General features: G+C 34.7%; 59 protein-coding genes and 3 pseudogenes (2 of these 62 cut by a window edge). 14 read left to right on the forward strand and 48 right to left on the reverse strand.

Features of this window, described 5'->3' with window-relative positions; translation table 11 throughout:
• The 4 genes and pseudogenes from B5P40_RS17050 to B5P40_RS17065 all read right to left on the reverse strand — a co-directional run.
• A protein-coding gene (locus B5P40_RS17050; protein WP_063219592.1) for an ABC transporter permease crosses the window boundary here: on the reverse strand, nucleotides 1-504 show its 5' portion. It extends 54 nt beyond the left edge of the window; only the first 504 of its 558 coding nucleotides appear in the window; the start codon lies at nucleotides 502-504; the stop codon falls past the left edge of the window.
• A 137-nt stretch (nucleotides 505-641) separates the two neighbouring features.
• A complete protein-coding gene (locus tag B5P40_RS17055) occupies nucleotides 642-1217 on the reverse strand; it encodes a C1q-like domain-containing protein (protein WP_002012631.1) in 576 nt (191 codons plus the stop codon).
• 820 nt (nucleotides 1218-2037) lie between these two features.
• Nucleotides 2038-2223 (reverse strand): annotated as a pseudogene (locus B5P40_RS17060) (hypothetical protein); the annotation flags it as partial.
• Nucleotides 2224-2739: 516 nt separating this feature from the next.
• Nucleotides 2740-2961, reverse strand: coding sequence for a hypothetical protein (locus B5P40_RS17065; protein ID WP_002085775.1), 222 nt, complete (start codon nucleotides 2959-2961; stop codon nucleotides 2740-2742).
• A gap of 76 nt (nucleotides 2962-3037) precedes the next feature.
• Here B5P40_RS17065 and B5P40_RS17070 point away from each other — a divergent pair, with 76 nt between their 5' ends.
• The 4 genes from B5P40_RS17070 to B5P40_RS17090 all read left to right on the forward strand — a co-directional run bounded on the left by B5P40_RS17070 (nucleotide 3038) and on the right by B5P40_RS17090 (nucleotide 6059).
• Complete coding sequence (locus B5P40_RS17070) at nucleotides 3038-3646, forward strand: hypothetical protein (RefSeq protein WP_002012636.1); 609 nt, start codon at nucleotides 3038-3040, stop codon at nucleotides 3644-3646.
• 363 nt (nucleotides 3647-4009) lie between these two features.
• Complete coding sequence (locus tag B5P40_RS17080; protein WP_078176569.1) at nucleotides 4010-4366, forward strand: tyrosine-type recombinase/integrase; 357 nt, start codon at nucleotides 4010-4012, stop codon at nucleotides 4364-4366.
• Between the two features lie 74 nt (nucleotides 4367-4440).
• Nucleotides 4441-4755: a thioredoxin family protein gene (locus B5P40_RS17085; protein WP_002012639.1), complete on the forward strand. Its 315-nt coding sequence runs from the start codon at nucleotides 4441-4443 to the stop codon at nucleotides 4753-4755.
• Nucleotides 4756-5177: 422 nt separating this feature from the next.
• Nucleotides 5178-6059, forward strand: a complete 882-nt coding sequence (locus B5P40_RS17090) for a cation diffusion facilitator family transporter (protein ID WP_002085782.1) — start codon at nucleotides 5178-5180, stop codon at nucleotides 6057-6059.
• Here the strand turns inward: B5P40_RS17090 and B5P40_RS17095 are convergent.
• The 5 genes from B5P40_RS17095 to B5P40_RS17115 form a co-directional block, all read right to left on the reverse strand.
• Nucleotides 6049-6684, reverse strand: a complete 636-nt coding sequence (locus B5P40_RS17095; RefSeq protein ID WP_002127255.1) for a phosphatase PAP2 family protein — start codon at nucleotides 6682-6684, stop codon at nucleotides 6049-6051. The genes B5P40_RS17090 and B5P40_RS17095 overlap by 11 nt on opposite strands.
• 77 nt (nucleotides 6685-6761) lie before the next feature.
• On the reverse strand, nucleotides 6762-7517 hold the full coding sequence (locus B5P40_RS17100; protein WP_113709505.1) for a sporulation protein: 756 nt from the start codon (nucleotides 7515-7517) through the stop codon (nucleotides 6762-6764).
• On the reverse strand, nucleotides 7499-8320 hold the full coding sequence (locus B5P40_RS17105) for a serine/threonine protein kinase (protein WP_078176568.1): 822 nt from the start codon (nucleotides 8318-8320) through the stop codon (nucleotides 7499-7501). The genes B5P40_RS17100 and B5P40_RS17105 overlap by 19 nt, the downstream gene beginning before the upstream one ends.
• A complete protein-coding gene (locus B5P40_RS17110) occupies nucleotides 8320-8502 on the reverse strand; it encodes a hypothetical protein (RefSeq protein WP_000473368.1) in 183 nt (60 codons plus the stop codon). Before B5P40_RS17110 ends, B5P40_RS17105 begins: the two co-directional genes overlap by 1 nt.
• A gap of 110 nt (nucleotides 8503-8612) precedes the next feature.
• Nucleotides 8613-8792 (reverse strand): YozD family protein, encoded by a 180-nt coding sequence (locus tag B5P40_RS17115; RefSeq protein WP_002012644.1) that lies wholly within the window; start codon nucleotides 8790-8792, stop codon nucleotides 8613-8615.
• A gap of 148 nt (nucleotides 8793-8940) precedes the next feature.
• On the opposite strand from B5P40_RS17115, the gene B5P40_RS17120 reads away from it, so the two are divergent.
• Entirely contained in the window at nucleotides 8941-9108 is a 168-nt protein-coding gene (locus B5P40_RS17120; RefSeq protein ID WP_000456534.1) for a DUF3930 family protein, read from the forward strand.
• Between the two features lie 4 nt (nucleotides 9109-9112).
• Here B5P40_RS17120 and B5P40_RS17125 read toward each other — a convergent pair whose 3' ends face one another.
• The 10 genes from B5P40_RS17125 to B5P40_RS17170 all read right to left on the reverse strand — a co-directional run bounded on the left by B5P40_RS17125 (nucleotide 9113) and on the right by B5P40_RS17170 (nucleotide 18631).
• On the reverse strand, nucleotides 9113-9775 hold the full coding sequence (locus B5P40_RS17125; protein ID WP_113709506.1) for a hypothetical protein: 663 nt from the start codon (nucleotides 9773-9775) through the stop codon (nucleotides 9113-9115).
• 273 nt (nucleotides 9776-10048) lie between these two features.
• The gene (locus B5P40_RS17130; protein WP_002085796.1) at nucleotides 10049-10264 is read right to left on the reverse strand and encodes a YozE family protein; all 216 of its coding nucleotides are present in this window, start codon (nucleotides 10262-10264) and stop codon (nucleotides 10049-10051) included.
• Nucleotides 10265-10336: 72 nt separating this feature from the next.
• Nucleotides 10337-10609 (reverse strand): YokU family protein, encoded by a 273-nt coding sequence (locus B5P40_RS17135; RefSeq protein WP_002085797.1) that lies wholly within the window; start codon nucleotides 10607-10609, stop codon nucleotides 10337-10339.
• Nucleotides 10606-12024: a lysine 2,3-aminomutase gene (gene kamA / locus B5P40_RS17140; RefSeq protein ID WP_002012651.1), complete on the reverse strand. Its 1419-nt coding sequence runs from the start codon at nucleotides 12022-12024 to the stop codon at nucleotides 10606-10608. The genes B5P40_RS17135 and kamA overlap by 4 nt, the downstream gene beginning before the upstream one ends.
• Nucleotides 12025-12234: 210 nt before the next feature.
• Nucleotides 12235-13620 (reverse strand): arginine utilization transcriptional regulator RocR, encoded by a 1386-nt coding sequence (gene rocR, locus B5P40_RS17145; protein WP_100248440.1) that lies wholly within the window; start codon nucleotides 13618-13620, stop codon nucleotides 12235-12237.
• A 178-nt stretch (nucleotides 13621-13798) separates the two neighbouring features.
• Entirely contained in the window at nucleotides 13799-14698 is a 900-nt protein-coding gene (ablB, locus tag B5P40_RS17150) for a putative beta-lysine N-acetyltransferase (RefSeq protein WP_002185936.1), read from the reverse strand.
• A complete protein-coding gene (locus B5P40_RS17155; protein ID WP_078176566.1) occupies nucleotides 14695-15963 on the reverse strand; it encodes a peptidase in 1269 nt (422 codons plus the stop codon). The genes ablB and B5P40_RS17155 overlap by 4 nt, the downstream gene beginning before the upstream one ends.
• 15 nt (nucleotides 15964-15978) lie before the next feature.
• Nucleotides 15979-16641 carry a CoA transferase subunit B gene (locus B5P40_RS17160; protein ID WP_078176565.1) on the reverse strand — a complete coding sequence of 221 codons (663 nt, stop codon included), beginning with the start codon at nucleotides 16639-16641 and terminating at the stop codon, nucleotides 15979-15981.
• Complete coding sequence (gene atoD / locus B5P40_RS17165; protein WP_113709507.1) at nucleotides 16626-17324, reverse strand: acetate CoA-transferase subunit alpha; 699 nt, start codon at nucleotides 17322-17324, stop codon at nucleotides 16626-16628. The genes B5P40_RS17160 and atoD overlap by 16 nt, the downstream gene beginning before the upstream one ends.
• The gene (locus B5P40_RS17170; protein ID WP_063219598.1) at nucleotides 17321-18631 is read right to left on the reverse strand and encodes an aspartate aminotransferase family protein; all 1311 of its coding nucleotides are present in this window, start codon (nucleotides 18629-18631) and stop codon (nucleotides 17321-17323) included. Before B5P40_RS17170 ends, atoD begins: the two co-directional genes overlap by 4 nt.
• An 802-nt stretch (nucleotides 18632-19433) precedes the next feature.
• Between B5P40_RS17170 and B5P40_RS17175 the strand changes: the two genes are divergently transcribed.
• Nucleotides 19434-20183 (forward strand): DUF4397 domain-containing protein, encoded by a 750-nt coding sequence (locus tag B5P40_RS17175; RefSeq protein ID WP_113709508.1) that lies wholly within the window; start codon nucleotides 19434-19436, stop codon nucleotides 20181-20183.
• A gap of 33 nt (nucleotides 20184-20216) precedes the next feature.
• Here the strand turns inward: B5P40_RS17175 and B5P40_RS17180 are convergent, their stop codons facing one another.
• Nucleotides 20217-21335, reverse strand: a complete 1119-nt coding sequence (locus B5P40_RS17180; RefSeq protein WP_002085809.1) for a BA2291 family sporulation histidine kinase — start codon at nucleotides 21333-21335, stop codon at nucleotides 20217-20219.
• 254 nt (nucleotides 21336-21589) lie between these two features.
• Between B5P40_RS17180 and B5P40_RS17185 the strand changes: the two genes are divergently transcribed.
• Nucleotides 21590-21982 carry a YueI family protein gene (locus tag B5P40_RS17185; protein WP_002085811.1) on the forward strand — a complete coding sequence of 131 codons (393 nt, stop codon included), beginning with the start codon at nucleotides 21590-21592 and terminating at the stop codon, nucleotides 21980-21982.
• Nucleotides 21983-22102: 120 nt separating this feature from the next.
• On the opposite strand, the gene B5P40_RS17190 is transcribed toward B5P40_RS17185, so the two are convergent.
• Both B5P40_RS17190 and B5P40_RS17195 read right to left on the reverse strand, forming a co-directional pair.
• Complete coding sequence (locus B5P40_RS17190; protein WP_078176563.1) at nucleotides 22103-23527, reverse strand: aldehyde dehydrogenase family protein; 1425 nt, start codon at nucleotides 23525-23527, stop codon at nucleotides 22103-22105.
• A gap of 143 nt (nucleotides 23528-23670) precedes the next feature.
• A complete protein-coding gene (locus B5P40_RS17195) occupies nucleotides 23671-25026 on the reverse strand; it encodes a hemolysin family protein (RefSeq protein ID WP_002127238.1) in 1356 nt (451 codons plus the stop codon).
• Between the two features lie 363 nt (nucleotides 25027-25389).
• On the opposite strand from B5P40_RS17195, the gene racA reads away from it, so the two are divergent.
• Nucleotides 25390-25932 carry a chromosome-anchoring protein RacA gene (gene racA / locus B5P40_RS17200; RefSeq protein ID WP_002012665.1) on the forward strand — a complete coding sequence of 181 codons (543 nt, stop codon included), beginning with the start codon at nucleotides 25390-25392 and terminating at the stop codon, nucleotides 25930-25932.
• 101 nt (nucleotides 25933-26033) lie between these two features.
• On the opposite strand, the gene B5P40_RS17205 is transcribed toward racA, so the two are convergent.
• The 9 genes and pseudogenes from B5P40_RS17205 to B5P40_RS17245 form a co-directional block, all read right to left on the reverse strand.
• Nucleotides 26034-26630 (reverse strand): hypothetical protein, encoded by a 597-nt coding sequence (locus B5P40_RS17205; RefSeq protein ID WP_002085820.1) that lies wholly within the window; start codon nucleotides 26628-26630, stop codon nucleotides 26034-26036.
• Nucleotides 26631-26947: 317 nt separating this feature from the next.
• A complete protein-coding gene (locus B5P40_RS17210) occupies nucleotides 26948-28798 on the reverse strand; it encodes a hypothetical protein (RefSeq protein WP_113709509.1) in 1851 nt (616 codons plus the stop codon).
• The gene (locus B5P40_RS17215; protein ID WP_078176561.1) at nucleotides 28788-30605 is read right to left on the reverse strand and encodes an AAA family ATPase; all 1818 of its coding nucleotides are present in this window, start codon (nucleotides 30603-30605) and stop codon (nucleotides 28788-28790) included. Before B5P40_RS17215 ends, B5P40_RS17210 begins: the two co-directional genes overlap by 11 nt.
• Nucleotides 30606-30712: 107 nt before the next feature.
• Entirely contained in the window at nucleotides 30713-30973 is a 261-nt protein-coding gene (locus B5P40_RS17220; protein ID WP_002085825.1) for a hypothetical protein, read from the reverse strand.
• Nucleotides 30974-31049: 76 nt separating this feature from the next.
• Nucleotides 31050-32477, reverse strand: a complete 1428-nt coding sequence (locus B5P40_RS17225; protein ID WP_002085826.1) for a basic amino acid/polyamine antiporter — start codon at nucleotides 32475-32477, stop codon at nucleotides 31050-31052.
• A gap of 213 nt (nucleotides 32478-32690) precedes the next feature.
• Complete coding sequence (locus B5P40_RS17230) at nucleotides 32691-34202, reverse strand: ABC transporter permease/substrate-binding protein (RefSeq protein WP_002085827.1); 1512 nt, start codon at nucleotides 34200-34202, stop codon at nucleotides 32691-32693.
• A 3-nt stretch (nucleotides 34203-34205) separates the two neighbouring features.
• Nucleotides 34206-35153, reverse strand: a complete 948-nt coding sequence (locus B5P40_RS17235) for an ABC transporter ATP-binding protein (RefSeq protein ID WP_033709046.1) — start codon at nucleotides 35151-35153, stop codon at nucleotides 34206-34208.
• A 102-nt stretch (nucleotides 35154-35255) separates the two neighbouring features.
• Nucleotides 35256-35813 carry a YdcF family protein gene (locus tag B5P40_RS17240; RefSeq protein ID WP_078176560.1) on the reverse strand — a complete coding sequence of 186 codons (558 nt, stop codon included), beginning with the start codon at nucleotides 35811-35813 and terminating at the stop codon, nucleotides 35256-35258.
• Nucleotides 35814-35876: 63 nt separating this feature from the next.
• Nucleotides 35877-36440 (reverse strand): annotated as a pseudogene (locus tag B5P40_RS17245) (MFS transporter); the annotation flags it as partial.
• Between the two features lie 309 nt (nucleotides 36441-36749).
• On the opposite strand from B5P40_RS17245, the gene B5P40_RS17250 reads away from it, so the two are divergent.
• The 5 genes from B5P40_RS17250 (at nucleotide 36750) to B5P40_RS17270 (ending at nucleotide 40929) form a co-directional block, all read left to right on the forward strand.
• Nucleotides 36750-37580 carry a hypothetical protein gene (locus tag B5P40_RS17250; protein WP_002192940.1) on the forward strand — a complete coding sequence of 277 codons (831 nt, stop codon included), beginning with the start codon at nucleotides 36750-36752 and terminating at the stop codon, nucleotides 37578-37580.
• Nucleotides 37581-37801: 221 nt separating this feature from the next.
• Nucleotides 37802-38677 carry a DUF3994 domain-containing protein gene (locus B5P40_RS17255; protein WP_002192941.1) on the forward strand — a complete coding sequence of 292 codons (876 nt, stop codon included), beginning with the start codon at nucleotides 37802-37804 and terminating at the stop codon, nucleotides 38675-38677.
• 54 nt (nucleotides 38678-38731) lie between these two features.
• On the forward strand, nucleotides 38732-39337 hold the full coding sequence (locus B5P40_RS17260) for a DUF7018 domain-containing (lipo)protein (protein WP_002192942.1): 606 nt from the start codon (nucleotides 38732-38734) through the stop codon (nucleotides 39335-39337).
• A 426-nt stretch (nucleotides 39338-39763) separates the two neighbouring features.
• A complete protein-coding gene (locus tag B5P40_RS17265) occupies nucleotides 39764-40336 on the forward strand; it encodes an imm11 family protein (RefSeq protein ID WP_002192944.1) in 573 nt (190 codons plus the stop codon).
• Between the two features lie 140 nt (nucleotides 40337-40476).
• Nucleotides 40477-40929 carry a YrhA family protein gene (locus tag B5P40_RS17270; RefSeq protein WP_002192946.1) on the forward strand — a complete coding sequence of 151 codons (453 nt, stop codon included), beginning with the start codon at nucleotides 40477-40479 and terminating at the stop codon, nucleotides 40927-40929.
• Nucleotides 40930-41005: 76 nt separating this feature from the next.
• Here the strand turns inward: B5P40_RS17270 and B5P40_RS17275 are convergent.
• Nucleotides 41006-41374 (reverse strand): annotated as a pseudogene (locus B5P40_RS17275) (N-acetylmuramoyl-L-alanine amidase); the annotation flags it as partial.
• A 28-nt stretch (nucleotides 41375-41402) separates the two neighbouring features.
• Here B5P40_RS17275 and B5P40_RS17280 point away from each other — a divergent pair.
• Nucleotides 41403-41885, forward strand: a complete 483-nt coding sequence (locus B5P40_RS17280; RefSeq protein WP_113709511.1) for a hypothetical protein — start codon at nucleotides 41403-41405, stop codon at nucleotides 41883-41885.
• A gap of 229 nt (nucleotides 41886-42114) precedes the next feature.
• Here B5P40_RS17280 and B5P40_RS17285 read toward each other — a convergent pair whose 3' ends face one another.
• The 16 genes from B5P40_RS17285 to B5P40_RS17355 all read right to left on the reverse strand — a co-directional run.
• The gene (locus B5P40_RS17285) at nucleotides 42115-42885 is read right to left on the reverse strand and encodes an N-acetylmuramoyl-L-alanine amidase (protein WP_113709512.1); all 771 of its coding nucleotides are present in this window, start codon (nucleotides 42883-42885) and stop codon (nucleotides 42115-42117) included.
• On the reverse strand, nucleotides 42885-43310 hold the full coding sequence (locus B5P40_RS17290; protein ID WP_002192693.1) for a phage holin family protein: 426 nt from the start codon (nucleotides 43308-43310) through the stop codon (nucleotides 42885-42887). The genes B5P40_RS17285 and B5P40_RS17290 overlap by 1 nt, the downstream gene beginning before the upstream one ends.
• A 16-nt stretch (nucleotides 43311-43326) precedes the next feature.
• Nucleotides 43327-44490 carry a BppU family phage baseplate upper protein gene (locus B5P40_RS17295; RefSeq protein WP_002192951.1) on the reverse strand — a complete coding sequence of 388 codons (1164 nt, stop codon included), beginning with the start codon at nucleotides 44488-44490 and terminating at the stop codon, nucleotides 43327-43329.
• Nucleotides 44491-44512: 22 nt separating this feature from the next.
• Complete coding sequence (locus tag B5P40_RS17300; RefSeq protein WP_002192952.1) at nucleotides 44513-46942, reverse strand: phage tail spike protein; 2430 nt, start codon at nucleotides 46940-46942, stop codon at nucleotides 44513-44515.
• Nucleotides 46939-47622 (reverse strand): phage tail domain-containing protein, encoded by a 684-nt coding sequence (locus B5P40_RS17305; RefSeq protein ID WP_002192953.1) that lies wholly within the window; start codon nucleotides 47620-47622, stop codon nucleotides 46939-46941. The genes B5P40_RS17300 and B5P40_RS17305 overlap by 4 nt, the downstream gene beginning before the upstream one ends.
• Before the next feature lies 1 nt (nucleotide 47623).
• Nucleotides 47624-51832, reverse strand: coding sequence for a hypothetical protein (locus tag B5P40_RS17310; protein WP_002192954.1), 4209 nt, complete (start codon nucleotides 51830-51832; stop codon nucleotides 47624-47626).
• A gap of 182 nt (nucleotides 51833-52014) precedes the next feature.
• Nucleotides 52015-52467 carry a hypothetical protein gene (locus B5P40_RS17315; protein WP_002192955.1) on the reverse strand — a complete coding sequence of 151 codons (453 nt, stop codon included), beginning with the start codon at nucleotides 52465-52467 and terminating at the stop codon, nucleotides 52015-52017.
• Between the two features lie 46 nt (nucleotides 52468-52513).
• Nucleotides 52514-53089, reverse strand: a complete 576-nt coding sequence (locus tag B5P40_RS17320; RefSeq protein ID WP_176527028.1) for a phage tail protein — start codon at nucleotides 53087-53089, stop codon at nucleotides 52514-52516.
• Nucleotides 53090-53091: 2 nt separating this feature from the next.
• Nucleotides 53092-53514 carry a hypothetical protein gene (locus tag B5P40_RS17325; RefSeq protein WP_113709513.1) on the reverse strand — a complete coding sequence of 141 codons (423 nt, stop codon included), beginning with the start codon at nucleotides 53512-53514 and terminating at the stop codon, nucleotides 53092-53094.
• Nucleotides 53504-53890 (reverse strand): hypothetical protein, encoded by a 387-nt coding sequence (locus tag B5P40_RS17330; protein ID WP_002192958.1) that lies wholly within the window; start codon nucleotides 53888-53890, stop codon nucleotides 53504-53506. The genes B5P40_RS17325 and B5P40_RS17330 overlap by 11 nt, the downstream gene beginning before the upstream one ends.
• Nucleotides 53880-54227, reverse strand: a complete 348-nt coding sequence (locus B5P40_RS17335) for a hypothetical protein (RefSeq protein ID WP_000844459.1) — start codon at nucleotides 54225-54227, stop codon at nucleotides 53880-53882. The genes B5P40_RS17330 and B5P40_RS17335 overlap by 11 nt, the downstream gene beginning before the upstream one ends.
• Entirely contained in the window at nucleotides 54211-54516 is a 306-nt protein-coding gene (locus B5P40_RS17340) for a head-tail connector protein (protein WP_033733047.1), read from the reverse strand. The genes B5P40_RS17335 and B5P40_RS17340 overlap by 17 nt, the downstream gene beginning before the upstream one ends.
• 1 nt (nucleotide 54517) lies before the next feature.
• Nucleotides 54518-54697 carry a hypothetical protein gene (locus tag B5P40_RS32585; protein ID WP_142936362.1) on the reverse strand — a complete coding sequence of 60 codons (180 nt, stop codon included), beginning with the start codon at nucleotides 54695-54697 and terminating at the stop codon, nucleotides 54518-54520.
• Complete coding sequence (locus B5P40_RS17345; RefSeq protein ID WP_113709514.1) at nucleotides 54678-55820, reverse strand: phage major capsid protein; 1143 nt, start codon at nucleotides 55818-55820, stop codon at nucleotides 54678-54680. Before B5P40_RS17345 ends, B5P40_RS32585 begins: the two co-directional genes overlap by 20 nt.
• Nucleotides 55821-55860: 40 nt before the next feature.
• Entirely contained in the window at nucleotides 55861-56595 is a 735-nt protein-coding gene (locus B5P40_RS17350; RefSeq protein WP_002192961.1) for a head maturation protease, ClpP-related, read from the reverse strand.
• Nucleotides 56567-57671, reverse strand: the 3' portion of a protein-coding gene (locus B5P40_RS17355) for a phage portal protein (RefSeq protein ID WP_113709515.1). Its footprint extends 83 nt past the window's final position; the window shows 1105 of its 1188 coding nt (coding positions 84-1188); its start codon lies off the right edge, out of view; its stop codon occupies nucleotides 56567-56569. The genes B5P40_RS17350 and B5P40_RS17355 overlap by 29 nt, the downstream gene beginning before the upstream one ends.

Raw genomic sequence — 57671 nt, forward strand, 5'->3', positions numbered from 1 at the left:
TGGATCATTTTGTATAATCAGTCCATCTACATCACTCTCAGCAAAAATTTCAACTACATCTCCTGCATGTAATTGAAGTATTGTTGAAACAGCTACGACATTTGCAAAATTGGGTGGACCAAAAAAGTCATTATCTATCGCTATAGCTGGATTATCATTTACCCGAATTTCTACACGCGCTCTATAATTCATATTACTATCATTAGGTGCAAAGCTGATTGTACCAATAATAGAATAAACCCCTCTAGTCTTCGGAATAAAATCTGATGTTACTGGATTATATTCATTCGCTAAATCAAACTGTTCATTTTGGAATAATACTTTAACAAAAGTATTTGCAGTGACATTTTGATCTACTGTACTAACCGCTCTAAAAGCAGATGCCCTTACAAGTTTATCTTTCTCATTATCACAACACTTATCGTAATAATCTGTACTCTTCTTACAACAAGTATGCTTTGTCTTTTTATAGCCATTGCAATGCTTACAATAATAATAAGACATATCTATATCCCCTTTCTAAATCTATTGTTGTATACTATGCAAAATAAATTTAAAAAGTTTGGACGAGCTATTGCTATTATGAAATTAAAAAACTCCACCGAGAAGCAGAGTTAATAAAATTTTTTCCTTTTTAATATTTATACAATTGGAGATGGGAATCTTGCAGCCTCAAAATGAGAACCGTCTTCTGTACTACTAATAACTCCATCTATACTACTTTGTGCAAAAATCTCGACAATATCACCTGCATGTAATTGAAGTATTGTTGAAACACTTACGACATTGCCGAAATTTATTGGACCAAAAAAGTCGTTATCTATAGCAATTGCCGCATTTCCATTTACTCGAACTTCTACACGCGCTCTATAATTTAAATTTGTATCGTTCGGAAAGAAACCAATCGTCCCAATTACGGAATAAACTCCTCTAGTCTTCGGAGTAAAATCTGATGTTGCTGGGTTATATTCGTTCGCTAAATCAAATTGTTCATTTTGAAATAATACTTTAACAAAAGTATTAGCTGGAAGGTTTTGATTAACTGTATTTACAGCTCTAAAAGCAGATGCTCTTACAAGGTTATTCTCCTTATGATCGCAAGAACAGTCATCACATCTTTTACCGCACTTATTATAATAATCACTTCTTTTTTTACAGCAATCATGATTTTTCTTTTGGTAACTCTCACAATTCTTACAGTAGTAATAACAAGACATATATAGTGCTCCTTTCTAATCTACTACTGCATAATATGTATGCTAGACTTGGAAAGTTTGGACAGGTTATTACGATTACAAAAATAAAAATGCTCCACCATAAGGCAGAGCGAAGAGAAAGTATAACTTTTAAAAACAAAGCACTCATGTAATATTCTGGTTAAATCAGTAATACAAATTATCTAGTTTCATCAACTCGGATTTTCAGAAAAAACTCCTCTGTACGATTTTATTATTATTGAATAGATTATATTGTTAAGTGAGATATGCAATATTTCATATTTTATTATTTCAATATTCCTTTATTATCGTTGAGTTGTAAACATTCTCTTTAAAACACTTTAAAATCAACACTTACTCTATAACAAATACTTTTTCATCCTTTAGAATTACCTGTAAGCATTATATTCAAATATTATTATTGTAAATTATTGACCTGTACAAACGTATAATTTTTGTGTATTCTATGGACAAGGAGTAAGGTAAGAGTTACTCTTTGCCATTTTAGGAAAGGCCCTGTTGGAGACAACAGGGCCTTTTTTCATAAACTAAATCGGTAAGATCCCCTAACTAGTAAGCTTTCTTTACCTAAACATCATGCATTTCTTTTTGCATACACCGCTACTCTTCTTCAACTGTTTCGTTTACAATCATCAGACACTATTTAACAGTACATAGTTCATTTATCCAGCACTTTCAAAACAGCTTGTACACCGTTAAAATACTTCATGCACTACAAATAAATTATCCGTTCTTGTACAGGATGAGTATAAATTTTGGAATGTCCTGATATTAAATTACTTACAAGGTTTCATACCACTTATACTTTTGGAGACGGGAATCTTGCAGCTTCAAAATGCGTACTATCTTCTACATTACTAATAACTCCAGCTACGCTACTTTGTGCAAAAATCTCGACTAAATCCCCTGCACTCAATTGAATTATGGATGAAACAGCTACAACATTAGCAAAGTTTATTGGACCAAAAAAATCATTATCTATTTCATAGACACCATTTATCAAACACTCCATGTTTCTTCACCTCTTGAATATTTTTTAAATAAAAATACATACTATTTTCAAGCCGTCGTATCCACGGCTAGTACTTCTTTCTTTTGTTACAGTAGTAAGCAGACAGGTTCTTCACCTATCTGCTTTCTCTGTATATTTTTTTAGATATCGAAAATACTACCTACAAGCTGTTTGAACTAGCAGCTTCACTCTTCTTGTAATGGGAAAGCAATTTATCACAATTAGCTAACTCATTCAACTCACAGGCAGACAACCAAAATTGTTGTCTGCTTTTTGTATGGAATTTTTCATTTTGCATATACTACTTTTGAGCCTGTTTACCAACGCAAGCCATTTTGGTGTTTTGAATTCCGACTAAGCTTTTATGTTGCATAGATTATTACATCTTTGACAACACTGGTTAAAAGCGCGTTTTCTGGTTATTCGTAGTTCTAGTCCAGAATAATTTTCCTCCTATAAAGGACAGCAGGTACGACTGCTCGTCCTTTTTTATTGCCCCAAATACTTTTGTAACAATTCCAACGCTTCATTAATGCTCCCATTTAAATCATCAAGTTCAGCATCTTCTGGACACTCCTGCAAAATTACTACCGCTCGACTTATGACATCTTGTAACTTTTCGATATCGATAGAAGTTGTAATAATTCCCTCTTGTTCTTGCGGATCAGCTTTACCATAGCCATTGTGCATGGACATCGGGTTTTCTAGCATCTAGCTCACCTCCTTAAAAAATGCAGGATTTTCCTTTCCATTATCGAATTAGTAATGTTTGAAAAGGGGGTGTAATATGGCAGAAATTAAAGTAGGACTTACACAATTTTTAGACTTCACACTGAAAAGTAGTGCAGCTAAAACAAACTTTGTAAAAAATCTAAAATCTCAACCGGAATACCAACCAGCTTTTGATTACTGGAAACAATTACGAGATACTGTTATTAAATTTCATCAAAACGAACTACCTTTTGAATGTTTCGAAACATTAGTGCAAACGGTTGATCAGAAGAAAAAGCAAAACTATATTGATGTCATAAAACAGTACAAAAAATTTATTAAAAACAAAGACGTCTCTTGGTTCGATCCAGGTAAATCACATTGGATATCAGATGATTTAATCGTCCGCTCATCACCTGAACTCGGTTTGCTCATTAATGATGAGCCGCATCTTATCAAACTGTTTTTCAAAGGAAAAAAAGAGCGAATTGATAAATACAACATCAACTCAACGCTGACATTATTAAACGAATCGACATTTTCAAATGAACATAACGATGTGAATTATACGGTTCTTAACATCCAAAAGAACAGAATGTATACGAATAACTCTATTAATAATGATCATTTAATAGCGCTTGAATCAGAAGCTAACCAGCTTTGTTATATATGGAATAAGATGTAAAGAGTACTATTCATCTCTTTCAATACCTTTTCCATGCATAATTTGGGCACAATTTTCACAGATCCTATCAGTTTCGTTTAATTGAAGCCCACCCTGCATTGTTCCTCACGAACAATGCAGGGTGGGCGTTTTTTCAAAAATAGTTTCTTTAACCATTTCCGCATCCTAACACACCTCCTCCGAAAGAGTGATATAATGAGCTCTCTCCACTAAATCAGCGTTAACACCCTAGCTTTTTAACCGATGAAGAAGTTCTTCGTTTTTTAGAACATGCAAAAGAAAACCGTTATTATATCGCTTATCTTCTTACTATTACATGTGGAATGCGTAAAGGTGAAATCTTAGGTCTACAATGGAAAGAGATTGCTGATTTTACCTGACATTACTTTAATGGCACTAAATGACCATCTGCAAAAAATCTCTGAGGAAAAAGAGCAATATGATGAAAGCTATAATGACTACGATTTGGTCTGCCGTTTCAGAAGTTTGACACAGCTCTGGAAAAAGCTTATAAAGAAAAGTGAGGTTCCCGATATTCGGTTCCATGATCTGAGGATTATGTTAAAGCAAGGTATACATCCGAAGATTGTGAGTGAACGATTAGGACATAAAAGAGTAGGCATCACATTGGAAACCTACTCACATATTGTACCAGGACTTCAGGAAACTGCGGTGGATCAATTTGCAAACGAATTATTCGGAAAGAAAAACTTTTGTTAGAAGTTTTCGTTTCTAGGCAAAAACACCGCCTAAATAACCCCAAATATTATAAGTGAAAAAGGAGCAACAAAAACATGAAAGAAATCAAAGCTGAACAAGAATTCAAAGACATCATCGCAAGCGAGGAGCCAGTAGTTGTTAAGTTCTTTACTACATGGTGCCCAGATTGCGTGCGTATGGACAACTTTATCGGAGATGTAATGGAAGAGTTCAATAAATTTGAATGGTATTCTATTAATAAAGATGAGTTCCCAAGTATTGCTGAAGAGTATCAAGTAATGGGTATTCCAAGCCTACTTGTATATCAAAATGGCGAAAAGTTAGGTCACTTACATAGTGCAAATGCAAAAACGGAAGAGCAAGTTACTGAGTTTTTAGAAGCATACTAAGAAACGAAAAACCTCTGAAAAATCATCAGAGGTTTTTTTCGTTTTCAAATTGTTCTTTGCCTTTGTCTCTTTCTGGAAAGTGAATATTATAATGCTTTCTCCTCTTCTTATTGAAGAATTTTGTTATCATTTCTTATATATTACTCACATGAGGAATTACAAAGAGTCATTTTGCGAAAAATATATATGAAAAAAATTTTGAGAATCATTATTCTCGCCCTCTTTCCATTTGCCATAATCATCATTAATTGTTTAATAAATTTCTACTTTGTACTTTTCAACATATTTTTCCTTAACGAAACTTTGTTACCCCCTTCTTAAAAAGCTATAAAACGTCAACAATGTTTGTATAGACCCACACGAGTTTCGTTTGATACTCTATGTATAGAAAGAAATTCCTTGTAGAAAGGCGAGTGATTAAAATGGATTCTCTTTCTCATAAAGAAGCTGATAAAGGTGCTATTGTCAGCATTATAGCCTACATATTTTTATCCTCTATGAAAATCATCATCAGTTATATTACCCTCTCTAGCGCATTACGTGCTGACGGTTTGAATAACTTAACGGATATTGGTGCTTCTTTAGCAATATTAATTGGCCTGAAAATTTCTCGTAAGCCTCGTGACCCAGATCATCCATATGGGCATTCGCGTGCAGAACAAATCGCATCACTTGTTGCTTCCTTTATTATGGCAACGGTCGGATTAGAAGTTGTTATTAGTGCAATTCAATCGTTTTTCAATCCGAAACAAGCAGCACCTAATGTACTTGCTGCATGGGTGGCTTTATTTTCTGCTGTCGTTATGTACGGTGTATACAAGTATACGAAAAAGATTGCAATGCGAACAAAAAGTAAATCATTAGAGGCTGCTGCAAAAGATAATTTATCAGATGCTCTTGTAAGTATTGGTACAGTAGTAGGTATAGTCGGAGCACAGTTCCAAATGCCTATTTTGGACCCTATTGCTGCTTTACTTGTCGGTCTTATTATTTGTAAGACCGCGTGGGAAATTTTCGTAGAAGCTTCTCATATGCTAACGGATGGAATTGATCCTGAAAAAATGGATGAATACGCTGATGCTATAGGGCATATTTCAGGTGTAGAACATATTGTAGATATTCGTGCTCGTATGTATGGGAACCAAACGTATGTGGATATTACAATTGAAGTAGATGCTCGAATGGATGTTAGCGAAAGCCATTGTATTACTGACAATATTGAAGATATGCTTCGAAAAAAATTCGGAATTTACCATGCTCATATTCATGTGGAGCCCATGCAAAAAGAACCTATTATGACATAGGTTCTTTTTTAATGAACGCCTTATGAAATATAATACATAAAACGAGCCAGCTACCGCCCGCTGCCCATCCGGCTAATATGTCAGATGGATAGTGCACGCCAAGATAAATTCGGCTAACTGAAATAGATAATACAACGAAGCTTGCTATAAAAATAATCAGCAACTTTTTATGCAATGAAATACGATCTTCTGTAATTGTGACGTATGCAATAAATCCTAAAAAAGCAGTAGCATTCATCGTATGACCGCTCGGAAAGCTATATCCAGTTGCTGTAACAAGCTGCGTCACATCAGGTCGTGCTCGTTCATACCATAGTTTGAGCATACTGTTCAAATAACGTGATCCGTAATAATTAATTGTTAGAAGTAATGCACTTAATATTTTTTTTCTAAGAAGAAAATACATTACAAGTATAATGAGTAACGGGAAATATATTCTTTTTGAACCGATAAAGGACACCCAAGTAAAATAGGTTGTCAAATACTCGTTTCGGAAACTTTGAATAAAGTGTGCGACTACATTATCAAATTTTTCAATACAAGCGGTATGATACGAAAGTGATAGTGCGACAAAACAAATGAGTAGTGTACAACTTAACAAGTATAAATGTCGGTATCGTTTCACATACATAACCTCACTATGCAAAAAAATGGAGCGGTTGTTTTAGTTTTCCTCTCCATTTCTTTTTTATGCATAGTTTATTAAAAAATATTATTGTTAATTTTTTGCTGCATCGTTGGAATATCTTCGTTTGTTACTGTAAAGCGAATAACCTTCTCATCAAGATCAAGCGCTTCTGCGAATAAACCAGCCAATCCACGTGATTTTCTATCTACTTCCATAATAATTTCTAATCGGTCGTGGGCACTTGGCAAAATTAATAATTCTAATTCATCTAATTTCCCATAATACTCTCCGGAGACTGGAATAAACTCAAATTCTTGCGCGAATGGAACTTGCTTACGTAATCGATACGGTAATTCTTCGCATTCTACATGACGCGCTTTAAAACCTAATTGATTTACACTATTTAATACACTGTTCAATAGTGCATTCGGCAATACTTGAATATAATCACGGTCACTTGGATCAATACTACGTTTAATATCAAGACCTGTATGAACCCAAACCGTTTTCATTCCAAGTGTTAGCGGTGCTTCAATTGGCATTAAAAATGAAAATGGAATTTCCACTTTTTCATTTGGCTCTACAGAAAATGGATCTGTTAAACGAACTCGCTCCAAATCATACGTTGCAGTTACTTTTTTATCATCCACTTCTCTTACATATGACGTCGACAACGTTAAGTAAATGCTTTCAATTTCTTGGCTAACTGAACCTCCAGTTATATGAACCTGCCCTACTATCTCTTCTCCAACTGTATACTCATCTCTTTCAAGAACAGTATCTACTTTTGCACTTCCAATTCCAACGCTTGCTAAAAACTTTTGAAACATGGGGTCTCCATCCTTTCTAAAGCGTAAGCTACATCTTTTTTCAAATCTTGTACATTTTCATAGTATGGCGCTTTCATTTGTAACATTCGCATCAGCATGTCGCGATTATATTCTTCCAGCGCTAACTCTTCATACCAAGGTTTTTCCTTTTTTTCAGTCGATTCATAACTAGCATACAATAAAAATAATACGAAATGACCGAGCGCATAAAAGTCGCTACGAAAGTGAACTTCTCGCATCAAAGCTTGTTCACCTTCATAAGTTATAGCTCGCTCATCACCCTCACCTTTCAATTTAGCCAATCCAAAATCAATAATACTAATCTGATTTTCTTTCATTAATATGTTTGGAATACGTAAATCTCGGTGAATGATACCTTTACTATGAAAATACGAAACAATTCCTAGTACTTCATATAAAATTTCAAAAACTTCACGTTCATCATATACTTGCCCATCTAAGAAAATATGATCTTCGAAATTTCCCCCCGGCATATACTCCATCACAAAAAAGTTCTTTTTCTCCCATATGAAATGATCATGTAGATTAGGAATTGACGCATGATTTAATGTTTGTAAAATCACTTTCTCTTGCTCAAATGATTTTCTACCAGACTCATATCTTTGTTTACTTTGCCTTAATTGTTTTAAGACTTTATATTTATTTATTTGTAAATCATTAACGACATATGTAACCCCATAACTGCCCATTCCAATTACTGATTCAATCTTATAACGCTCTGCAACGATTGTATTTTTTCGCAGTGGTCTATCAAATAAAGCTAGTATACGACGCCATTTCATCAGCTACTTGAAAAGAAGCTACGGCTTTTACGTTTTCTTTTATAATGCTGATGCCCATAACCAGATGAACGTCGTTTATAGTCGCTACTTGAATAAGAGCGCCCTCTATGACGATAATCACTACTTGAATACGAACGATGTTTTTTCTTCCCTAATAAAGAATCAATAATTTTTTTGAACATCCCTTCACCTCTTGTATAAAATTTTCTTTTAATTATACCAACAATTCTTGTCTATATTTGTGACAAGTTTGTAAAGAGTAAAAAACGACGAGTTAAGCCCGCCGTTACTTTCAATCTTCCTCTTCATCAAAAACTTCATCAATCATGCATTTCTCTAATAAATACTCAAATGTAATATCTGCCAGGTCCTCAATTTCTTCTCTTTTTGGAACGTACCCTCTTTCAATTAGTCGCTCATAAAAAAACTCCGCAATCTCTTCCGTGTCAATTACGACTTCAATTTCCTTCATGAGCATCACTCCTTTATTTCTGTTTTATGAAAAAATCTCAAAATTATGTATATGAGATTAGAAAAATAGTTTTTCTTTTTTATAAGTCATATCATGTAGGTAAAGGGCATACGATGTTAGTACAAGCTATCCAAAGGGGGAAATAATAATGGAATACCAATATGAAGTAGATCAAGAAGTAGGGCAAACAAAAGAAGAGTTCATGCATGAAGATCAATGGGCAGACTCTCTTATTAAATGGCTTTTTATTTTTTTAATAATTGTAGGCATACCTTATACTGCATATGTTGTTGTTCAATTTATTCTCTCTTTCTAGTTAACTATTTTTTCTCTGTCAATTTAACTAAATAATTTTGAACAACATCTATAACAATTTTATATTCTTCATCTTTAAATGTATCGAATAATAAATGATAATCATTATAAATATCTAATAACCCATCAATAATTTCTTGGCGATTCGTCTTTACACTTACTTTTTTCGAATTGTTAATTGACTTCAATTTTCCTAAATCTAATTTATTCATACCCGCTTTATCTTGTTTCATTTTCTTCAAAATTGCATTTGCCGTTTGTGCATTGGCAAGTAATGTTAAATCCGATTCATCAGCTTCTAACCATTCACCATCAGTAATTCGTGACAATTCATATATAGTATCTTCCCATGCATCATTTTTATATCTCCATACTTCTGTACGAAAACCAACAATACGAAAAACATCTTTATCATATCCAGTTACTTGCACGAGATCACCAAACGTAAAGTTATAATTTAATTCAATCCACTCTGTGTCGCCCTTTTTCATTTCTTGCTCTGTTACATGCTGCAAAGTTTGCTCAACGTAAAACCCATCGTGATTATTTACTTCGTATACGTAAACTCCATCTAAAACTTTCATATTTGTAACTTTCCCAACGGTTCCATATAGCGTAATCACGACTATGTCCCCTACGTTATATTTAGGTTGTTTTTTCCTTGCCATCAATATCTCTCCTTTTTTAAACGTCGTGATTTTGATAACAGTATATGCAACCTACATAAAAACGCTTATCACAGAAGCTTATATTCATAAATTTTTTCAATAAAAAAGTAGAATTTGTATATAACTTAAAAAAGCTAGTATTTAAACTAGCTTTCACTTTTCATTTATGTTCTAACAACAAGACCTATTGTAAATAAAAAAGCATAATGAATACTTCACTTCTTTCAAAGTAATGTATTCATTATGCTTTCATTTTCCTAAAACTTCATATCGTTATCTCTCTTGTATATATAAATCCCATGCATCATCAAATATAGACATACTTTCTAGCATTCCACTTAACTCTAAGTATGAACTAATTACATCATAGTCTTCAGATTGCTTCGGAAAACTTAAATCATCATACATCGCCTCTGCTAAATCTGATATTTCATTTTTAAATAAAGCTGCACGGTGCTTCATCATATAATGGTAAAATGTCTTTTTCAAAAATATTCCCTACCTTTCTAACTTGGGTACATTATACAAGGCAAAAAAGAAAAAAACCAGCATAAAAGCTGGTTAAAAGTCGAAATAATTCCTTTTTAATAAACGTGGTCTTCCCATCAACTCTTCGTATGTTAGTTGTTTTGGCAAATCTTTCGTATAAATTAAAAACAACTGATCTTCAATTTCTTTTACAGTATGGTCTGCTTGATAGTCCATTCCACATGAGGAACAAGTAATACATGGTGTCTCTTGGATTTCAATGGCTTTCGTACCATCTGGTAATTCCCAATATACAGTATTCAAGCTTTCTTTCGCTTCTGTACTGTCACACCACATACAATTCATACTACGTCACCCTCATTTTTTTTGTCATCATCTAACTTTGCTATTTGTGCTTGATATTTTTTATCTTTTAATTGATCACGCTTATCACGTTTATCTTTTAAAGAAGCATGCGTTTCATTGACTTCATAATCTTTGCGGCGATTCATACGTTGTAAATCATCTGGAACAAGATTAAATTTCTTATCACTCATCAATCCTGCAACGCCGATATCAGAACGTTTCTCTTCATAAGTCGGATAAATTTCTTTAAAGTAGCCTTCTGCTCTTCCTGGGATATAGTTTTCTGGTTCTGGATACGTTGTAATAACCCCTTCAAAGTTACGAAGAACAACTTTATCCGCACTTTGTGAAATTAAATAGTTTGGCTGAAGCGCAATTTTTCCGCCTCCACCCGGTGCATCGACAACGAAAGTTGGTACTGCATAACCAGACGTATGCCCACGTAAGCCTTCAATAATTTCAAGACCTTTCGAAACTGGTGCACGGAAATGACCGATACCTTCTGATAAATCACATTGATAAATGTAATATGGACGAACACGAATTTTCACTAAATCATGCATAAGTTTTTTCATAATTGGAACGCTGTCATTAATTCCAGCTAAAATTACAGCTTGGTTTCCAATTGGAACACCTGCATTTGCAAGCATTTCACATGCTAGTTTCGATTCTTCTGTAATCTCAATAGAAGTGTTAAAATGCGTATTTAACCATACTGGATGGTATTTTTTAATTATGTTACACAGGTTTTCTGTAATACGCTGTGGGAATACAACTGGTGCTCTCGTTCCGATACGAATAATCTCAACATGCGGGATTGCTCGTAAATTCTTTAATACATATTCTAAAATTTTATCATTAATTAGAAGTCCATCACCGCCAGAAATTAAAACGTCACGTACTTGTGGTGTTTCACTAATATAAGCAATCGCATCATCTAATTGCTTTTTCGGTACGCCCATTCCAATTTGTCCACTAAAACGACGACGTGTACAGTAACGACAATACATAGAACATTGATTCGTTACTAAAAATAGTACACGGTCTGGATAACGATGAGTTAATCCTGGAACTGGTGAATCTTCATCTTCATGAAGAGGATCTTCTAAATCATATTTTGTTTTATATAACTCTTCCGAAATCGGTACTGATTGCATCCGAATCGGACAGCGTGGGTCATCAGGATTCATTAGCCAAGCATAGTACGGTGTAATGTTTAACGGGATCGTTTTCGTTGAAATCTTAACGCCTTCTTCTTCGTCAGGTGTTAAGTTAATTACTTTCTTTAAATCATCTAAAGTTTTGATCGTATTCGTTAATTGCCAAACCCAATCATTCCATTGTTCTTCTGTAACATCTTTCCATAATTCAATATCCTTCCAGTGACGATTTGGTTTGTATACATCATGTAACATTGCTATTCCCCCTTTTTATACGCTCATCCTTTATATAAGCAATAATTATGCCAACTTCATATTCTTGATAAGTAAATGCGAGAAATACCCTATTATATAAGAGAATAAATATTTTTAAGTGCTGTATTAAAACGATATTTACTATCATATTCATTACTTGTTATATATGTAAACGCTCTTTTATTGGTGCAAACACACAAAAACCGCCGATTATTCGGCGGTTTTGTCGTACTTGCTCAGTTTATATTGAAGCGTTTGACGCGGAATACCTAACATTTTTGCTGCTTGCAAAATATTCCCTTCCGTTTCAATTAACGCTTGATCTATTAATTCCTTTTCCATTTGATGAAGAGCTTCCCTAAGCGGTAATATACTTTTCTTCTTCGGAAGTTTCTCTTTCCGAAATGTTCGTGGCAAGCAATTTGCTGTTAACGAATTCCCTTCTGTAATAATGACAGCATGTTCAATCGTATGCTTTAACTCACGAACATTTCCAGGCCATTGATAAGCTTGTAATCTTTCTTTCGCTTCCTTATCAATTTGAAGTACACCTTTTTTATAACTTTTATTATATTCTTTCAAAAAGTAAGACGCTAATAACAGTACATCCTCAGTTCTTTCGCGAAGCGGCGGGATATATAATGAAAACACATTTAATCGATAGTATAAATCAGTGCGAATTTTATTTTCTCTTAAACATACTTCTGGAGGCTGATTCATTGCAGTAATAACGCGAACATCTACTTTTCTCGTCTTATTATCACCAATGCGACGAATAACTCCATCTTCTAATACACGTAGCATTTTTGCTTGTAAATCAAGCGGCATTGAATTCAGTTCATCTAAAAATAATGTCCCTCCATCTACAAGTTCAAATAATCCTGCTCGTTCGATTGCCCCTGTATAACTACCTTTTGTCGTGCCAAACAGCAAACTTTCTAATAGCGACTCTGGCAAAGCTGCACAGTTTTGTGCAATAAACGGCTTATTTTTTCGTTTAGAAGCTTCATGAATCGCTTGCACAAATAGCTCTTTCCCCGTTCCAGTTTCACCATATATTAAAACATTCGCATCGGTTGGCGCTACTTTTTGTGCTAACTCTTTCGTCTGTTTAAAGTGGGAATCATCAGTTACAATTGTCTCGAATGCAACATGCTTTTTCACCATTTTTTTGCTAGTCGATCGTTTTATTTTCGATTGTAGATCTACAATCGTATCAGTAAGCTTTTGAATAGTAGAATAATCTTTCGCAATTTCTACAGCACCAGCAATATTTCCATCTATTAAAATAGGTAACGTTGTATTGACCGTACAAACGTCTTCCCCATTTAAATTTTGGTAATGTTGAACTTGGTGTACGATTGGTTTTTTTGTATCTAATACTTTCATCAACGTACTTGTTTCTCTGGATAATGACGGGAATGCTTCTAATAAATGCTTTCCTAGCACATTTTCAATTTTAGATCCATCATGTTTTGCAGCAACTGTATTATAAAATATTGTAGTCCCATTTTCATCTACTGCATGTATGGCCTCATCTATACTGCCCAAAATCGCTTCAATGACTTCCTGTGTCGAAACTGCTAGCAATGTCATCCCCCCTTTTGCCGAAAATCCAGCAAATTCAACGCCGAATTTCCGGCACCCTCTGCGCGATTATAAGCATGACGATTCCGTTCTATTATTTTGATGAAATGTATATATATTTTTATTGCTTATTTATGGTTAAGTGAAACTTTAATCAGTGGGGCTTTATTATTAACCCGACTCCCACCTAACTTCTTTGCTTTACAGCCGAATTTTGAGGCGGGAGTCTTACTGCTTTCGAATAGCTGGATAAATCTTTCACCCATATATTCATATCTTCCAACTTATCAAAAATGTAGCAATTATTCGCAAGCCTTCCCGTATATGTATAGCCTAATTGATGAAAGGCTGCATTCATACCGAAAGATAGCGAGCGAGCAATTGTATAAGAACAAAAAATAGATTTTTCTTGGAGCTCTTCCTCCAATTTAATTAACAGACTTTTCATGAAACCATGTTTTCGATATTCAGGTAATGTAGCACAATTCGTTAATTCTGCATTACCTTCTTTCACGTTCATTTCAGCAGATGCTGTACTAATAATTTTCCCCTCGAATTCATAAACATAGTAAATTGTATCGTCTTCCTTCATCGTCTGCTTTACATAATTCCCATCATTTAAAGGTGTCGGATAAACTTCAAATACTTTTCCAAAGACAATTGCTAATTCTTCCGCATCCTCTTCTGTCGCTTTTCTTAACACAAATTCCTCTGGGACTATTTTTTCTTTCACTTCTTTTTCTTTTACACCACTTAAAATAGTATCTTCCTCAGTCCAATGAATACTATTTCGTCTTTCATCATTATGATATTTCACGAAGAAGTTCGCATCGTGCCCTTGAAAATAATGAGGTATCGTTGCTTCCAGTAAGAAACCGAAAGAGAGCCATGTTGAAACATGCTCTCCCTTTCCTTTAATAATACATTTAGTGAAAGAATGTTTCTTTGCTAATTCATCGATTGTTTGTATGATGCTTTCAACATTTCCTGTATAGTGATCAACTCTAATACGTTTATTAAAATAATCTAAAACCCCTTCTACTGTATAATGCTTTGTCTGTTCACTAAAAGATTCATAGTATTTCATTTTTTCACCTCACACCAATCTAGTAATGTACATGCAATTATTTTTGCGGCAGCAATCATTTTATCAACTTCTATATATTCGTTTGGATAGTGTGCTACTTTCGTCTCTCCTGGACCAAATACTATCGTGGGTACGTTAGCTATTTGTGTGAACAAACCTCCATCTGTTCCCCATGGCGAAGCTTCTATAATCGGCTCGTTCCCTTCGATTTCAACAAAGTTATGTTGAAGCGTTGTAATAAGTGGATGATTTTCTTCTAGTTCACCAGGAACCCATCTAGCCCCAAACCATTCTACTTCTACAGGATTTTTTACAAACCAACTATCCACATCTTTTAATTCACCAATCCAGCCCTCAAACTCTTCTTTTGCTGCCTCTATAGTCTCATTCGGCGCAATACCACATCTTCCTTCTAAAATTAATGAATCGGGAACAGAACTTGGCCAGCTTCCCCCTTCAATTTTCCCAACGTTAATTGGAATTGGAATCGGAATCCCCTTAAATAACGGATCTGTAATTCTACCATTTCTCTTCTCTTCTAATTTTCTCAAATGCTCTACAACAAACATACTTTTTTCAATTGCACTTACTCCTTCATAACGTGTACCACCGTGTGCTGCTTTTCCTTTTATATGTAGACGAAACCACATTGATCCTTGTTGTTTCGGAAAAAACTTCATATTCGTCGGCTCAGGAATAATAACGCCATCTGCCTTATATCCTCGTAAAATAGCAGCTAATGTTCCTGCCCCACCGCTCTCTTCTTCTATTACACTTTGAAAATGTATATGACCTTTTAGTTCAATACCAGATTCAATAATCGCTTCCATCGCAAGCATAAGTGAAACATTGCCGCCTTTCATATCTGTTGTTCCACGTCCATATATGCGGTTTCCTATTTTCTCTCCACTATATGGATGATGGTCCCACTGATTTACATCCCCTTCTGGCACGACATCAATATGCCCGTTTAAAATCATAGATTTCCCTTCGCCACTTCCTTTTAAAGTCGCTACAATGTTCGGGCTATCTGTAAAACTTATACGAGGTGATACGAAATAAGGGTGATCTTTCATTTCATTAAAAGCAGGCTCCCAAATATCAAGATCTAGACCTAACTCACGCAACTTTTCAATAACAATTGCCTGCGCACCACTTTCATCACCAGATACGCTCTTTTCTTGAATTAATCGTGTTAAAAATTTTACACTCTCTTCTTCATGACCCTCAATATAATCACAAACTTGTTTTTTTAATTGCTCCATATATTACAACTCCCCTCATTCAATTACTAGTAAATTTGAGCTTATATGAAAATCAGCTGTCGTATGTCGTTTTACATCTTCTACAGTATATGGACTCATTAATTCTTGTAAGACAAGTCCTCTTTGGGTCACTTCCATGACAGCCATGTCTGTAATAATTAAATCTACACATTTTTTCGAAGTTAATGGCAATGTACATTCCGAAACAATCTTTGCATTTCCGTATTTATCAACATGATTCATCACAACAACGACCCGCTTCGCTTTTTGCGCTAAATCCATCGCTCCTCCAATACCTGGAACGCGTTTTCCTGGTACAATCCAGTTCGCTAAATCACCATTTTCACTTACTTGTAACGAACCAAGTATCGTAACATCAAGTAATCCTTTTCGAATCATGCCAAACGCCATGCAGCTATCAAAATAACTTGCTCCTGTAATAAGAGATGTTGGTAAACCAGCTGCGTTACATAAATTCTCATCTTCATTCCCTTTACTTGGCGTTGGTCCCATACCAACAATACCGTTTTCCGCATGAAACATAACTTTCATATCTTCTGGCAAATGATTCGGTACAAGCGATGGAATTCCAATACCTAAATTTACAAGCATACCATTCTGAATTTCTTTCGCTGCACGTCTTGCAATCTTTTCTCTTACTTCTACGCCCATACCCATTTCCAATTCACTCCTTCCGATGGCACGATATAATTTACAAATACACCTGGGACGACAATTTCTTCTGGATCTAAACTTCCAAGTGGAACAATTTCTTCTGCTTCTACAATCGTTATGTCACCAGCCATAGCTACGTGTGGATTCATATTACGAGCGCTTTTATCAAATACAAGATTGCCAAACGGATCCGCTTTTTTCGCATATACAATTGCGACTTCAGCCGTTAAAGCTGTTTCAACTAAATATGTCTTTCCATTCATTTCAACTGTACGCTTTCCTTTTTCTACAATCGTATCAACACCAACGTCAACTAAAATACCACCAAGCCCTACACCACCCGCGCGAATACGCTCTGCGAGTGTTCCTTGCGGAGAGAATTCAATTTGCAATCTTCCTTCATTTAATTGTCTTCCCGCATTTGGATTTGACCCAATATGAGAAGTAACTAAAGATTTAACCCTTTCATTCGTAACAAGACGACCAATTCCTACATCAGGAAATCCAGTATCATTTCCTATTAAATTTAAATTTGTAATGCCTTTATCTAAAACAGCTTGAATTAAAGATGGAGGTGATCCGATTCCTCCAAATCCCCCAAACATTAATGTCATATCATCATGGAACAAAGAAATTACTTCCTCTATTTCTTTTAATTTACCGAATGTATTTGTAATAGTTTTCATGCGATACTATGCCCTCCTTTTTGCATCATCTCTTCCACGCTCTTTACAAAAATTGAAAGTAATTCATCTAACTCGGAATATGTAGTTGTCATTGGTGGTGCAACAAGCAGTGCACTATCCTCTTTTCCTGCTTGCCCTGAAACAGCTTGGTATAAGAGCAGTCCATTTTTAGCAGCAACTGAAATAAGCTCCGACGCTTTTGTAAACGGTTGCAATTCTATTCCAATTAGCAATCCTTTTCCACGCACATCGGCAATGATTGTCGATTGTTGCTGAACTTTCTGCAAACCTTTTAATAAATACTCTCCCTTTTCTGCTGTTTTTTCAGGTAAATTATGTTTCTCCATATATTCAATAACTGCTAAAGCCGTTGCTGCAGACAATGGATTTGCACTAAGCGTATGCCCGCTCATTACAGAACGTGATCCACGTAAAATCGGCTCCATAACACGGTCACTTACTATTGTCGCTGCCATTGGTGTATACCCCGCTCCTAGCCCCTTACCAAGGGTCATAATATCCGGTTCTACACCCCAGTGCTCCATAGCAAACCATGCACCAGTACGACCAAGTCCAGTCATTACTTCATCCGCAATAAATAATATATCGTAATGACTACAAATATCTTTAATTACTTTATAGTATTCTTTCGGCGGGACAACCGCGCCTCCAGCAGCTCCGATAATCGGTTCAGCAATAAAAGCTGCAATATGTTCTGCACCAATTCGATCAATCGCTCTTTCTAGTTCAGTCGCACAAGAAAGTTGACATGTTGGATATACCTTTTGTACAGGACATCTAAAACAGTATGGAGCTGGAATAGTCGGATAATCTTCCAAAATAGAAACGAAACGTTGTCTGCGCAGTGGATGCCCAGACATAGATAAAGCTCCCATTGTAATCCCGTGATAGCTCATCCACCGTGACAAAATTTTATGTTTCCCTTGAATGCCACGCTCCTGAAAATGCTGAATTGCGATTTTCATAGCTGTTTCATTTGCTTCCGTACCACTATTCACAAAAAAGCTCCAGTTCAAATCTCCTACACATAAATCACTTAACTTCTTCGCTAATTTTTCAGCTGGTTCACTCGTAAACTGTGATCTATAAACGAAAGCGATCTCCTCTGCCTGTTTTTTAATAACTTCTGCTATCTCTGCTACGCCATGTCCAATACCTGCCGTAATCGCTCCAGACGAACCATCAAAATATTTATTTCCGTTTTGATCATACAAATACACACCTTTTCCATGTGAAATCATCGGATACGGCTGACCAACAAGTGGTTTAATTAAGTAATCGCGCATAGCGCTCCCCCATTTCTCCAATTTGTATATGTATATGAAGAAAATTGACGTTTCTTTCATAAAAAAGAATCCTCTGCAAAAGCAGTGAATTTATCAAAAAACTATTATAAAATATACAAATGACTGCTAAATATTATTTCAAAAACAGAAAATTCAGAACTTAAAATAAAGACTAATCTTACCTGTACGCTTAAATACCCCTTCCTGATTTAAGATAACAGCAAATTGAATATTTTTTTAATATAATATCAACTTCCCTCAATTGCTGACATTGTGTAAACTTCGACGGAACTCCCGTTATTCTCCTTCCTATTATCCTACTTTATATTGCATATTTTCAAACAAAATTCGACATTTTACTTCGCCTCATTTATCATAACTATTTCTTAACAAATAGTACCACCTGTTTAGAACAATAAAAAAAAGAACCGATTAACCACATTAATCAGTTCGGCACGACGCTCTTTTATCGGTATTACCTTATCCAACGCATCACTAAAATTAATAGAAATACTCATAATACAAATCCATAATTCGTCCCACAGCCTATAGCACCAAATCCTCCATAACTTCATTCCCAATAACTATGGGAATATCCCCATCCCAATGGTTCCACTCCTTCCATCAAAGTCAAACTACCTTTCCTTTATAATTTATGTAGGACAATTATCGATTTGTATGTGTGTTTGCCTATAAATAAAAAAATCCCCATTTTAACTTTTCCTTCTAGAAAGGCAAGTTTTTTGCATAACCTCTTTCTAGCTTCGCATATATTTGTAATGATGATAAAGGAGGAATGTTCATGACTCAATCCGAAATTGAAAAATACGGCCAAGAAGCTGCACGTTACGAACAGCTCGCTCGTTACTATCAATATAGCAATCCTAAAAGATATGTAGAACTCTATATGAAATACTATGATGCAATTACAAAACTTGTACAAGCATATGAAAAGAGAGATTCACAAGAAGCGACTTTACCGTCACATATGAGAATCTTCCACACAGCTCCCCATATACCAGCAGTTGATATTATAATAAACGGACAAAAGGTTATTAAAAATATTTCTTTTAAACAATTCAGTCCGTATTTATCATTAGTGCAAGGTAAATACCGTATTGATATTGTCCCTGTCGGAAACGAAACTCCAATATTTTCAGCATTAGTACCAATAATGGGGAATCACACTTATACCCTTGCAGCGGTCAATAGCGATAATCATCTCCAATTACAACCCATTCTTGATAATACTCATTTACCATCTGGTCAAGCAAAAATACGGTTTGCACATTTTTCACCAGACACTCCAGTTGTAAATGTAAATTTAAAAGATGGGGATCATTTATTTGAAAATGTACTCTTTAAGCAAATAACAGATTTTTTACAAGTTAGCCCTGGTACAGCAGATATTGAAGTTTCACTTGCTGATACAAAAAAAGTACTATTAACCATTCCAAAATTCAACGTTGAACCAAATACAATTTACACAATTTCAATAGTTGGTTATTCAACTGAGGATCCAAAATTAGAGACCGTTATACTTACAAATTAAAACAGTCTACACCATTCGCATGGTGTAGACTGTTTACTTTTGAAACGTAATTTGAAATTCTGTCCAATCGTTATCCGAACGACACAATATGGATCCGTTATGTTTTTCTACAATTTGTTTACATACAAATAGTCCAATACCAGTTCCTAGCTTTTTAGTAGTTACAAATGGCTCAAAAATGGTCTCTACATTGTCTGCTGGAATCATAGGTCCATTATTTTTTATAACAATGCGAACAGCCTGATCCTCTTCAAATACATCAATGATAATTTTCCGCTCTTCTTTCACCGATTCAAGAGCATCAATCGAATTCATTAAAATATTTAAAACTACTTGCTTCACTTCACTCCGGTAACCAACGAGTGGAATAGGATACGGCAAATTCTTTTCAATCAAAACATTTGCATTAACTAAACTTGGATATAAGAATTGTATAATATCTTGAAATAAGTCATTTACCAAAAAACGTTCAGATTCATTCCACATTTCTTTTTTCGATACAAGTAAAAATTGCGAAATCCTAAAATTTAATTGATCTAATTCATGTGAAATAATATCTAAATACGATAGATTAGGGTGATCTGTCTTCAATAACTTTACAAATCCCATAATCGAAGTTAGCGGATTACGAAATTCATGCACAAAACTAGCCGACATTTGCCCTAGAATCGTAAGCCTTTCTTTATGTGTTTCATTTATATATTGCTGTTTTTCTTCTAAATTTCTCGATATAATTTCTGAGTATTTTAAAACGGTATAATAAATTAATTTGTCAAAACAAGTATGTATTTTGGCCATAATCGGTTTCAGTTCACGAGCACTTACATCCAATTCGCACATCGCTTCAAAAAGTTCATTTCTTCCCACATTTGCATTGTAAACAAAATCTCCAATATTCGCATCTGCCCCTGCACGCTCAATGGCAATTTTCTCACATAATGGCTGAAGATAATTAATGTCTTTATCTTCCATAATAAGTTCGATAATTAACTCTAATAAATTCGCTCCATTTTGAACTACCTCTTGTTTAAATGGATCTTTTTCGGAAATTATCATTTTGTTTTTCCAGTTCTCTACGAATTGGTGCCTGTTGTTTTTCAAGTGCGAACAAAATACTTCTTTAATATCCTTATCGATTGGAAAAACCTCCATTCCTCCATTTCCATACGACGAATACCCTTTATATTTTGAATATTAACACAAAAAATACATTTCGTTAATAGATTTTTGTCACATTTTGTTAATTTCTGTTGATAAAATTTATTTTTCCTTTCTTATTTAAATAAGTTGTATTCCTATATCCCTTTCCCTTCTCATTTTTTAAATTATTTTCCTGTTCAAAACTACTTTTTTTTTGCATCCTTTTTAATTCTTGCGTACAATAAGAAGTGAAAGGTGTGAAAAATATGGTAAATAAAAATGTGGAAGACTATCTCCAAGAAGGCATATATGGCCAAAAGCAAAACAAACCAGAAGAACGTAATATGTACTTAACTACATTACGTGAGCGTGTAGAAATCGCTTTAACAATCGGTCAAGTAATGCAAAGTAATGTGTATACAGAAGTAACGGGTAACATACGTTCTTCTCAATCATTACAACTATTCCTAAATGGAAGCATTGCTTACCCACATTTATCAAAATACATTAAATTAGCAACTGAAAAAAATATTCCTTTTACAATTGTTCAAAATAAAGGTACTGAAACACCAATCGGTTTAGTACTCTCTCATAGCACTGCTGTAGATAAAGAACATATTTATGTCGAAGATGATATTTTCAAACAAGAAATGAAGTAAAAGGTACACTTGATTAAATGAAATCGTTCCGAGAAACGTAAAACAAACAATAAAAAACGAGTATGGAATCGTAAACATTTCCTGCTCGTTTTTTATTGCGGTGTTTAAGCTCGATCTACTTTATTTTTTAATACACACTAATTTCATTTCTGTCATTTCTTCTATTGCATATTTAATCCCTTCACGGCCTGTGCCACTCTCTTTCACACCGCCATAAGGCATATGATCTACTCTGAACGTTGGAATATCATTAATCATGACACCACCGACTTCTAATTCATCAATTGCACGCATTGCCTTACATAGATTGTTTGTAAATACACCTGCTTGTAATCCATAACGTGAATTATTTACTTGTTCTAAAGCCTCATCAAATTCTTTAAATGTATTTACAGTCATAAGTGGACCAAATACTTCTTGGCACTGAACAGATACATAATCTGGAACATTTGTTAATACAGTTGGTTCAAAAATCCTTGCATCACGTTTGTTACCACCGTATACAACATTAGCTCCTTCCTTAACTGCCTCTTCCACCCATGAATTTATACGTTCTACATCTTTTTTTGAAATAAGTGCTGATACATCTGTTTCTTCATGAAGCGGATCTCCTACTACAACGTTTTCCATTGCTTTCGTTAATTTTGTAATAAACTCTTCCATTTTGCGTTCATGCACAAAAACACGTTGTACTGAAATACAAACTTGTCCATTATTCACAAACGCGCCCCATTTTACACGTTCAATTATTTCGTCTGTCAATTCAACATCTTCATCAACAATTACTGCAGCGTTCGATCCTAATTCTAACGTCACTCGTTTCAACCCGGCTTTTGCCTTAATTCCAATACCTACTTTCGGACTTCCTGTAAAAGTAATACTAGCAACGTTCTCATCTTTTACTAATGCCTCACCTACAACAGATCCAGGTCCAGAAATTATATTGAAAGCTCCCTTTGGTAAACCAGCTTCTTCAAATAATTCTACCAATGCATACGAAGAAAGTGGCGTTTGGTCGGCAGGCTTTAGCACAATAGTATTTCCAGCCGCAATTGCTGGGCCTACCTTATGTGCTACTAAATTAAGTGGAAAATTAAATGGTGTAATAGCACCAATAACCCCGATTGGTTGTCGAATTGTATACGCTATACGGCCACCTGCTCCTGGTGCAGCATCTAATGGTAACGTCTCACCATATATTCGCTTCGCTTCTTCAGCTGCAAACTTATATGTTTGAACAGTGCGATCTACTTCTCCACGTGCAGCACGAATTGGTTTTGCAGCTTCTTTTGCGATAATCTCTGCAAACTCTTCTCTTCTCTCATCCATTTTTTGTGCAACCTTTTCTAAAATAGTTGCACGGTCGTATGCGGATAATTTTTTCATTTCTTTCATTGCATTTTTGGCCGAAACTATTGCTTCCTTAACGTCATCTTCTGTACCTTGCGCAATCTCCGCTAATGTTTCTTCAGAATATGGTGCATACAATGGTTTATACGTCTCTACTGATTTCCATACCCCATTTATATATAAATGTTTTTTCATAGTGGTTCTCCTTCCGAATATATGTATACAATAATACATTTTATTTATTTCACCTGGTGAAAGGTCTGACTTGTGTAATTGTATCATAGCCCTAATACATCAAAAAACATTTTGCTCAAAAAAACTCTGCTACAAAGCAGAGTTTACGAACTAATTTGTTCTTGGAGCGAAATCTTTTTTTCATCTCCTACAATAACAATCGATTCTGAAGGTTTCGTTACTTCTAATCTCTTAATATAGTGTCCATCTAATTTTTTCACGCAAAATTTATAATTTTCAATCTCAATGGTATCACCCTCGGAAATCTCAATATTTTTTGTTAGGATCCAACCGCCAATCGTATCGACATCATCGTCGTCAATAGTCAAACCTAATAATGCGTTCACTTCACTAACAAGTACTTTTCCCTCTAAAATCGTTTTCGTCTCACTAACTTGTTGGATTTCCGGTTGTTCATCAGTATCGAACTCATCTTGAATATCCCCTACAATTTCTTCTAAAATATCTTCAACGGTTACAAGACCTGATGTACCACCATATTCATCAATTAATATAGCGATATGTGTTCTTTCTCTTTGCATTTTTAAAAATAGATCATGAATTGGGATAGATTCAATAACTAAAATAATTGGCCTAATATATTGCTCCACTGTCTTTTCACTAACAACTCGGTGCTTCACAAAATCTGTAAATATATCTTTAAAATTCACAAAGCCTATTACATGGTCCTTATCACCATCAACAACCGGATACCTCGTATATTTTTCATGAGACATTTTTTGTAAAGCCTCTTCAGCAGGCATTTCTTTATTTAAAATATTCATCTCTGTTCGTGGTACCATTATTTCTTTCGCAATACGATCATCAAATTCAAATATTTTATTCACATACTTATATTCAGATTGATTAATCTCACCATTTTTATAACTTTCTGAAACTAACAACCGCAATTCTTCTTCTGAATGCACTTCATCATGCCCTTTTGGTGGTTTCAACCCAAGAAACTTTGTAATTAACCGAGCTGATCCATTTAAAATCCAAATGAATGGGAATGCAATACGATAAAACAAAATGAGTGGCTTAGCAACAAAGAAACTCACTTGTTCTGCTTTTTGAATCGCAAATGTTTTTGGAGCTAACTCTCCTACTACCACATGGAAAAATGTGATAAACAAAAACACTAAAATTATAGCTAAAATGTCTGCGAGTTGAGTAGGGACGTTCCAATTTGCAAACAACACATCAAACATGTGCTTTAGCGCAGGTTTACCAGACCACCCAATCCCAAGAGCTGTAACAGTTATTCCTAATTGACAAGCTGATAAATATTCGTCTAAGTTTGTAATGATTGTTTTGACAGATATTGCACGATTATTTCCTTTTGCAATTAAATAGTCAATTCGTGAACTCCTCACTTTAACAATTGCAAATTCTGCTGCAACGAAAAATGCCGTTAAGGCAATTAAAACAATCACTATACTTATACTATATATGTCCAAATACTTTTCCTTACTTACAGTGTAAGCAAGGAAGCCACCTCCTACTTAAATTTATTCAAGTGAAGTAAGCATTCTTATACTCTAATAAAATTCTACATTAGTAACCACCTTTTTATATATTATATGCATACATAAAAAAGATATTTATAATTATGATAATCTAATTAGCTTATTATCGTCAAACTATAATAAGCCCAATTTTCCGATAACTAAAAATGATTTATATAAATAGTATGTGCTAAACAGCTGAACTTCGTGAAAAAACACTTTCTTTGCCGATTCCACACTTCTTTTGTCACACCTGAAGGGAACTTGCTACATAACTAGAAATCATTAAACAGGATATATATAGGAGGGATTATTTTGGAATATAAAACACCATTTATCGCAAAGAAATTAGGTGTTAGCCCAAAGGCTGTTGTCCGGATTGCACAACAATTAAATCTTACGATAAAAAAAAATAAATATGGTCATTTTATTTTCACACAAGGTGATTTAGATCTAATGTTAGAATACCATCGCTCTCAAATGGACCAGCCTCAAAACTCTCAAACTACTCAAAAACCATCTTCAAATGATGTAGAAAAATTAAAAACTCAAGTAAACACAATTGTTCAAAACACATCATCGAATGATTTTGAGCAATTAACAGCTCAATTTACCACAATTACGAGAAGACTAGATCGAATGGAAGAACAAATGCAAGATAAAGCAAATGATGTCGTTACATACCAACTTTTACAACATCGCCGCGAAATAGAGGAAATGTTAGAACGAATTCAAAAACTAGAAGCTGCCCTAAAAAAAGAAGAACCAATATACATTACTCCTGATGCAAAACCAACATATGAAAGAGAAAAGAAACCGAAGCGTCGTAAAATGATTTTTAGTATATTTGGACTATAATATTGTAGACCCTTATTCTGAGAATAAGGGTCTACTTTTTGTATGAAAACAGATGCCCGTAATAAGTAACTCTTCTTCATACTATACATATTCATATATTCTCATTTTGTTAACATAATATTTTTACTGTATTCTGCAATAAGTGCCTGCGCATGAGCATTCCCTTGAATAATATCACGGAATTCTTTCAAAGAATACAGATGTGTAGCCCCTTTTCGAGCATGAATTCGCACTGGTACACCTTGTAAAGTATCATGAAACTGGAATGGACTATCTATCGGTTCGATTGGAAAACCGAGTGTAAGTAAATACATATACATTCTTTTTGTAACTGCTGCAATATACCATTCCGCTTTCGTCTCTAACGCATGCATAAATAAAATAGCTGCCAGCCTTTTGAAATGTCCTCTCCCCCGAGACGTTTTCGCAATACTTAACTTTCCTATTTCATACACATTTTTCAAATCTTTCACTAAATCATTTTTAGAAAACGGATAGAAAAACTCAGAATTTGATTGTTCAGGTACTGTAAACTTAATACATTCTACTGTACCAATATGATGTTCATCTTCTATTAATAAAAATCGTGATGGATTTAAATTACGTTCTACAAACATTAAGTTTCTTTCTTCACAAAAATCTCCCCACAGTTGCTCGAACCAAAAATGCTCTTCCTTTGTTTGAACACGCTGGAACATATTTAACCGCCTTTCCCATCGCCGCTCTGTTTTTGATAACGCTTTCACTTACTATCATATAAGAACAAATCTTCGTATGCAACTAAAAATATTTATGTCTTATTATATTCTGCAAAATGAATTAAATTCCTACTTATTAGTCATTAATACACATGCAAAACCCCTTAATTCCCCATACTGTTACAAACATAACAAGATTCAATTACTCTAATAAAAAAATGATAATCACTATCAAGTTCGAACCGTATAATGTGTCTTTCCGTACTGCATATAATTCTTCTTAACCTAAAGAAATCCTTCATTAAAAAGGATTTCTTTTACATTTTATTACTTTTTAACCATTTCTCAAAAATTTGAATCATCCCATGCTTCCCAGCCAACTTCTCTTCTCCTTGTTTCGTTTTATATGGATATAGTTGTAAAAACACTCCACATCCAGATTCAATTTTTTTACTATGCATATGGCTACCTGGATATACACAAATCACTTCATAAATCGCTCTTCGCTTAAAAATTCGTTTACCATTCTGTTCTTCTACATACTTAATAGACCAGTATTTATACATTTGCTCCGTTGCTTTCGTATTACCGACAGGCTGAAAAATATTGTACATAGGGCTGTATTTCACTTCGATAATAATAGAAGATTTATATACATACTTCTCTTCTTCCTTTACATAACAATCTAAACGAATATCCGGCTTCTTTGTGTCCTCTCCGTTATAAAAATTACTTCCTTTGCTTAGTGCAATAAGAGGGTGTGTTTCAATTAAATCATTAAACGCGACGTGCACTTTTATATCATCTCGATATAAAATCACTGTCGTTCCATCTTGTAATCCGTCTAAATAAAAATGTTCTTGTATTTGTTCACGAATAGGATTCTTATCTTCAAATCCGATTTGTTCTAATATAGAAATAACGATAAAAAAAGCGTAATACTCATACACTAAAAACGTTGGTTTATATACGAATAATAAAGATGGGGGTTGCTCCGTATGTTGCGGTAACAATTCTAAATGGTGGATTAATTGTTGATGCGGTATAGATAAAGTGTTCGAATTAATGGTAGCTGTTTCAGAAACTTCCCTCCAAAATGGAGAATACAATAAATTTCGAAAGTATTGCACACTTTCATATACGATATGAGCTAATATTTTATATTCTTGTATTTTCACAGAACTTTTCCGTAAATCTGCTTCTTTCAGTAAATGTAGATTTCTATATTTTTGTTTTTCCCTATCCGTCACGGATCCATTTCGTTCAATCGTTTTCATAATTGTTTTAACAGCTTGAAATTCATCTGACTTTTTCTTCTTTTCTCCTTCTAGTATTTCAATAGTTTTACGTACAAAAATTTCTGCTTCAAGTAAATAATAATAGAATTGCATCGTTTTAAATTTAAGAAATGCATTTTCAATACTATTTTTTTGCTCCTTAAATTTACGGTTGTAATATTTCGCATAAAGCTTTCTTTCTGTCATAATGGCAGTTTTTCTCGTTGTCTTCCGCGCTTTCGTTTCCCATTCATATTCGTGTACAAATTCCGCATTCGATTCTACTTTTTTAAAAATTTGTTTTATTCTTTTCATTTTTTGTGGCAACTTTCTTAACAATACCAAATAAGAAGAATCTTCAATATCGTTAAGTGCTGAGAAAGTTTTCTTGTAATAACCTCTATCTAAAATTAACTCGTTTAAAATTGACTTCACATAATCTTGAATCATTTCAAATTGGTCATCAAAAAAGTTTTTAGGAACCACTTGAAACGCACCATAATAAGTTTTATCTTCTATACGCACTTCAAAATGGTATAAGCCACAGCGCCACGGATAAAAAAATTCAGTTTTTCCATGTTCATACACTAATACTCTTTGTTTTTTTTCATTTAATTCATATTGTGACTCTTTTATATTCTTTTGTCCCTCATATACTTTATTCCATATGAATGTAATATCCATTGGATTTTGATAATGGAAATGTAATTTCAGTGGTTTTAATTCCTGTACTTTATAAATACATTGAACTAATGCTGTAGTAGACGTACAAAGCCGGTTTAAAAGGATAAAATCGCCTTTCCCCTCTGTACCAATAATTAGCTTCAATACAAACGGGAGCGTTTCTTTCGTATCGACGATTGCTGTTTCATAACGCTCCTCATTTTGCATAGCCATACAGCTCCAGTTCTCTACGCTTTTGTCTTATATAAGCTAAAGAATGTTCAAATGTAGATACACGATTTGCAAGCGGAGACTGTAAAAGTGGTATCAATGTCGCTCCCCTTTTTGCTTCTTCAGAAAGTAGAGGGCCCACTGTCATTTCTGTCCCCCTTAATTTCGTTAATACACGCTGCTTTATTTGCAAATCAAAACCTTCTTCCCTGCTAATCATATAGGACTGATTATTTTGGAACGGTATATTTTGCAAATACGTAGCAATTGCGCTTGCACATCGGAAAGAAATTCCTTTTGATATATCGTGTGATGATAATACATCATGTAACTTATCCAATAACTCTAATTCCTCTTCAGTATACACTTCGATCATCTCTTTATTCCTAAACCAATTGAGTCGAAATTCTCCCGTTGTTACTTTCAGCGGGGGTTGCTGAACAACTTTCTCATGTTCTATACTCATCTCGCAAAACGGAATTTTTTGTAATGTAATCAAATTTGTTCGATCTAATAATCGATCGGAAAGCTCTTTCGTCGTTTCATCAAAATTTACAGTGCCTACGAAAATAATATTCTCACCAATTTCCACTGAAGGTGGAATTTGATTTTCTATTTCTTGTACTTTCTCATACAAACTCAAAATACGATTTTTCTTTTCAAGTTGAAGAACGGATAGAAACGGAGTAAACCAATGCTCAATATGTGACATGTTCATTTCATCGAACACAATTATATACAATTGATTTGGATTTTCTTTAGCCTTTAACAATGTCCGAACTAACTTCGTTTCACTTTCAATAAAATTACCATTCGGATGAAGGTAACCGAGAATATCATGTGGTTCTTGATACGATGGTGAAATCGGAATCCAAATTAACTCTTCCCCATAACGTAACCCAAGTGATTCTGCATAAGCTTGCACAAAGCGTGATTTCCCAACACCTGGTATACCACCAACAATTGTTAACATATTGGTTTTAATACTAATGTGAAAATTATATATATCTGTATCATCCAAATATAACCCTTTATTACGAACCATACTTTGTACATACTGCAAAAAAGAGGATTCACGCTCATCCCATTCCCAGTCATCCTTTTGCATTTTAATATCTTCTACTTCAACTAACTTACCTTCTTCAGCAATTCGTTTATTTAGTTGGTCATACACATTTTCACTTACAAAATATAAATGATCATCTACTGCTATTTCTACATGTTTCATCCAATCGTTTATTTCAATATATTTGCATTCTTTTCTTTGCTCAAAATATGAAATTGAACTTATTGATGATTTTAACGATAAATTTCCATATAGCCTTCCTTCATGCCACAATAATTCTGGAGGCTCAAAGTCTTTTGGTAATTTAGGCATAAGAAATGATAAATAACCGTTGCTTAACTTCCGTTCCAAAGACGCTCTCTTTTTATAATTTGAGACCTTTGGTGAAGGAATCAATTTATATGAAGATGCTATTTCCCGAGGCTCTTCTGTGCATATTAATTCCAGAAATAAATTTCCACGATCATAATAAAGACGAAATATAACCAGTTGCTTTTCTAATTTATGCTTCTTTAAATCAGTAAAGATTTTTTCATTCTTTTTATTACTGCATAATCCTTCAAACAAATATTTTCCAGTCGGAAATAACTCTTGTAAAGTTAAAGGTATTGAAGAAAGACATTGTACAAAGAAATTTTCTCCATTCTTCTCTCCCTCAGCTTTTGCAAACTTCCCAATAAACCTCATATAATACATTCGCTTTATAAAACTTGGATGAAGAGCTTTATGTAATTTCAACGTAGTCACCTTCTTTTTTTCATACTATTCTTATTGTATGAACTACAATCTAAAACTAGAAATAAAAAACCTGACGTCATCCGTCAGGTTCAAAATTAAAACGTATATTAATGAGAAGGAAATGCTTTTTTTTCTTGTAAAATGGCATTATGAGCGATTTTCATTTTAGCAAGTACGTACCGTAATCGATCTTCGGCATTTTCATCTTTATTTTGCTGCAAACTCGCCAAATTCTCTACAGAACTCGCTAAATTTTCAATCACGCCTCGAAGTTCAGGATGATGATTAAAAAAAGATTCTTGTACTAATACTTTCCTTAAATCACTAGCTAAATCCATAATTCTAGACAACTGTTCTTTTTCTTCCATTTTCATCCCTCCTGAATATCTTATGTATTAAATATTCTCTAGACAAGGAAAAAAGCCCTTTAAATTAAAAGGACTTTTACATTTTTATAGTTCCTGTCAGTAACATATAAAGTGATGTAATAGCTGCAATAACAATTGCCCACATCACATATCGCTCTTTGCCTGCAAAACAACGATTCCCTTTTTCTTTTCTTGCAAACATATACACGAGAATCCCAATACCATATACGATTGAAACAAGCAATAAATTCTTTAGACCAGCTGCATAAATTAACCATACAGAGTATAGGGAAGCAATTAATGCTAACAATCCATTTTTTACTCTCGCAACTTTCAGCTCTTTCGTGATGACTAATTTCAATTGAAATAGCGCTGATAATAAGTACGGCAGTAATATAGATGTTGACGCAATAAAATACATAATTTGATATGTCGATTGTGAAAACAGAACGATTATAAATATAGTTTGGGCAACGATATTTGAAATCCACAATGCCATATGCGGCGTTTGTTTCTTATTTGTTTTCGTAAAGACTTTCGGAAACACGCCGTCTTTTCCTGCTACGTGAGAAATTTCAGAAACAAGTAAAAACCAGCCAATTAATGTACCTACAAGTGACGCAACTAATCCAATATTAATTGCCATTGCACCCCATGGCCCAACAACATGTTCTAATACATGTCCCATTGAAGGAGTCTCTAATACTGAAAGTTCTTTTCTTGTCATGGCTCCCATTGACAGAACAGAAATTAAAATATAAATAGACATTACTAAAATAAGTCCAAGTACTGTCGCTTTTCCAACGTCTCTACTATTTTTAGCTCTTCCTGATAATACAACTGCTCCTTCAACCCCAATGAACACCCAAAGGGTTACAAGCATTGTATTTTTCACTTGACCTAGTACAGAGGAAACTGAGATAGTTCCTTCGCCCCAAAAGTCATGTGTAAATGTATCCCAGCGAAACGCTGTTACCATCACGACAATAAATAATAAGATCGGAACTAATTTCCCAATCGTTGCGATAACATTCATAATGGAAGCTTCACGAATTCCAAATAAAATTAGAAAATGCAATGTCCATAATAAAAGTGATGCACCTACGATTGACGCAACATTATTTCCGCCTTTAAAAATTGGGAAGAAGTAACCTAATGTACTAAACAGTAACATAATTGTTGCAACATTTCCTAAAATCCCTGCTAGCCAGTATCCCCAAGCACTGTTAAAACCAATATATTCACCGAATCCAGCTCGTGCATAACTATAGATTCCGCCCTCAAGCTCCGGTTTTTGTCTTGCTAACGTTTGATATACGAGCGCAAGTGGAATCATTCCCATTGCTGTAATACACCAACCAATTATCGTTGCACCACTATTTGCTCCTACTGCTAAATCATGCGGTAAACTAAAAACACCGCCACCAACCATCGTTCCAACTACTAATGCGATTAACGGAAAAAATCCTAACTTCTTTTCTATTTGTACCACCCCATCTGTCATTCTAGGTGTTATGTTCGTTCAACTATTAAAGTCACCTTTTTCTCTAATAGACGTTTCTCTTATATTTTTTCAGGAAAACATTACTTATTCTAAAAGAAAATGAAGAAAAATGGAATACTTTTTTGAAAAAATGTATAAGTATGCACAAAAAAACCGTTCATTTTGTAATGAACGGTCATTTCATACATATAAAATTGTATATTTATTATAAAATTAACGAAGTAACTTCTCTTTTTGTAAAAATTGTTTTGCGACTTCTTCGCTACTTTTCCCATTCACATTTACTTCATAATTCATTTTTCTCATTTCTTCATCTGTAATCTTTCCAGATAATTTATTTAATACTTTTTCGAGTTCAGGATATTTCTGTAACGTCTCTTTTCTTAATAATGGTGCTCCTTGATAAGGCGGGAATAGTCCTTTATCATCTTTTAGCACTTTAAGCCCATATTGCTCCAATTCACTATCTGTTGAATATGCATCGATTACGTTAACATCTCCCGATTGTATTGCACTATAGCGCAGTTTCGGTTCCATCGTTTTAACATTTGAAAACTTATAGTTATATAATTTTTGCATTCCTTTATAACCATCTTCACGATCAGCAAATTCTAATGTAAATCCTACTTTAGCTTCCTGTGCAATTTTTCCTAAATCAGAAATTGTATTTATGTTATTTTGATCTGCTATTTTTTTCGGCATGGCTAGTGCGTATGTATTGTTATACTCCATTGGCTTTAACATAACCATATTATATTTCTTTTCCATTCCAATACGAGCTTGTTCATATACTTCATCACGATTTGTACTTTTCGGTTCTTCCTTCACGAAAGTAGATAAAGCTGTACCTGAAAATTCTGGGTATATATCTACTTCACCTGATTTTAACGCTTCGAATACAAATGCTGTTTTTCCAAGGCCTGGCTTTAATTCCACTTGTAAATCTGTATCCTGTTCAATAAGTTGCTTGTACATTTGAATTAATATTTCTGGTTCAGATCCAAGTTTACCAGCAATAACTATGTCTTTCTTTTCGGTATTCCAAAGAAATGGAGCAGCTATCATTACTACAACTATACATATCGTCAATATAACGCGCTTAGAAGAGCGTTTCGGGCTCTCAAGTATGCGAAGTACTATATCAAAGAATAAAGCGAGTAACGCAGCTGGTACGGCCCCTAAAATGATAAGCGCATGGTCATTTCGATCTATGCCTAATAATATGAGCTTACCGAGCCCACCAGCGCCTATTAAAGCAGCTAATGTAGCCGTTCCAACAATTAATACCATCGCTGTACGAATACCAGCCATAATAATTGGCAATGCGAGCGGAAGCTCTACCTTCCATAATCTTTTCCAGCTATTCATCCCCATAGCTCTCGCCGCTTCTATAAGTGATTCATCTAATTCCCGTATTCCTGTATATGTATTTCGTAAAATAGGTAATAGTGCATACACAACTAATGCGATTATAGCTGGCAGTTTTCCAATTCCTACTAACGGAATTAATAGTCCAAGTAAAGCAAGTGAGGGCACTGTCTGCATAACAGCAGAAGTCCCTATAATAAATTCAGCCATTCGTTCTTTTCTCGTTAATATAATGCCGAGCGGCACTGCAATAATTACTGCAAAAAATAGTGAAATAAGCGATATTTGTAAATGCTCACTTAATGCACTTAGCAATTCTACTTTTCGTTCTTGGAACGTTTGAATAAAATCAGTCACTGTTTAGCCTCTTTCCTTCATTTGTTCAACAATGTAATTGACAATATGACGACTTGTTAACGCTCCAACATATTGACCATGCTCTTCAACCGGCACTGACTCTTCAGTTTGTAAGCGGACTAGTGCTTCTTGTAATGACGAATGTAAAGATAAAGCATTCCCTTCAACTCGTATACCCTCGTCTAGCGGCAATACCTCTTCTATACTCTTCCCCTCATACCAAGGTCGTCCACGATTTCCAATGAACTCCTCTACAAACTCATTTTTCGGGTTATGTATAATTCCTTCTGGTGTATCTAATTGAACAACTTTTCCTTCTTTCATTACACAAATACGATCACCAAGTGATAAAGCCTCTTGCATATCGTGCGTTACGAACACGATTGTTTTTTGAATCTTTTTTTGCAATTGTACGATATCCTTCTGAAGCTGCTCCCTACTTAACGGATCTAACGCACTAAATGGCTCGTCCATAAGTACAATTTTCGGGTTTGCGGCTAATGCCCGTACGACACCAACACGTTGTTTCTGCCCTCCCGACAATTCATCTGGCATCCGATCACGATATACATCTGGATCGAGCCCAACCATCTGTAGCAAGTCATCGACACGTGCTTTTATTTCCTTTTTGGTCCATTTTCTCATTTCAGGGACAACTGCAATATTTTCAGCAATTGTCATATGTGGAAACAGCGCAATCTGCTGCAACACGTACCCTATATTCCAACGTAGTTCGTTTATGTTATATTGTTGAATATCTTTTCCATCGATTAAAATTGATCCTTCCGTCGTTTCAATTAAACGGTTAATCATCTTCATTGTCGTTGTTTTCCCGCAACCACTCGGACCAATGAGAACAAAAAATTCTCCTTTTTTAATTTCTAAATGCAATGAATCCACTGCTTTTGTGCCATCTTCATACGCTTTTGACACATGATTAAATTGAATCACAGACACAACTCCTTTCATGTTGTTTCCTTTATTTTGATGGAATATAGCATTCATTTCAAATGATACGCTTTATTATACAAAAAAAGAGCTCTCATTTGAGCTCTAACGGTCGAACAATATTGTTTTCATAATTGCAGCATATTCACGCGCATACGCTTTTTTCTTAGAGCGTCTCGGTGTTTCAGCAGCCAAAGCTTCCATCTTTATCCCTAAACGCTTTGCAATTATTTTCGTTCGATATAAATGATACGTATTACTTACAACTACCGCATGCTTTACATCATATAAATCCATACTAAACTTTAAATTTTCATACGTATTTGTAGAGCAGTCTTCAATTAAAATACGATTCTCATCTATACCATGTACCATTAAATAGTTTCTCATACTGTGAGCTTCCGGTATATCTTCATCTTCCCCTTGACCACCTGAAACAATTACTTTCACCTCAGGGTGAGCATGTAAATATTCCAACGCTATATCCAAACGATTTTGAAGAGATAAAGACGGTCTATCTCCAAATAACTTTGCACCTAATATAAGAACGTATGGAGAGTGATTACTCAATGTTTCACGAGCAACTTTATTCATTCGAAACGTCATATAAATGATGTATAGCGGAGGTAGTAATAAGATTATAAGCAATATCCATTTGTTCATAAATAAGTTAACACTCCCTTTCTTTTTATTATATAGAAAAAGAAAAGGAGGCAGAAGTATTTTTTAAACAATTGATTTATTAGACACATTCGCTTCCGTTTTACGTTTTGAAATTACATAATAAAAAGCAATCCCTAATGATAGGATCAATATACAGCTCAGTACGTAAAACGGGATCATTACCCCTGCTTTAGATACGCCTGCCGTAAACAACATTAATAATACAATTCGAATTCCTGTGCCAATTAATCGAAATAAGCTGTCCACACGTCCCATTACTTCGTTTGGGATTTCTTCCATCATCAATACATTTCTCGCCACTCGTGTTCCAGCATTTCCAATCGCATGGAAAATCGCTAGTCCATATAATAACATAATGGAAGGCTCAATAATCATTGCGGTAATTGAAATTACATAAATAACCATCGTCATAACGATTGAAATTTCTATTTTGACATATTTCATCATGATTGGAATACTTATTCCTGCAAGAACCGCTCCGACACCGTACATCATACCTTCAATTGCGTATACAGAGGCACTAGCTTTGAGTATATCTGAAATATATACTGGGATTAAATAATTTGCCATCATGACACCGATAAACGGCATATAAGTCGCTAGTAAAATACTTGCAGAAACAAATGTACTAAAAATCAACTAAACAGCCGATAAATCAACGTTTTTTATAACTATAAAAACCACAAATAATCGTTTGATTTTACACATTTGTTACCAAAACGTTACCACAAAACAAAAAAGCACAGCGTGTATAAGTAGTGCTACCAACACCCTTATACCGTCCGCCTACTCTCGATAGGCAAACACTTGCTGTACTCTTACGGACTATTTTACATTACGTAAGGGCTCCTTAGCAACAGTTTGCTTACATTTGGCATTCTGTTGCTTTTTTGTTTATACAAAGGGGCCTATATAATGAAGAAACGTATCGATGTTATCGCAACTAAAGAATCCTTCCACAACTTATCATCATTCACTCATGTAGAAGAACTAAATAAAACTGTACGTACATACAGAGACAACATCCGTATGTCTATTAAGCGTACTGACGTACAATCTAAACTTATTACATTACTTGAAATTTTAAAGCGCCACAGCTGCAAATACGTAGGTGTTAGTTTCCTATGCAAAAATAGAATAGCTGAAAAGATGGAAGTTTCATATAAAACTGTACAACGTTTAATGAAGAAGCTTGTGGATCTAGAGATGATTAAACAAGTAGCAATGAAACGCACAAAGGATATGCTTCAAACTTCTAACGCTATTATCATTCAACCAATTGTGGAAGAAGTGTCCAACAAGGTAGATACAAAAAGCCCTACAAAGTGTCCTACCATTAAAACAACCCCTGTTTCCTTAAAACAAAATATAAAAGATAAAAACAAACGTAATAGTAATGAAAATATCACTACACCTGAAGAAAAAATTAAAGAAGCTGATTTTGTTGCCCATTGGGTACCAGAACGTTTTATTTCTCTAGTTAGCTCTTTCTATTCTGAATCTAAAACAATTCAAGAACTGTGGAAGGTCGTAAGACAGTGTAATAAAACTACTAACTTCTCTACAGGTGATAAAGCATTTACTAAAGACCAGGAGCTTACTATAGGCTTAAAAGCTATTAAAGAGTTTGTTATGAAAATTAAATCCGGAGCAAAAATGAATAAGGGTAAATTCGCTTACTTCAACGGTATTGTAAATAACTTAATGGATAAGTTCTACTTTGATAGTGAGTTTATGGGAGCATAAAAAAAGCCCCCAAGCACTAAACGTTCGGGGGCGAATAAGGGCAAATTTGGAAGAAAAACATGCAGAGAGGGATTCTCTACAACCGTAATACATTTTTTCATATTGTTAAAACACTCAAAATTTCTCTTAAGGATGGAAAATCTTTATATCTTATTTATATAATTTATGTTATGGTACAATATGTTAATTAATTACAATACTTTCTAAAAGGAGGATACATAATGAAAGCAAAGAAACTAGTAAGTTTAGCACTTCCAATCATGTTACTAGGGGGTTGCGGAACAGACAATACAGAAAAGAAAGCAGACACGAAGGTAGCAAAGATAGAAGTAAAAGCAGAGGATAAGGAAAAACTATCATTAGAAGCATACCCTTCAAAAATGTCAAACTTACATTATGAGTTAAAGATGAAAATGGAAGAAGTAACTGCAATAGCAGGAAGTAAAGACAAGGATGTAAAAAAGCAAAACAAGGAAACCCTAAAAAGTGTAGATGAACTACAAGAAATATTCGTTAAGTTTTACAAGGTAGACCCACCAAAAGAGTTTGAAGAACAACATAAATCTGTTTTAAAAGCAATAGACTGTTATAAAGAAGCGTTTGACACACAATTAAGTCTAGCAAAAAGTGGTTCTGTAACAAAGAAGGAGACGGAAAAATTAAAAGACTTAATGTATAAAGGTAATGACTACTTAGAAGAAGGTATGGAACCAATTGAGAAAGCTGTAGAACATACCAAAACACCAAGCGCTATCCCTTTATCAAAAGACGGTAAAGAAATAGTAGGTGAATGGGGTAGTTATGTTGGTGACAAGTTTACTAAAGGAACAGAGTTCCGTCAAGATGGTACATACACTATATTTGATGATGTAGACAACACACCTTATGAGAACTCACATATGGATGGAAAATGGTCTTACAATGGAGACACAAGAGAAATGACATTAACGATAGATGAGTTTGTAAAAGACGGCAAAAAGGCTGAACCTGGTGAAATGAAACAATCTATGATTTATAAAATGGAGAACTTTAGTGGTAGTGAATACAAAATGGTGGGAGACGATGGTAGCAAAATGCACCAAATAAAACGTAGGTAATAGACAATAACTAACCTGTATTACATAGAAACAATTCATAAAGGGGTTTTACATATGATACGAAAAATACTAGTATTCGGACTTATAGTTCCTGCTCTCTTGTTCGTTCTTGTAGGTGCAATAGCTACTTTAGGAGTCGGGGAAACATCGGTATTGATGAGAGTAATACCCATAGTAGTACCTGTCCTTCTACTAACATGGATAGTAAAGAGATACACGAAAAAGAAAACTAACAACATCGCAGTAGTCGAAAGAGTATTTGAAACAGACGAAGATGGTAGATTAACGAGTAAAGTAGACTATGTTTTAAAAGTACAAAACATATCTATGGTTTGGACACAAGCACAAAAGAAATTCGTAGAATTAGAAAAGAAAGACCCTACATTCATTAACACTCACGCTGAGTTAAAGCAGGTAGTAAATGAATTTAAGTCAGCAAACAAGAAATTAAGAGAAATTAAACCACCAGTAGAGTACGATAACTTACAATCAGAGTTATCTCAATCTCTAGTTATTTTTGATGAAGGGTTAGACATAATGGTAGATGGGTTTACAACATTAGATGAAACAAAGATTAATAAGTCAGGTGAACTGATTGATGAAGGTAGTGACGGTCTTATGGAGTCACTTGGTGTTATTTTAAGCTTAACAAAGTCGTAAGACGGATAATAGGAAATCAAATAAAGGGGATATAGCAATGAAACGTAAAATATTAGCAGTAGCGTTACCAATTACTTTGGCATTAGGGGTAGGTTGCAGTAAAGACAATGCAGAAGAAAAGAAGACTGATAGTTTAAAAGTAGTAGTAGATTATTAAACTTCTATACTTGACTTAAGTAAAGCGTTAGAAAGCAAATTATCTACAGAAGAATTAAAAGAGTTACTTATGTAATGCTAAAGTTTAATACATAGTAAAAAAAGCCGACTCAATTAAGAGCCGGCACTTTTTATGCTTACTATTTAATTTTCACATAATAAGAACTTGCTGTAATATAGAACACATTACCTCTACATATAAGAGAAACTATTGAAGGGCACATTACAACTAAATACGCCAAAAAATAAATGACTTTTCAGGAGGATACAATGAAGATCTGGGAATTACGAGGCTCTGTTAATGATTATGAATCTTTTCAACTACTAAATTTTGATCAAGACCATGAAAAATATTTTGATGAAAAAATTGATTTGGCAATAAAGCTATCTGATTCATGGGGAGAAATTCTTGTTGAATGTGTAGAAGGAGATAACCATAGTGATTGTCCTATGTTCTGGGGGGAGCTTGGCACGCCAATGGTTAGTAGAAAGGCAAAAGAGGTATTAGAACCTCTAATTTGCAATAATGTTGAGTTTCTTCCGCTAACCCATGATGTTACAGGTGAAGTTTATTACCTAATAAACGTTTTAAATACAATTGATGCAATTGACTACAATAAAGCAGTTTTTGAAAAACTAAGTACAGGATTAATAATAGGTTTCGAAAAATACGCATTTTTGCCTAATATAGTTGAAGGGCAGATAATATTTAAAACCTATTTAAATCAAAGATTACACTCCTCTACTGTTTTTGTATCTGATGAATTTAAAAATACGGTTTTAGAAAGTGACTTAAAAGGCTTTGAATTTGTAGAGGTATGGGATTCGGAATCAAATATGTAAAAGAAAGTCCTAAAATAACTGATAGGAGTTAACAGCATGGACGCAAAGGTTTCAGAAATTCTAAGAATGTTAAACAATTATGAGGGAAATGAAAAAGAAATTTTTGAACAGATTCAAGCTGAAGCAATGGTGAAATTTATATGTGGAAAAATCTGATTTTAGAAATTGAAGATATACTGAAAAGTGTTAACTTTAATCTGAACACACCAGCAACAGATACTGAAGTTCATAGATTAAGAGAACACGTGAAAGAGAAATTTAATGTTGATTTACCGAGTGAATTTGAGGAGTTTATTAAAAACGTAAATGGTTTAGATTTTGGTGGACTAGTTATTTATGGAGTCGACCCCTCTTTACTAGAAACAGAAAGAAACGAACCGATTTGTGGATTTATAGACACGAATGAGATTTGGTATGAAAATGAATTTCAAAAAGAGTATCTTTTCTTTGGAGATTCAAGTATTGCGTGGTTTTGTAAAAACTTATCTGACGGTACTTACTTAGAACTTGATAAACCATCTGGCACAGTGATGAAAACATACAATGATTTCAATACAATGCTGGAAGAAGCATTGAAAACAGCACTTCTTTAATATGGGGTATCAATATGAATAAGGTTACTTGGATTGGAATAAGTAAAAAAAGCCGTCATAATGACGGCTCTTGTTTTTACTTAATAGTTACATGTTCCTCACGAATCCAACGATTACCACCAATATCTATTGCGTCGCCAACTCTTCCCCAAATACGATAAGGAGTAGAACCGTCAATATTTCCACCATGGTTAATACATTCTGGCTCACTATGAACTGCAATCCCCCAACCTACAGGATATTTAGAATGCGCATAGAACCATTTCACATCAAAATGTTTTAGGTAAGCCCACTGCTTTTCATTCCCAAGGCAGATCATGTCTTTTTCTCCACCACCCCAGTATCCTTTCTGGATTAAGTAAGGGATTTTTTGTGTGATACGTCCAGCAAAAATAGGATCAGCAGGATTTTCATATAGATTCACACCATAACCATCATCACATTTATTATAACAAATGAGAGGCAGGAAAATTATGATATATCAAAATGAGAAGATTCATAGAAAAAAAGCATTAATCAGTGCCAAAAAAGTCTTTAGCCAATTTTCAAATTTAGAACTTATTGAATTTGAAAATCCCGATTCTGAATGGATAAAACTGTTCGACACAGCATTGAAACAGTTTCGTAATATAGACTCTAATCCAACATTTCACATTCCTATTGGTGATGTTAAAAGTAAGTATATTTTATGGATTGAAAGTTCTTTAGGTTCTTTAAGTTTTTCAAATCATAAAACAGAATATTTTATATTAGTTCCTAATTGTTTAGAGCCGGTATGGGCAAATGTTAGAATATTGAATTTCACAAAATCTATCGAGGAACTTTGGGACATTTCTGAAACTAATGAATTTATAATTGCTGATAAGAGTACAGGGCAAATTGCACAAATATTTTCTGAAGAAGAATGTTATGAAATTCACTTTAAGCGCTGCAACACAGACCTAATTGACTCTTAAAAAAATTAATTTGTAAATTAATATTAGTATTAGGAATTTAAGCCTTGATTAGCTAAATGTTTTTCAAACTTTCTGAATAGATGAGTATAGCAACTTGTGTAAAGTGATTGAGCAAGCAGTAAAAAATATATTATACAAAAGAGCACCCCTTAATTAGTGAGTGCTCTTTTGTAACTCCTACTTCACATATACAAAGGCTTCATTTGCAGTACATAGTATGTCCTGACAGTTATTTAAGGTACTCGTACCACCAGTTTTTCTCATCCATCCAAGCTGTAATCTTATCAAGTTCACCGTTTGGCAATACTTCAGTTTGTAAGTACGCTAGGCCAGTTAATGGATCAGAAACAACTTTCCCTTTCGTTCCACGCGCGTTCATAGCGTTTGCGACTTCTTGAACCATTGAGATGCCAAACCCACCTGATTTAACGTATTGATAGCCACCGTTATTACTTACGTTACCAACAGATTTATTAGAAGTGCCTGATACTGATTGTCCAGTTAAAGCGAAAACGATTGAATTAGCAATCTTATCTACATCCCATTTGGCCATATCAGATTCGTTATCGATGAATCCAAGCTCAATAAGAATGGCAGGTGCTTTAGTGTTAGCCAATACATATAGCTCTTTTCGTTCTTTAGCACCTCGATTGCTCCATCCAATGTCTTTAGACAGTTGAGTTGAAACTTTAGAAGCAAGAGATTGCTGATCATAATAGCAAACCTCTACACCGTTAGCTGTGCCATTAAATGCGTTTAAGTGAAATGAAATAACAAGATCCACATCATGAGAGTTACAATTACGAACGATGTTTGATAAGTTTTGCGCTTGAGTTGCTCCTGCTTCGTCTGTATCATCATAAACTGTGTGTCCTAAAGAGCGTAATTTTGAAACAACTGCATCCTTCACCTGACGATCCATAATATGTTCTTTTCTATTTCCGTAGTTAGCACCTTGTACAATACTGTTATGTCCACCATGTAAACTATATTTAGCCATTACTCAACCTCTCCTTTTTTAACTTCATGTTTTTGTTTACCACCTAATATTTCAACTGCATTTGTTAAAGCTGAAGGTAATTTAATTCCCATACGACCAGCATTTTCTAAAAGTGATAGCAATTCATTACCCATGAAGAAAAAGATAGTCGCTTCACGGATTGCGCTATTACTTCCAAATGCTGTATCTAACTGTGCTGCCACTCCAATCAAAAGAAAAAGCACCACCTTTTTGGCGATGCCTTTGAAACCTACTTTACTTTTTAATTCACCGTTATATCCTGCTGCAATTACGCCTGTGAGGTAATCAATCGCTGCCATAGTTACTAATATTTGCAACATTGCATCCCATCCTCCCAAGAAATACCCACAGAAGCCACCAAAGGTAGCTATAAACATTTTTATGAATACGTCGATACGTTCCACTTGTTTGCCTCCTTTTTTATACTAAATAATTGATTGAAAAATGAATAGTTTTGTCAGTAGTGATGTTGTATATTTTTACATTACCGCCAGTTTCTACGTTAAATTCACATATAGAATAAGGTGGACCGGCAATAATAACAACATCTGTTATTTGTTGGGCTGGTCGCAATGCAGTTGGAACATTGAATACAACTTGCCCTTCTTTTATATTCTTTAAAGAACCTATAACAGAAACTTGGTCGCCACTTCGTTTCGCTCTAGTAACTTGTCTTCCTTCAACGTTGGAAGCATTAGCTGTGTTGATTGACATCTGAATCCAATCCGTATCGGTAGTTCGTTTAAATCCTTGTACAGTAAAATCCCATCCCACAAAATCTTCTTTTGTGACATGATTTGTCCACCCTGTCCACCCGTTATTTCCGTTTAGATAATTTGTATAAAATCCACCTACACTATCTTTAGCGATTACAAAGCCAATATTATTCTGATTAAAATAAGAAATTCCCCTCCAAGGTTTGCCCGATGGGATTGTGTTTTGCACACCTGTAGCACAATAAATTGTATTCATCCCGGCACCTTTCGCGGCTATTTCATCAAGAATATTCTTTGTGGCATCACTAACAGAAATAGTTTGACCACCTGATTCAGTTGTGATCTTTGGTACTTGAACATCTTTAGCATTAATTAATGTTGTTAACTCTACAAATTTGTTGTTTGTATCTGTAATTTTCTTATTTGTATCATCAATTTCTTTTCGATATCCTTCCACATTTTCGAGTGCTTTATCAAACTCTGAAATATAGTTTTCTATTTTAATATTTCCTTCTCGTACATCTCTTTTTAAAGAAATCCGAATATCTGGCGTAGTCATTCGCTCTAAATCGTTTTTTTCTAAAACGAAATAAGCTGTCCAATCACCAGCCATCGAAACTGCTTCTTCTGACAATGTGTACTCAAAAGCTCCGTTATCTGCATCAATTATTTTTGCGTCATCTCTAATCAATTGTCCTAAATGATTCGTGGCTTCATATTTAACTGAATATCCCGCCAAATTTACTTTTTGCCCATTTCCCTTTAAATAAACAACAATTCTCAAACCATTTTTATCATTCTGGCGAGAACGTATTGTTTTTGTGAAAACTGGATCAGCTAAATCTATAGAAATTACCTCATCTCTCATGTGACCCATCTCCTTTCTCGAATCATCTTTTAATGCGATTAGGGGCCCGTTTAACACGTTTTGTTCTCACTCTATGTCTTACGTTACCTTTGGGTTGTATCGGCTCTAATTCTTTAATTCTAGCATCTGTTTTTGTAACGTATTCTTGGAAAGCCTTGGTCACCTGTGAAATCATCCCATATAAGCCTACACCTGTTTCTTCAGATTCGTTCGGAATGACAATACCATAATGAGTAGGGATGTCATTTGTCGTTAAAGTGTTTTCTCCCTCTTTACGATCCATCCGCATTTCATATAGTTTTGGTATATCTAATTTGAGGTTGTATTGTTTTATATCCCAATCCATTACTTTTTCTAACACATCAAATTTAATATCACGTATGTTCGTTTTGTATTTAGCTTGCGAAGATACTTTAAAATCCGCTGCTATTATTCCGCCATAGAATGAACCTGTACCAGATTTAACTTGAAGATACCCATTCTCGTAATTTGAATTACGTAGCATACAGTACTGCATGATAAGATCAGTGTCTCCACCCGAAGAAGTATCGATAGATAGAATCCTCGTGCCGTTTTTGTGATAATAGAATCTTTGACCAGCCGTGAAATGCATATTCCCATTTGTGGCTTCAGCAATGAAATCGTTTTTTGCCTTTGCTGAAAAGTCTGTACCAGCTTTTAGATTCATATATGACAATTGAGATTCCATCTGCAAATATTCCTCTGCTTTTAAGCTCAAATCTCCATTTTGACCAAATTTAATAATGGCAGGAAAATACAAATCGGTATTACTGCCACCTACATAACCTCGTGTAATTCCTATACCCGCCGCTTTTGGATAAACATTAGAATACTGATAGAGTGCAAGTGCACCTTGTGAAGCTGTAATATCATTGTCTCCGCCCAGAAGTAACGTAGGTTGTAATTCATCCCTCGAATTTTTGTAATACCCTAAAAACATACGGGTAATATCATTTTCCATAATTCGCATGAATTGTTTGGATATACTTACATAGTTTTTTGTATCATCGGATCTTAAAGTGGTACCACTAATTTCTCCACCTTTAATTAAATTACCGGTAAGTGTTCCAGCTGTTATAAAATCAGCGACAATTCGCCCGTCATATGTAATGGCAGTTTCATATGGACCATTTACTCCCCAAGGGGAATATCCTAATCCATTGATGTTCCACTGCCAAACCTTTGAAGCGGTCATTTCGGATTTTGTGTCCATAATCAAAATACGATCAGGATAAATCCTAACATGTCCGCCAAAACCCGAATTAATAAGGTTTGTTGCATTTTCTTTTGCTGCATCTAATATTGAGCTTGGCATATTTGATATTTCATTCTGTATTTGCTCTACTTTACCAGCCATATTTGCAAACGATTCTTTGAAATTACCTAAAGTTATTTCTATATACTCTTTCTTTATCGGATCGTATTTATAAGAAATAACTTTTGCTTGAATATCAAGATTATCTTCTGTGTGCCTAACGGTGACGATGTCTCCCATATAAACACGTTGTAATACTGCATAATTTTTATATTCTTCTGTTTGTGATAGTTCTTGGAACTCAACCTTATATGTTGCTTTTGGTTGATCTGCTTTTTGAATCGTGAACATATCTTTAGCGGATTGACGTAATCGTTTGTAAGCTTCTTCTAGAGGAACAGCATCATCATCCTTTGCATGTTCACCAATGGCAGCCTTTATATCTTTGAATTCTACCACTCTGATTTTGGGATGAGGATATTTATTAATATTTGGACTATCTACATATTTTTCTGGAAGAAGCAATCCGTCAAATCCCTGTGGCATGATCCTGGTTACTGGGCTTTTCCAATCAACATTCCCTTCATAACCAAGCAAATCCTTTTTATGCTGAATGACAACCCCTCTGTCCATACCACGACTTTTTAACATTTTCACATCAAAGTTATCTCGCTTCAATTCACCGCCCCAGCGATTAATAAAAGCATTATCTTGTCCATTATCTAAAATAGCTTCAATTGGATTTTTCCTTACAATACGTGCACTTGCTATTGTTGGAATATCAGAGTAAAAAGTAAAAATATGTTTATATTGGCATCCTGTTGATAAACGGCTCATTGCTGCATTACCATTTGTATTTTGAATAAATATATCTTCAATTAAGTTCTCAGTTAGATCATAAAAAATGTGATAACATTGTACGGTTAATTCACCCATGCTTGGTTTAGGAGTTACTACACGAAATAATTGGTCACCATCTGGTGTAGGAACTTTAATAATGCTCATACCATCAATTTCTATTCCATGTGGAGCAAATAATGGGTAACTAAATGTAAGTGCAAATAAACCATTGAGTTCTTCTACAACGGTTGCACCATAAATATGCTTATCTAATATGCCAATCCCATTATGAGTGAAATCAGTCTCATCTGGTTTATATAGTGTAATGTGACTCATTTATATCTCCACCTTGGTTCGACTATGATTTTAGTAACTGATTCAGACCATGAAATTGTATTTATTCCAGGTTTAAAAAGCGGAAATTCTCCTATCATTTTAGAATTCATTGATGTTGTACCAACATATGCTTCTAGCAGCTCTGAATCGATGGTAACGGAATAAGCCACTCCTTTTATTCGGAACGATATATCATTAATAGTAACCGTTATATCACCACTACCATAAATCACCAATTCCGGCTCTGATTCTACTGTTCCAGGATTCAAAATGCTTTCTGGTTTTGTTAATACAATTGGTGCTGTATCAACGTATTCAAAAGGATCAAGTGTAAATTCTACTTCGAATTCCCCATATTCTTCAATCTCATTTGCAATATCACCAATTTCAACAGATTTAATTTTCCGATATACTTCGTCATCAGTGAAATATAGTATTTTACCATCCATGAACCATGCTTTGATACGGCGTATTAAAGGCTTTATATTTTCTTCTTCAAGTAAATTAAACTTAATTTTTAAAGGGACGTCCTCGAACGCCCCTTTCTTCGTTAGTGATCCATGTCTTCCTGACACTTCTATATGTTCAACCTTTTGTTTTGCTGTTGGAATAACGGGGCGGTCTACCATACATATTCGATAATCACTCGCTAATTCCGTATCAATCCCTATGTCTAGCAAATCAATTCCTCCCTATTCCGACATTTAAGTTACGTCCTTTTTGCGCAAACCAATCATCAGCTTTTTCAAACATACGGTCTATATCACGGTCATTTCGTACAGTGTTATAAAAGTTTACTTCTACTGGTTGTTGATTAACCATTCCACCACCTGCAGCCGCTCCAACCATATTAGGAACACCATTTAAAAGCGCTTCCCCTAGTGCACTAGGTACATCGTAAGCCACAATTTGAGCTAATTGAGAAGCTGCATTTTGTATCATGTCTGTTACATTTTTAGTTAGTAATCCCAACTGACCGCCAATTCCACCCATTCTTTCAGAAGAACTTAATGGTGTTACAGATACCTTATTCCCTTTTTTACTGAATAACTCGGGACCAGCTTCTCCAGCAATGAATTGCCCATCTCCTAAAACATGTCCACCCTTTGCGAGCATCGGTACATGTGGGATTTTAGGTGCATCAACACCAGGTATTTCATTTAATAGATCAGCAGGTGTATTAAAACCATCAATGAATTTATTAATCATACGAATGATACCGTTAATCGCTGTTTTAGTACCGCTTTTAATACCATTCCAAGCACCTAGTACAGCGGATTTCATTCCATCAAATGCGTTTCCAACAGAATTTGTAACCCAACGAACAGGTGTCATAATCGCTTCTTTTAATCCATTCCATACAGATGATGCTGTAGATTTAATACTTTCCCAAATACTTGAAAGTGTGGATTTAATACCATTCCATATATTACTGCTTGTGCTACTGATCATGTTCCAAACAGAAGTAATCGCTTCTTTTATGTTGTTAAAAACAGATTTTGCTGTTGAAACAATGGAATTCCACAGACCGATTAAAAAGTTTTTAACCGCATTCCAAATTGATGATGTTGTAGAACTGATGGTATTCCAGGTATTAATGATCCAATTCTTAATCGCTTCAAATATTGGCATTACAAATGCGACAAGTGAATTCCAACAAGATTGTAAGAAATTCTTAATCATATTCCAAACCATAGAAGTAGTGGAACTGATGGTATTCCAGGTATTAATAATCCAATTCTTAATCGCTTCAAATACTGTTGTAGCAATTGAAACAATAGTATTCCAACAAGATTGTAAGAAAGCACTAATTATATTCCAAACCATAGAAGTAGTGGAACTGATGGTATCCCAAACACTAATAATCCAATTTTTAATCGTTTCAAAAACTGTCGTTACAATTGAAACTAGGGTATTCCAGCAAGTTTGCAAGAAAGTAGTAATCATATTCCAAACCATAGAAGTAGTAGAACTGATAGTATCCCAAACGCTAATAATCCAATTTTTAATCGCTTCAAAGATTGGTGTAGCGAAATATAAAATTGCTGTCCAAATTGCTTGTAGGTATTGCGTAATAAAATTCCATACTGTTTGGATAACTGTAGAAATCCCATTCCAAATCATTGAAAAGAAATCAGCTATACCTTGTAAAATAGGCGTTAAAAAAGCAACTATCCCATTCCAAACACCTTGGAAGAATTCTGAAATACCTGTCCAGGTTTCTGAAAAGAATGTTGCTATTCTTTGTAATACCTCTGTTAAATACTCAACTAACCCATTCCAAACTTCTATACAGAAATCAAAGATCGACTTCCAAATACCGATATACGCATTTATTATTTTAGAACCCCAAGTAACTACAAAGTTAACTAACCCATCCCATATACCAGTGAGAAATTCAACTACGGCATTCCAAGCCGATGCAGTCCCTTCGCTCATACTATTCCATGTATCAGATAGCCATTGAACCAATCCATCCCATATACCAGTGAGAAATTCAACTACAGAATTCCAAACGGATATAGTCCCTTCACTCATGCTATCCCATGTGTCAGACAGCCATTGAACTAGACCATCCCAAAGCCCGACTAAATATTCTTGAATAGAATTCCAAGCATTAGTAGTCCATTTTTGGATATCGTCCCAGTTTTTAACGATTGCAACGACTAATCCTATAACAGCCGCAATGATAAGAGGAATAGCAACAATCCATCCTAACATTGCAGCTGATATGCTTGTTATGGTAACCACTATTGGCGCTAATGCCATAAACGCACCAGCAATTATACCAATAGCAATTGCAACTGCAGCTAGTGTTGCCGCTAATTCTGGATTGTTAGAAACCCAATCAGCAAATTTTGCTATAAGATCAGCTACAATCTTTAATACAGGCTCAAGAGCAACCTTTAAATCATTCATTGCTTTTTGCATTTTAACAGCTGGAGATGCATCTAATTTGGAAGTGGTGTTATGTAAATCATCGACACCTTTTTTTAAATCAACTTGTTTACCTTCTGCTTTTAGAATGGTATCAATGATTTTCTTTCCTTGGTCTTCCCAGAGAGTCCCGAACATCTTCGTGCCTAGTGCATTTCTGTCTGTTGCATTCTCAACGCCAGCTAAAGCTTTGGTTGCTTCAAGCATTGCTTTTTGTCCGCCATCGCCACCTTTAGCAATAGCTTGGCCCCATTTTTCAAACTGATCTGCTGAAATCTTTGTTTTATCTAAAACCGCTTGCATAGATTTATCTACACCTGCGCCAAATTCAGCCATTTTAATACGACCTTCTTTGACACCGTCTAATAGGTTATCGATATTCCAACTTTTCGTATCGACTCCAGCAGACAAGATTCCTTGGACTTCTTTAGCTGAAAAACCTGCTTGAACCATCTGGTCCCCGTATTCGGCAATGATATCTAATTGCTCAGGTGGAAATCCAGTTTTCAGTAAGGTACTAACTAAACCTAAAGCTTCCTCATTTGTAATGCCAAGCGTTGCCCCGATTTCATTTGCTTCCTGTATCAATTCATTAAAATCTATACCAGCATATGTTGAAGCAATAGTTGCGGCACCTTTTACGATTGCAGCATTAGCCTCATCGGACGCATCTTTATTTAGAGCCCACTGTCTTCTAGTTCCTTCTAAAGCTTCCTCAATCTCTACACCATAAGTAGTAACATTTCTTACAGCTTCTTCAACTGACCTTTTAGATGATTCAGGAACTTCGAATGACACATCAATTTTAGTTTTTAATTTCGATGTGTCGAGCGCTTGTTCAATTACTGTAGATATACTACCACCAGCAACTGCGGCACCTATTACATTTTCTAAATCAATATCTAGCTCTTTGAACTTTTTTTCTGTTCTTTCTGCTTCTTGCTGTAAATCTCTTAAATCATTTCGTACTTGTTGTATTGAGTTCCCAGCATCAACAGAGCGCAGGGCACGTTGTAGTTTTTCAATGTCTGTTTCTGCCCCTAAAGCTTCGCGTCCGATACGTTTAATAGCCTCATCTAATTGAGAAGAAGAGGCTGTGCCTTGCTTAATTGCTGATGTTAAATGTCCGCCCAATGCATTTGCAAAATGATCTACACTAGTCCCAGTTGCTTCAAAAAGAGTTTCTAATTGTTTTGTTGCATTTGCTACTTTTTTTGTTTCTATCTCGTGCGCTTTCAGACTTTGATTCGTAGTTTCAATTTGATTTTTTAGTTGTTGTTCTGCTGTACTTAATTGTAATAATTTCGTTTCTAATTTATTAACTTCAGCAGAATTTTCACCATACTGTGATTTAGCGGCCGCTAACTGTTGGGCGCAGTTCTTTGTTTGCTGTGAGGCATTTTGTTGTACTTGACTTAGGTACTGCAGCTTTGCACCCAACTTTTCGGATTCTGTAGCGTTGTTACCTAAGGATGCACGTTGCAAATCGTATTCCGCACGTAATTTTGCTGATTTATTTACAAGTTCGGTTTCTTCTGTGCCTAATTTATTTAAAGCTTGTGCAGTACTGCTATTTTGTTGCGCTAATCTTTGTAAGGCGGTTTCAGTCTCTTTGATCTGATTCGAAAATTTTTGTTCGGCAATTTGTGCATTCCCGAGCTGGCGAGATAACTTTTCGACTTCAGTAGAATTTTCACCATACATTGCCTTAGCCTTACTTAATTGCTGTTCTGTAGCGGCAACCTTTTGCGCAGCTAATTGTTGTTGCTGTTGTAAATGTCCTAGCTTTGCATTCAATTTTTCGGTTTCTGTACCACTCGATTTAAGTTGTTCTTGTTGCAATGTAAATTCTTGGCGTAACTTAGAACTTTCATTCTTCATTTCGTCCATTGCTTTATTAAATTCTTGATTAAAAACTTTAAACGTTATTTTTGATTCTGGTCCATTTGCCATATTCTCACCTGCCTTTTTTTAACGTGGATTAGCTTTCCAACCATCAAAGGCAAGCTTCCCTTCTGCTATCCGCTCCACCGATGCGACGGGAAAATGCCAAAAAACTTCTGGATCAATCCCATAAATTAAAACGTAGAGAACATATTTGTCCTCTACGCATTCAATGTTTATTTTCGGTGGCTTTATCTCTTTTTTCTGTCATTCTTTGTACTATTCGCTAACCCTTTAGCAAACTTATTTGGCTGTCCCGTTGTTACATTTGAAATTAAATTAGAATACAGTTTCATCGTTTCTTCAAAAGAGTAATGGAATCTTTCAATGAATTGTTCAAAATCATAAGGAAATTGTTTATTTGCCCCTAAGCAGCCTAAATAAATGATTTTTTGTATTTCAATTTCATTGAAGCTTTGTAATGCATCACTATCGAGTTCGTTTGGATTCGCATTTGCTAAATCCTTCATTTTAAATAAACTTTGCATAAGTGACTGCTCGATTAATCCTAAACTCTGCCCCTTTTGCATTGCGTGGTTTGTAATAAAGCAAGGAACTGTTTGATGATTCTTTTCTACTGCCTTAAACTGCCCGTCTACATTTACAACATCTACTTCTTTTAATTTTACGACTTCGACTCTCATAGGTTACTTGTCCCCTTTTATTTTGATAGAGTTGCTGTTGTTATTTTTACAGTTTCACAAGATCAGGCGTAAATTGTGTATGCCATTTTTCTTTTACCTGCACATCGTCCACTTCATCCGCTAATGCTTCGTAATAAAATTCCCCGTTACTATCTTTAAGGGCTGTAAACTCTAATTCTGTTTCTGCTACTTCATCCGAACCGTTTTCCACTTTAAATTTAAATCCAGTTGTAGATGCACAATTAGAGAAGGCAACGAATTTTTTTAAATCCTCAAATTCATCAACTACGTCAGCAGTTAAAACAAATGACTCTCCCTTTGATGTTGTACCGTATGACCATACACCAGCTTTTAACCCATCTGTTTTAATTCCGAAAAGCTTTCTAAGTACATCTACACGTAAATGACCAGAAAGAGTCATATTCATTTTAGTAGGCTTGGAAATCTTTTTAACTTCTACACCTTCACATTTCTTTACTTTCTCGAGCATTTCTGTTTCGCCTTCGATTGTCCCAACGCAACCAAACTTTGTTCCTGTTTGCTGAATTCCACCTTTAATAAATTGGATACCTACGTTTGTAAATGACATGGAATCGAATTCTTCAATAATTGTCGTCATTATAATTAACCTCCCAGTGTTTGATTGATAACTTTATCTAATTCTGTATTTAAGCGTTCTGATATCTTTGGAGTAGCGGTTTGTAAACCACGCTCTAATATCTTTTTCGGTGCGTTTTTCTTTGAATTTCCTATCCCTAAATCTGGATACTTTAAGTAATTAAATCTAGGTGTTGGACGAATTATAAAACCAAGATTTAATTTGCTATTCGTTAAAGCTTTTTGATCTTTAGCATGTCGTTTATTTCTCACGCGCCCTTTCCATGTAGAAACAGGGATTTTAGGCTGAATGGATTCGACTGCAAGATTCACACCATCACTATGCAAAACTCTATTAAGTGCTTGCTCTGACTTCCCTGGTATTTGTTTGAGCTTGTTTTCTAAGGCTTCAATATCGCCAAACTCTACACTCCATGAATTAGCAGCCATATTTAACAAGTCTAGTTACATTAATTTCAATTTCATCAATGTATTCATCCATTTCACCTTTTTGAATAGATGTTTTATCAGAGTGTTGAAAAGAATGTCCTGTAGCTTCAAGTGTTGCAATAATATCTAGCATTCTTTCATCTAAATCATCACGATTTTCAGAGTAATAACGAATTAAAACGTTTTGGCGAAGTGTCATTTTACTTTCTGTTTTTTTAAAACCACCTGTCTCAAATATGAAGTAATGATAGTCTTCTTCTTCATCTTCACTTACTTGATCCTGGTAAACTTCTACATCGAATGCTTCATTTAATTTATTTATTAATAAGCCATTCATTTTCTGAAGTCGCTTTTTTGATTGTTCGTTATTCAACAATATGTCCACCTACTTCCTGTAAATAGAAATATAAATATTGCTTGTCCGAATCAACTTTTATGACATCGTATTCTAATTTATCTATAACTACTTTTAATTTATTTTTATTAATGGAACGAAAAGAAGGAGGGAACAAAGTTTTTACTTTTTTATCTAACTTCGCATTTAATAATCCGCAAGATTGATAGTCACTATCCCGTGCCGACAATTCTCTAAACGCTAGTTTTCCTTCTTCAGAAAAAACACCTTTGATTCGCTTTGCATTCTCGCTACGCTTTGTTTCTGTCCGTCCGTATCTTAAAAAACCATCATTAAACGTTTCATTGTATGACTTCATCTTTTGCCCTCTCTTTTAAGGCGGAATCTATAATTAAACGCTGTAATTCCCCTCGAAAATTCTTTTCAAAATCCTCCAGAGCATTGTTATACTCATACCTGCATCGTTCAATAAGTAATTGCTTAACCTGGTCTTCTTCTTCAAAAGAAAAAGACGTACCACAAAGATTTTGTAAATACGCCTTTCCACGTTCAATTGTTTTTATTAATTGTGCATCTTCATCATTCCAAGTGATCCGCAAACGACTTTTTACATCTTCAAGTAATGTTTCATTTAACGTTTGGTCCATTTTAATCACCACTTGTTATTGATTCTTCTATAATTTTACGAATATCCTCTTTTAATGTTGCAGAGGAAATATCTATATTATGTTGATTTGCATAAGCAATTAATTCTGGTTTTAACATACTATTAAAATCAATTCCCTCCACTCTTAATGTAGAGGATTTATTAGGGTGTAGGCGTTTCACTACCGCCAGCTTTTAAAGCACTAATATCAAACAATAAGAATGAATCGTTATCTTTTGGACGACCATTTGCGTATTGTTTAGATAGGTATACAGTTTCATCCTCTAGGAAACGATATTCTTTTGAACTTTCCATCTTTTGAGTTGAACCAATACCCATAAAATAATCGCTTGCGATGCCCGCAACCATTTTACCTTTTGGAACAGCTAACGATTGAACAACTGTCGCTGGAATTGGAAGCACCCCTGATACATATGCGCCATTTTGTGTTAAAAACGTAGTAGCCGGGAAGATTTTTTCCCAATAGTCCAGTGGATTTACAATCATAAGGGCATTACTAACTGCACGACGTCCACCATTAGTAAGTGGAGCCATTACTTCTTTACCTAATGATGTTGGCGTTAGATCAGTAAGCGGAATAGCTGTCTTATCACTATATACCCCAGCAGTAACTGCTGCTTTTAAATCCTTCATCATTCCAATCGGTTGATCTTTCCCTGTACCTTTAACGATAGCTTCTTCTAATGCAATCGCCATCGATTCAGCTAAAATCTCACGAACATAACGGTCTAACCAGATTGGACCCAAATCTAACATAGCGTTACAAATTGGAACATAGGCACTTAATTTATATAAATTTGTTGTAATAACTTCAAATCCATCATCTAATAATTCTTTAATTTCTTCACAAAGTTTTCCCCACCAAGCTGATTGTACATATCCTTTTTTCACTACCCATTGCGTTACACCAGTAGTGTTTACAAATTGAATATGATTCAATAATGCATGGTTTACACGTAAATATTCGAATACACGCTCAAATACAGTTGCTGGCACTAATGTTTCTGTACCTGCAAATCCTTTATTTGCGATGACTTCGTTATAATAGGATTGCTCATCCTTTGTTAAAACTTGAAGACCACGACTTGTCATCACATGTTGATCTGATAAATCTTCGTTTACAGCTTGTCTCGCTTCATTGATGATATTTTGTTGAATAGAGTTTGCAAATTCAACCATAGCAGCCGCTGCTTGCTCCTCATCGCCACTATTCATTGCATTTAATAACTTCTCTTTCATTTCAATTTGTTTTTGAGCTTCACGATCTAAATTTTTAATTGTCATTTTCAAAATCCTCCTATTTTATGCAAAATAAAAAACACTATCATTTTGTAGTGTTTAACGCTGTTAATAATGTGAATAATGCATTTTTGTTATTATGAGTGGTTTCTTTTGGATCATCTTGTACTTGAACTGATGCTTTATATTTGTTTAATATCTTTGCCTTTGCAGGTTCTAGTACTTCATCCTCTTCGTCTTCCTCTGGAATTACTATTTCATCTGAAATTTCATCACAGAAACCAAACGTTTGACACTCTTCAGCAGTTAACCAAGTTTCTTCTGCTAAAAGTGTTTCTAGTTCACTTTTTTCTCCTACAAAACGGGATGTATAACTTTCCGTTACTGCAGTATCAATTTTATCAAGACGATCTGCAACCTTACGTAACCCTTCTGCATTACCAGCCGCATATGTCCATGCTTTATGAATCATCATCATTGTATTTTTAGGCATAACAATTTTATCTGCTGCCATTGCAATAACAGATGCCCCACTTGCCGCCAAACCATCAATGTGTATAACAATATTGGCAGAATGATTTTTTAATAAATTAGAGATAGCGATGGATTCAAATACATCACCACCACCACTATTGATGTGAACATTAATTGTTTTCGCTGTAATATTTTTTAATTGCTCTCGTACTTTACTACTTGAGATACCGTCATACCAAGAATATGCTGAAATACTTCCATACATATAAAGGTCTGCTTCTTCAGTGTTTGCACTATTAAGTACTTCAAATCTATTTTTAATTTTTGGTATTTCCATTACCGTCATTATTCTCACCTCCCTTTAATGATTCAGCATTTTCGACTGATTCATAGTTCTTAGTAACATAACGCATATCTGCCCATTCCTCATCTATAGGTTCACGTCCTAACATTCGTAAAATGTCATTAATTGAATTTACACCAATTCGGAAGAACACATCACAAGCATTTGCTAGTTCTGTAATGTCTACATGCTTAATTCGACTTGTATCAACTTTTAAATACGTTCGCCCTAAGTACTCTTCTTTTGTATAAAACTTCCGATTGATTTCATCTGTAATTAATTCTATAAGTGGATTGATACAAAACATCAGGAAATTGTCAGTTTGTTTGGATACGTCCACTACATCACCTTTTAACATTCCTTTTGGTACATGAAAAGCCATAGAAACAAAATCAATGATGTCATCCACCAGTGATTTAATATCTCGACTATCTAACTTATTTCCTTTTGAAGTATTGCTGAAATTATCTAATTCGTATCCATCTTGTAATTGGAAGACAGCACCTGCATTGTCCGCTTCAAAAAATGTTTTGAACTGCTCATTAAACATTGCATCGATTTGTTCTTGCATCTCATCAGTTTGTGCTCTTAAAAATTCACCTTTTACTACGACTCGCATTGCATTGGAACGCTTATAAATATTCGTTGCAGAAGTAATCAATTTCCCCCAGCTTCCATATAAACCATCTATTACATTCATGATATTTTCATCATTTAATTTAAAATAAAAAACTTCACTCTCTTTAAATACCTTCTGGGTAAAAGTGAAGTCATTTATTGTAACGTTTGTATACCAATTTTCTCTTAATGCAAATTCTTCTTTATTGAAGCTATCAGCTACATAGAGTTGATTGTTATGCATAATAACTAAACATTCGTTATCGTAAATCAAATGTGAAACTAAGCTATGCATAAATTGAGAAGCATTTTGATTTTGATTTGGTTGTACATTAAATAAATAATGGTTTTCATTTCGGACTTCTTTTCCTTTTTCAAAGGTTTGAAATTCACAACGAACAAGTGTATTCGCAATTAAATCTACACAAGTACTTACAGCCAATTTTTTAAAATAGAAATCA

It is taken from the genome of Bacillus sp. SRB_8, from assembly GCF_003264205.1.
GTDB classification, from domain to species: Bacteria; Bacillota; Bacilli; order Bacillales; family Bacillaceae_G; genus Bacillus_A; species Bacillus_A mycoides.

What these genes read in the sequence shown, in the direction of transcription:
- B5P40_RS17345 (WP_113709514.1), bottom strand. Translation starts at nt 55,820, where the DNA reads ATGACAATTAAAAATTTAGATCGTGAAGCTCAAAAACAAATTGAAATG.
- B5P40_RS17205 (WP_002085820.1), bottom strand. Translation starts at nt 26,630, where the DNA reads ATGTTCCAGCGTGTTCAAACAAAGGAAGAGCATTTTTGGTTCGAGCAA.
- B5P40_RS17250 (WP_002192940.1), top strand. Translation starts at nt 36,750, where the DNA reads ATGAAGAAACGTATCGATGTTATCGCAACTAAAGAATCCTTCCACAAC.
- B5P40_RS17220 (WP_002085825.1), bottom strand. Translation starts at nt 30,973, where the DNA reads ATGGAAGAAAAAGAACAGTTGTCTAGAATTATGGATTTAGCTAGTGAT.
- B5P40_RS17255 (WP_002192941.1), top strand. Translation starts at nt 37,802, where the DNA reads ATGAAAGCAAAGAAACTAGTAAGTTTAGCACTTCCAATCATGTTACTA.
- B5P40_RS17350 (WP_002192961.1), bottom strand. Translation starts at nt 56,595, where the DNA reads ATGACGGTAATGGAAATACCAAAAATTAAAAATAGATTTGAAGTACTT.
- B5P40_RS17190 (WP_078176563.1), bottom strand. Translation starts at nt 23,527, where the DNA reads ATGAAAAAACATTTATATATAAATGGGGTATGGAAATCAGTAGAGACG.
- rocR (WP_100248440.1), bottom strand. Translation starts at nt 13,620, where the DNA reads ATGACATTGCTAGCAGTTTCGACACAGGAAGTCATTGAAGCGATTTTG.
- B5P40_RS17300 (WP_002192952.1), bottom strand. Translation starts at nt 46,942, where the DNA reads ATGAGTCACATTACACTATATAAACCAGATGAGACTGATTTCACTCAT.
- B5P40_RS17310 (WP_002192954.1), bottom strand. Translation starts at nt 51,832, where the DNA reads ATGGCAAATGGACCAGAATCAAAAATAACGTTTAAAGTTTTTAATCAA.
- B5P40_RS17270 (WP_002192946.1), top strand. Translation starts at nt 40,477, where the DNA reads ATGTGGAAAAATCTGATTTTAGAAATTGAAGATATACTGAAAAGTGTT.
- B5P40_RS17280 (WP_113709511.1), top strand. Translation starts at nt 41,403, where the DNA reads ATGATATATCAAAATGAGAAGATTCATAGAAAAAAAGCATTAATCAGT.
- B5P40_RS17110 (WP_000473368.1), bottom strand. Translation starts at nt 8,502, where the DNA reads ATGTTCAAAAAAATTATTGATTCTTTATTAGGGAAGAAAAAACATCGT.
- B5P40_RS17170 (WP_063219598.1), bottom strand. Translation starts at nt 18,631, where the DNA reads ATGCGCGATTACTTAATTAAACCACTTGTTGGTCAGCCGTATCCGATG.
- B5P40_RS17210 (WP_113709509.1), bottom strand. Translation starts at nt 28,798, where the DNA reads ATGCAAAATGAGGAGCGTTATGAAACAGCAATCGTCGATACGAAAGAA.
- B5P40_RS17155 (WP_078176566.1), bottom strand. Translation starts at nt 15,963, where the DNA reads ATGGAGCAATTAAAAAAACAAGTTTGTGATTATATTGAGGGTCATGAA.
- B5P40_RS17325 (WP_113709513.1), bottom strand. Translation starts at nt 53,514, where the DNA reads ATGGCTGCTAATTCATGGAGTGTAGAGTTTGGCGATATTGAAGCCTTA.
- B5P40_RS17115 (WP_002012644.1), bottom strand. Translation starts at nt 8,792, where the DNA reads ATGAAGGAAATTGAAGTCGTAATTGACACGGAAGAGATTGCGGAGTTT.
- B5P40_RS17240 (WP_078176560.1), bottom strand. Translation starts at nt 35,813, where the DNA reads ATGAACAAATGGATATTGCTTATAATCTTATTACTACCTCCGCTATAC.
- B5P40_RS17225 (WP_002085826.1), bottom strand. Translation starts at nt 32,477, where the DNA reads ATGACAGATGGGGTGGTACAAATAGAAAAGAAGTTAGGATTTTTTCCG.
- B5P40_RS17175 (WP_113709508.1), top strand. Translation starts at nt 19,434, where the DNA reads ATGACTCAATCCGAAATTGAAAAATACGGCCAAGAAGCTGCACGTTAC.
- B5P40_RS17120 (WP_000456534.1), top strand. Translation starts at nt 8,941, where the DNA reads ATGGAATACCAATATGAAGTAGATCAAGAAGTAGGGCAAACAAAAGAA.
- atoD (WP_113709507.1), bottom strand. Translation starts at nt 17,324, where the DNA reads ATGAAAACTATTACAAATACATTCGGTAAATTAAAAGAAATAGAGGAA.
- B5P40_RS17340 (WP_033733047.1), bottom strand. Translation starts at nt 54,516, where the DNA reads ATGGACCAAACGTTAAATGAAACATTACTTGAAGATGTAAAAAGTCGT.
- B5P40_RS17185 (WP_002085811.1), top strand. Translation starts at nt 21,590, where the DNA reads ATGGTAAATAAAAATGTGGAAGACTATCTCCAAGAAGGCATATATGGC.
- B5P40_RS17065 (WP_002085775.1), bottom strand. Translation starts at nt 2,961, where the DNA reads ATGCTAGAAAACCCGATGTCCATGCACAATGGCTATGGTAAAGCTGAT.
- B5P40_RS17260 (WP_002192942.1), top strand. Translation starts at nt 38,732, where the DNA reads ATGATACGAAAAATACTAGTATTCGGACTTATAGTTCCTGCTCTCTTG.
- B5P40_RS17285 (WP_113709512.1), bottom strand. Translation starts at nt 42,885, where the DNA reads ATGGCTAAATATAGTTTACATGGTGGACATAACAGTATTGTACAAGGT.
- B5P40_RS17335 (WP_000844459.1), bottom strand. Translation starts at nt 54,227, where the DNA reads ATGAAGTCATACAATGAAACGTTTAATGATGGTTTTTTAAGATACGGA.
- B5P40_RS17100 (WP_113709505.1), bottom strand. Translation starts at nt 7,517, where the DNA reads ATGTTTCAAAAGTTTTTAGCAAGCGTTGGAATTGGAAGTGCAAAAGTA.
- B5P40_RS17105 (WP_078176568.1), bottom strand. Translation starts at nt 8,320, where the DNA reads ATGAAATGGCGTCGTATACTAGCTTTATTTGATAGACCACTGCGAAAA.
- B5P40_RS17070 (WP_002012636.1), top strand. Translation starts at nt 3,038, where the DNA reads ATGGCAGAAATTAAAGTAGGACTTACACAATTTTTAGACTTCACACTG.
- B5P40_RS17295 (WP_002192951.1), bottom strand. Translation starts at nt 44,490, where the DNA reads ATGAGAGATGAGGTAATTTCTATAGATTTAGCTGATCCAGTTTTCACA.
- B5P40_RS17265 (WP_002192944.1), top strand. Translation starts at nt 39,764, where the DNA reads ATGAAGATCTGGGAATTACGAGGCTCTGTTAATGATTATGAATCTTTT.
- B5P40_RS17055 (WP_002012631.1), bottom strand. Translation starts at nt 1,217, where the DNA reads ATGTCTTGTTATTACTACTGTAAGAATTGTGAGAGTTACCAAAAGAAA.
- B5P40_RS17125 (WP_113709506.1), bottom strand. Translation starts at nt 9,775, where the DNA reads ATGGCAAGGAAAAAACAACCTAAATATAACGTAGGGGACATAGTCGTG.
- kamA (WP_002012651.1), bottom strand. Translation starts at nt 12,024, where the DNA reads ATGTTACATGATGTATACAAACCAAATCGTCACTGGAAGGATATTGAA.
- B5P40_RS17135 (WP_002085797.1), bottom strand. Translation starts at nt 10,609, where the DNA reads ATGAATTGTATGTGGTGTGACAGTACAGAAGCGAAAGAAAGCTTGAAT.
- B5P40_RS17090 (WP_002085782.1), top strand. Translation starts at nt 5,178, where the DNA reads ATGGATTCTCTTTCTCATAAAGAAGCTGATAAAGGTGCTATTGTCAGC.
- B5P40_RS17085 (WP_002012639.1), top strand. Translation starts at nt 4,441, where the DNA reads ATGAAAGAAATCAAAGCTGAACAAGAATTCAAAGACATCATCGCAAGC.
- B5P40_RS17160 (WP_078176565.1), bottom strand. Translation starts at nt 16,641, where the DNA reads ATGGGTATGGGCGTAGAAGTAAGAGAAAAGATTGCAAGACGTGCAGCG.
- B5P40_RS17180 (WP_002085809.1), bottom strand. Translation starts at nt 21,335, where the DNA reads ATGGAGGTTTTTCCAATCGATAAGGATATTAAAGAAGTATTTTGTTCG.
- B5P40_RS17315 (WP_002192955.1), bottom strand. Translation starts at nt 52,467, where the DNA reads ATGAGAGTCGAAGTCGTAAAATTAAAAGAAGTAGATGTTGTAAATGTA.
- ablB (WP_002185936.1), bottom strand. Translation starts at nt 14,698, where the DNA reads ATGAAATACTATGAATCTTTTAGTGAACAGACAAAGCATTATACAGTA.